The 56069-nt window shown below is 65.1% G+C and carries 60 protein-coding genes (2 of these 60 only partly in view); 38 read left to right on the forward strand and 22 right to left on the reverse strand.

What is annotated here, in order from left to right; genetic code table 11:
* Positions 1–84 carry the end of an IS91 family transposase gene (locus SKP52_RS16785; RefSeq protein WP_039574394.1) on the forward strand. It extends 1107 nt beyond the left edge of the window, so the window shows 84 of its 1191 coding nt (coding positions 1108–1191); the start codon falls outside the window, past its left edge; it ends in the stop codon at positions 82–84.
* A 314-nt stretch (positions 85–398) separates the two neighbouring features.
* On the opposite strand, the gene SKP52_RS16790 is transcribed toward SKP52_RS16785, so the two are convergent.
* Positions 399–734, reverse strand: coding sequence for a hypothetical protein (locus SKP52_RS16790; protein ID WP_039576619.1), 336 nt, complete (start codon positions 732–734; stop codon positions 399–401).
* 193 nt (positions 735–927) lie between these two features.
* On the opposite strand from SKP52_RS16790, the gene SKP52_RS16795 reads away from it, so the two are divergent.
* The gene (locus SKP52_RS16795; protein WP_039576620.1) at positions 928–3201 is read left to right on the forward strand and encodes an FdhF/YdeP family oxidoreductase; all 2274 of its coding nucleotides are present in this window, start codon (positions 928–930) and stop codon (positions 3199–3201) included.
* The gene (locus SKP52_RS16800) at positions 3194–3844 is read left to right on the forward strand and encodes a DUF1345 domain-containing protein (protein ID WP_228383679.1); all 651 of its coding nucleotides are present in this window, start codon (positions 3194–3196) and stop codon (positions 3842–3844) included. The genes SKP52_RS16795 and SKP52_RS16800 overlap by 8 nt, the downstream gene beginning before the upstream one ends.
* On the opposite strand, the gene mobA is transcribed toward SKP52_RS16800, so the two are convergent.
* The 5 genes from mobA to purC form a co-directional block, all read right to left on the reverse strand.
* Positions 3839–4348: a molybdenum cofactor guanylyltransferase gene (gene mobA / locus SKP52_RS16805; RefSeq protein WP_039576627.1), complete on the reverse strand. Its 510-nt coding sequence runs from the start codon at positions 4346–4348 to the stop codon at positions 3839–3841. The two genes, SKP52_RS16800 and mobA, sit on opposite strands and share 6 nt — an antisense overlap.
* The gene (gene fdhD / locus SKP52_RS16810; RefSeq protein WP_039581423.1) at positions 4345–5148 is read right to left on the reverse strand and encodes a formate dehydrogenase accessory sulfurtransferase FdhD; all 804 of its coding nucleotides are present in this window, start codon (positions 5146–5148) and stop codon (positions 4345–4347) included. The genes mobA and fdhD overlap by 4 nt, the downstream gene beginning before the upstream one ends.
* Positions 5149–5390: 242 nt before the next feature.
* On the reverse strand, positions 5391–8288 hold the full coding sequence (locus SKP52_RS16815; protein ID WP_039576628.1) for a M16 family metallopeptidase: 2898 nt from the start codon (positions 8286–8288) through the stop codon (positions 5391–5393).
* Positions 8289–8330: 42 nt separating this feature from the next.
* Positions 8331–9476, reverse strand: coding sequence for a GGDEF domain-containing protein (locus SKP52_RS16820; RefSeq protein ID WP_228383681.1), 1146 nt, complete (start codon positions 9474–9476; stop codon positions 8331–8333).
* Positions 9477–9775: 299 nt separating this feature from the next.
* A complete protein-coding gene (purC, locus tag SKP52_RS16825; RefSeq protein ID WP_039576629.1) occupies positions 9776–10555 on the reverse strand; it encodes a phosphoribosylaminoimidazolesuccinocarboxamide synthase in 780 nt (259 codons plus the stop codon).
* A gap of 319 nt (positions 10556–10874) precedes the next feature.
* On the opposite strand from purC, the gene SKP52_RS16830 reads away from it, so the two are divergent.
* Positions 10875–11798 carry a crotonase/enoyl-CoA hydratase family protein gene (locus SKP52_RS16830; protein WP_039576630.1) on the forward strand — a complete coding sequence of 308 codons (924 nt, stop codon included), beginning with the start codon at positions 10875–10877 and terminating at the stop codon, positions 11796–11798.
* A gap of 14 nt (positions 11799–11812) precedes the next feature.
* Here SKP52_RS16830 and SKP52_RS16835 read toward each other — a convergent pair whose 3' ends face one another.
* Together SKP52_RS16835 and SKP52_RS16840 are read right to left on the reverse strand one after the other, a co-directional pair.
* Positions 11813–13444, reverse strand: coding sequence for an alkaline phosphatase D family protein (locus SKP52_RS16835; protein ID WP_039576631.1), 1632 nt, complete (start codon positions 13442–13444; stop codon positions 11813–11815).
* 56 nt (positions 13445–13500) lie between these two features.
* A complete protein-coding gene (locus tag SKP52_RS16840) occupies positions 13501–14625 on the reverse strand; it encodes a DUF3667 domain-containing protein (protein ID WP_039576632.1) in 1125 nt (374 codons plus the stop codon).
* Between the two features lie 79 nt (positions 14626–14704).
* Between SKP52_RS16840 and SKP52_RS16845 the strand changes: the two genes are divergently transcribed.
* The 24 genes from SKP52_RS16845 to SKP52_RS16960 all read left to right on the forward strand — a co-directional run bounded on the left by SKP52_RS16845 (position 14705) and on the right by SKP52_RS16960 (position 34874).
* Entirely contained in the window at positions 14705–15991 is a 1287-nt protein-coding gene (locus SKP52_RS16845; protein ID WP_081997420.1) for a glutamate-5-semialdehyde dehydrogenase, read from the forward strand.
* Complete coding sequence (locus SKP52_RS16850; protein ID WP_039576633.1) at positions 15988–16335, forward strand: hypothetical protein; 348 nt, start codon at positions 15988–15990, stop codon at positions 16333–16335. Before SKP52_RS16845 ends, SKP52_RS16850 begins: the two co-directional genes overlap by 4 nt.
* Positions 16332–16985 (forward strand): nicotinate-nucleotide adenylyltransferase, encoded by a 654-nt coding sequence (locus SKP52_RS16855; RefSeq protein ID WP_039576634.1) that lies wholly within the window; start codon positions 16332–16334, stop codon positions 16983–16985. Before SKP52_RS16850 ends, SKP52_RS16855 begins: the two co-directional genes overlap by 4 nt.
* Positions 16982–17380, forward strand: a complete 399-nt coding sequence (gene rsfS / locus SKP52_RS16860; RefSeq protein WP_052208454.1) for a ribosome silencing factor — start codon at positions 16982–16984, stop codon at positions 17378–17380. Before SKP52_RS16855 ends, rsfS begins: the two co-directional genes overlap by 4 nt.
* 35 nt (positions 17381–17415) lie before the next feature.
* A complete protein-coding gene (locus SKP52_RS16865) occupies positions 17416–17844 on the forward strand; it encodes a 23S rRNA (pseudouridine(1915)-N(3))-methyltransferase RlmH (protein WP_039576635.1) in 429 nt (142 codons plus the stop codon).
* Positions 17841–19055, forward strand: a complete 1215-nt coding sequence (locus SKP52_RS16870; RefSeq protein WP_039576638.1) for a murein hydrolase activator EnvC family protein — start codon at positions 17841–17843, stop codon at positions 19053–19055. The genes SKP52_RS16865 and SKP52_RS16870 overlap by 4 nt, the downstream gene beginning before the upstream one ends.
* Positions 19056–19190: 135 nt before the next feature.
* Complete coding sequence (locus SKP52_RS16875; protein ID WP_052208455.1) at positions 19191–20588, forward strand: S41 family peptidase; 1398 nt, start codon at positions 19191–19193, stop codon at positions 20586–20588.
* 12 nt (positions 20589–20600) lie between these two features.
* Positions 20601–21083, forward strand: a complete 483-nt coding sequence (locus SKP52_RS16880; protein ID WP_039576640.1) for a disulfide bond formation protein B — start codon at positions 20601–20603, stop codon at positions 21081–21083.
* On the forward strand, positions 21080–21595 hold the full coding sequence (locus SKP52_RS16885) for a demethoxyubiquinone hydroxylase family protein (protein WP_039576642.1): 516 nt from the start codon (positions 21080–21082) through the stop codon (positions 21593–21595). The genes SKP52_RS16880 and SKP52_RS16885 overlap by 4 nt, the downstream gene beginning before the upstream one ends.
* Positions 21596–21760: 165 nt before the next feature.
* Positions 21761–22366: a hypothetical protein gene (locus SKP52_RS16890; RefSeq protein WP_039581435.1), complete on the forward strand. Its 606-nt coding sequence runs from the start codon at positions 21761–21763 to the stop codon at positions 22364–22366.
* Positions 22367–22678: 312 nt separating this feature from the next.
* Complete coding sequence (locus tag SKP52_RS16895; protein WP_228383683.1) at positions 22679–22999, forward strand: hypothetical protein; 321 nt, start codon at positions 22679–22681, stop codon at positions 22997–22999.
* 160 nt (positions 23000–23159) lie between these two features.
* Positions 23160–24503: a TldD/PmbA family protein gene (locus tag SKP52_RS16900; RefSeq protein ID WP_039576645.1), complete on the forward strand. Its 1344-nt coding sequence runs from the start codon at positions 23160–23162 to the stop codon at positions 24501–24503.
* Complete coding sequence (locus tag SKP52_RS16905) at positions 24503–25291, forward strand: inositol monophosphatase family protein (protein ID WP_039576647.1); 789 nt, start codon at positions 24503–24505, stop codon at positions 25289–25291. Before SKP52_RS16900 ends, SKP52_RS16905 begins: the two co-directional genes overlap by 1 nt.
* A 203-nt stretch (positions 25292–25494) precedes the next feature.
* The gene (gene rpsM / locus SKP52_RS16910; RefSeq protein WP_039576651.1) at positions 25495–25863 is read left to right on the forward strand and encodes a 30S ribosomal protein S13; all 369 of its coding nucleotides are present in this window, start codon (positions 25495–25497) and stop codon (positions 25861–25863) included.
* Positions 25864–25967: 104 nt separating this feature from the next.
* On the forward strand, positions 25968–26357 hold the full coding sequence (gene rpsK / locus SKP52_RS16915; protein WP_003040416.1) for a 30S ribosomal protein S11: 390 nt from the start codon (positions 25968–25970) through the stop codon (positions 26355–26357).
* A gap of 100 nt (positions 26358–26457) precedes the next feature.
* Positions 26458–27516 (forward strand): DNA-directed RNA polymerase subunit alpha, encoded by a 1059-nt coding sequence (locus tag SKP52_RS16920; protein ID WP_039576660.1) that lies wholly within the window; start codon positions 26458–26460, stop codon positions 27514–27516.
* A 112-nt stretch (positions 27517–27628) separates the two neighbouring features.
* Positions 27629–28051: a 50S ribosomal protein L17 gene (gene rplQ / locus SKP52_RS16925; protein WP_039576662.1), complete on the forward strand. Its 423-nt coding sequence runs from the start codon at positions 27629–27631 to the stop codon at positions 28049–28051.
* Between the two features lie 233 nt (positions 28052–28284).
* On the forward strand, positions 28285–29103 hold the full coding sequence (locus SKP52_RS16930; protein ID WP_039576666.1) for a glycine zipper 2TM domain-containing protein: 819 nt from the start codon (positions 28285–28287) through the stop codon (positions 29101–29103).
* A gap of 191 nt (positions 29104–29294) precedes the next feature.
* Positions 29295–29831 carry a hypothetical protein gene (locus SKP52_RS24735; RefSeq protein ID WP_052208456.1) on the forward strand — a complete coding sequence of 179 codons (537 nt, stop codon included), beginning with the start codon at positions 29295–29297 and terminating at the stop codon, positions 29829–29831.
* 182 nt (positions 29832–30013) lie between these two features.
* Complete coding sequence (locus SKP52_RS16940) at positions 30014–30541, forward strand: hypothetical protein (protein ID WP_039576669.1); 528 nt, start codon at positions 30014–30016, stop codon at positions 30539–30541.
* A gap of 179 nt (positions 30542–30720) precedes the next feature.
* A complete protein-coding gene (locus SKP52_RS16945; RefSeq protein ID WP_039581442.1) occupies positions 30721–32541 on the forward strand; it encodes a gamma-glutamyltransferase family protein in 1821 nt (606 codons plus the stop codon).
* Between the two features lie 320 nt (positions 32542–32861).
* The gene (locus SKP52_RS16950; protein ID WP_039576672.1) at positions 32862–33296 is read left to right on the forward strand and encodes a PilZ domain-containing protein; all 435 of its coding nucleotides are present in this window, start codon (positions 32862–32864) and stop codon (positions 33294–33296) included.
* Between the two features lie 304 nt (positions 33297–33600).
* The gene (locus SKP52_RS16955) at positions 33601–34059 is read left to right on the forward strand and encodes a hypothetical protein (protein ID WP_052208458.1); all 459 of its coding nucleotides are present in this window, start codon (positions 33601–33603) and stop codon (positions 34057–34059) included.
* A complete protein-coding gene (locus tag SKP52_RS16960) occupies positions 34059–34874 on the forward strand; it encodes a ferredoxin--NADP reductase (RefSeq protein ID WP_039576675.1) in 816 nt (271 codons plus the stop codon). Before SKP52_RS16955 ends, SKP52_RS16960 begins: the two co-directional genes overlap by 1 nt.
* Positions 34875–34886: 12 nt before the next feature.
* Here SKP52_RS16960 and SKP52_RS16965 read toward each other — a convergent pair whose 3' ends face one another.
* Positions 34887–36299: a M20/M25/M40 family metallo-hydrolase gene (locus SKP52_RS16965; protein ID WP_039576677.1), complete on the reverse strand. Its 1413-nt coding sequence runs from the start codon at positions 36297–36299 to the stop codon at positions 34887–34889.
* Between the two features lie 124 nt (positions 36300–36423).
* Here SKP52_RS16965 and SKP52_RS16970 point away from each other — a divergent pair, with 124 nt between their 5' ends.
* From SKP52_RS16970 to SKP52_RS16980, 3 genes are read left to right on the forward strand one after another with little or no spacing between them, the layout of a single operon-like run.
* Positions 36424–37056, forward strand: a complete 633-nt coding sequence (locus SKP52_RS16970) for a lysophospholipid acyltransferase family protein (RefSeq protein WP_052208460.1) — start codon at positions 36424–36426, stop codon at positions 37054–37056.
* Positions 37053–37871, forward strand: a complete 819-nt coding sequence (locus SKP52_RS16975; protein ID WP_039576679.1) for a DUF1295 domain-containing protein — start codon at positions 37053–37055, stop codon at positions 37869–37871. Before SKP52_RS16970 ends, SKP52_RS16975 begins: the two co-directional genes overlap by 4 nt.
* The gene (locus tag SKP52_RS16980; RefSeq protein WP_039576681.1) at positions 37847–38251 is read left to right on the forward strand and encodes a hypothetical protein; all 405 of its coding nucleotides are present in this window, start codon (positions 37847–37849) and stop codon (positions 38249–38251) included. The genes SKP52_RS16975 and SKP52_RS16980 overlap by 25 nt, the downstream gene beginning before the upstream one ends.
* Before the next feature lie 63 nt (positions 38252–38314).
* Here SKP52_RS16980 and SKP52_RS16985 read toward each other — a convergent pair whose 3' ends face one another.
* Together SKP52_RS16985 and SKP52_RS16990 are read right to left on the reverse strand one after the other, a co-directional pair.
* Complete coding sequence (locus SKP52_RS16985; RefSeq protein WP_039576685.1) at positions 38315–39385, reverse strand: alpha/beta hydrolase family protein; 1071 nt, start codon at positions 39383–39385, stop codon at positions 38315–38317.
* Positions 39385–40314 (reverse strand): isopenicillin N synthase family dioxygenase, encoded by a 930-nt coding sequence (locus SKP52_RS16990; RefSeq protein ID WP_039581452.1) that lies wholly within the window; start codon positions 40312–40314, stop codon positions 39385–39387. The genes SKP52_RS16985 and SKP52_RS16990 overlap by 1 nt, the downstream gene beginning before the upstream one ends.
* A gap of 156 nt (positions 40315–40470) precedes the next feature.
* Between SKP52_RS16990 and SKP52_RS16995 the strand changes: the two genes are divergently transcribed.
* Positions 40471–40896, forward strand: a complete 426-nt coding sequence (locus SKP52_RS16995; RefSeq protein ID WP_039576686.1) for an EVE domain-containing protein — start codon at positions 40471–40473, stop codon at positions 40894–40896.
* Positions 40897–40904: 8 nt separating this feature from the next.
* On the opposite strand, the gene SKP52_RS17000 is transcribed toward SKP52_RS16995, so the two are convergent.
* The 6 genes from SKP52_RS17000 to SKP52_RS17025 form a co-directional block, all read right to left on the reverse strand.
* Entirely contained in the window at positions 40905–41234 is a 330-nt protein-coding gene (locus tag SKP52_RS17000) for a PilZ domain-containing protein (protein WP_160292439.1), read from the reverse strand.
* A gap of 87 nt (positions 41235–41321) precedes the next feature.
* Positions 41322–41912, reverse strand: a complete 591-nt coding sequence (locus SKP52_RS17005; RefSeq protein WP_039576689.1) for an SOS response-associated peptidase — start codon at positions 41910–41912, stop codon at positions 41322–41324.
* A gap of 7 nt (positions 41913–41919) precedes the next feature.
* A complete protein-coding gene (arfB, locus tag SKP52_RS17010) occupies positions 41920–42321 on the reverse strand; it encodes an alternative ribosome rescue aminoacyl-tRNA hydrolase ArfB (protein WP_039576692.1) in 402 nt (133 codons plus the stop codon).
* Positions 42314–42997, reverse strand: a complete 684-nt coding sequence (locus SKP52_RS17015) for an RluA family pseudouridine synthase (RefSeq protein WP_039576695.1) — start codon at positions 42995–42997, stop codon at positions 42314–42316. The genes arfB and SKP52_RS17015 overlap by 8 nt, the downstream gene beginning before the upstream one ends.
* A gap of 383 nt (positions 42998–43380) precedes the next feature.
* The gene (locus SKP52_RS17020) at positions 43381–43977 is read right to left on the reverse strand and encodes an FMN-dependent NADH-azoreductase (protein ID WP_039576699.1); all 597 of its coding nucleotides are present in this window, start codon (positions 43975–43977) and stop codon (positions 43381–43383) included.
* A 125-nt stretch (positions 43978–44102) separates the two neighbouring features.
* Complete coding sequence (locus tag SKP52_RS17025) at positions 44103–44798, reverse strand: pirin family protein (protein ID WP_039576702.1); 696 nt, start codon at positions 44796–44798, stop codon at positions 44103–44105.
* 138 nt (positions 44799–44936) lie between these two features.
* Between SKP52_RS17025 and SKP52_RS17030 the strand changes: the two genes are divergently transcribed.
* Together SKP52_RS17030 and ctrA are read left to right on the forward strand one after the other, a co-directional pair.
* On the forward strand, positions 44937–45872 hold the full coding sequence (locus tag SKP52_RS17030) for a LysR family transcriptional regulator (protein ID WP_039576705.1): 936 nt from the start codon (positions 44937–44939) through the stop codon (positions 45870–45872).
* A gap of 191 nt (positions 45873–46063) precedes the next feature.
* On the forward strand, positions 46064–46771 hold the full coding sequence (ctrA, locus tag SKP52_RS17035) for a response regulator transcription factor CtrA (RefSeq protein ID WP_037513859.1): 708 nt from the start codon (positions 46064–46066) through the stop codon (positions 46769–46771).
* Positions 46772–47066: 295 nt separating this feature from the next.
* Here ctrA and SKP52_RS17040 read toward each other — a convergent pair whose 3' ends face one another.
* Positions 47067–48395 carry an acyltransferase family protein gene (locus SKP52_RS17040; protein ID WP_148309175.1) on the reverse strand — a complete coding sequence of 443 codons (1329 nt, stop codon included), beginning with the start codon at positions 48393–48395 and terminating at the stop codon, positions 47067–47069.
* A 99-nt stretch (positions 48396–48494) separates the two neighbouring features.
* Between SKP52_RS17040 and parC the strand changes: the two genes are divergently transcribed.
* Together parC and SKP52_RS17050 are read left to right on the forward strand one after the other, a co-directional pair.
* On the forward strand, positions 48495–50798 hold the full coding sequence (gene parC, locus SKP52_RS17045) for a DNA topoisomerase IV subunit A (RefSeq protein ID WP_052208471.1): 2304 nt from the start codon (positions 48495–48497) through the stop codon (positions 50796–50798).
* A gap of 89 nt (positions 50799–50887) precedes the next feature.
* Positions 50888–52567, forward strand: coding sequence for a putative bifunctional diguanylate cyclase/phosphodiesterase (locus SKP52_RS17050; protein ID WP_228383684.1), 1680 nt, complete (start codon positions 50888–50890; stop codon positions 52565–52567).
* Here SKP52_RS17050 and SKP52_RS17055 read toward each other — a convergent pair.
* The 4 genes from SKP52_RS17055 to SKP52_RS17070 form a co-directional block, all read right to left on the reverse strand.
* Positions 52540–53736 carry a CCA tRNA nucleotidyltransferase gene (locus SKP52_RS17055; protein ID WP_039576711.1) on the reverse strand — a complete coding sequence of 399 codons (1197 nt, stop codon included), beginning with the start codon at positions 53734–53736 and terminating at the stop codon, positions 52540–52542. The two genes, SKP52_RS17050 and SKP52_RS17055, sit on opposite strands and share 28 nt — an antisense overlap.
* Positions 53733–54317, reverse strand: coding sequence for a CoA pyrophosphatase (locus SKP52_RS17060; protein WP_148309176.1), 585 nt, complete (start codon positions 54315–54317; stop codon positions 53733–53735). Before SKP52_RS17060 ends, SKP52_RS17055 begins: the two co-directional genes overlap by 4 nt.
* Positions 54317–54901, reverse strand: coding sequence for a DUF1285 domain-containing protein (locus SKP52_RS17065; RefSeq protein ID WP_039576718.1), 585 nt, complete (start codon positions 54899–54901; stop codon positions 54317–54319). Before SKP52_RS17065 ends, SKP52_RS17060 begins: the two co-directional genes overlap by 1 nt.
* 144 nt (positions 54902–55045) lie before the next feature.
* Positions 55046–55552: a GNAT family N-acetyltransferase gene (locus tag SKP52_RS17070; RefSeq protein WP_039576720.1), complete on the reverse strand. Its 507-nt coding sequence runs from the start codon at positions 55550–55552 to the stop codon at positions 55046–55048.
* 89 nt (positions 55553–55641) lie between these two features.
* On the opposite strand from SKP52_RS17070, the gene SKP52_RS17075 reads away from it, so the two are divergent.
* Together SKP52_RS17075 and SKP52_RS17080 are read left to right on the forward strand one after the other, a co-directional pair.
* The gene (locus SKP52_RS17075) at positions 55642–56013 is read left to right on the forward strand and encodes a dihydroneopterin aldolase (protein ID WP_039581463.1); all 372 of its coding nucleotides are present in this window, start codon (positions 55642–55644) and stop codon (positions 56011–56013) included.
* A protein-coding gene (locus SKP52_RS17080) for an SDR family oxidoreductase (protein WP_039576722.1) crosses the window boundary here: on the forward strand, positions 56010–56069 show its 5' end (the start). Its footprint extends 702 nt past the window's final position; the window shows 60 of its 762 coding nt (coding positions 1–60); its start codon is at positions 56010–56012; its stop codon lies off the right edge, out of view. Before SKP52_RS17075 ends, SKP52_RS17080 begins: the two co-directional genes overlap by 4 nt.

Raw genomic sequence — 56069 nt, forward strand, 5'->3', positions numbered from 1 at the left:
GTGATCATCGAGGTGTTCGAACGCCGCTACCTCGCCCGCGCGCCGCCACCCGCGCCGTCATCATCCGGGACACAGGCGCCGTGACCCGGCACGGCTCATCCACTCCCATAGCCGGCGCAGCCCTGCGTCCGGAAGCGGACACGCTTGCGCTCGCCCTGCCGAAAAGCAGACGCCAGACGCCCAAAATCAGACTGTCTCAGTTCAGACGTCTGCTCTCGCGACATAAAAGCTGCCGGTCCGCTCTCATGTCCGGCTGCTTTTTGACAGCTCTTGGCTACCCCGTGCCTCGCGCAAAGCAGCTTTCCCCATAGCTCAGTCTATGATCCCCGCGGTTCGGGCATCGAAGACTTTCTGACGCCTAACGGCGTCTGAAACTCTCAACGATTGTGGACATTCAACTATAGGATTCGGGGTGTGCCGGGCTTTCGATCATCGGGATGTTCCCCGATGATGATTAGATCGAGCAACATCTCAAACCTATCGGCGACGGGGAGCTTGTCCTGAACCGACGCGACATCTTCTGATCGGCTTCGAATGGTTGCGGCCGCTTGCCGCAGCGAACGAAGGATTTGCTTCGAAACGACGCTGACTTCTCGAAGGTCCCGGGCTTTGTCCGAGATATGATTGTAGAGCGCTTCGAACGCCGCGCCGTCGAACGTGTCGGCGGTTAGGAGCCTACCCGTGGCGCGCCCTTCCAACTGCTCAAGTTCAAGATCATAGTCGTTGGCGCTCATGCCGATTGCCTAACAACAAACATGTCCGCTTCCCACCCCATTTCAGACATCTACGCTGACGGGGTAGGGTGGCGCTAGCGCGCGTAGTCTAGAAGGCAATCGCTAAGCGGTATTTCTCATCTTCGCCGGTCGCGGTGCGCCAATACCAAAGAGCGATGGATATGCCCCGGCCGCTATGCTTTAGTTGGCGGCGATGGCAGACGACAAACCCCGATACCGGACCTATAACAGCCCCGCCGGCGGCTGGGGCGCGGCTGCGGCGACCGCGAAGGTGCTGATGGAGCAGAGCGTCGTCACCAAGGGGTCGCGCGCGCTCCTTTCGATGAACCAGCCGGGCGGCTTCAAATGCCCGAGCTGCGCCTTCCCCGACGCAGCCTGCACCAAAAAGCTCGAATTCTGCGAAAACGGCGCCAAGGCGCTCGCTCACGAGGCGACGAAGTTTCGCGTCACGCGCGAATTTTTTGCGCAGCACAGCGTGTCCGCGCTGATGGAGCAGTCGGATTATTGGCTGGAGATGCAGGGCCGGCTGACCGAGCCGATGCGATACGACGCCGCGACCGATCATTATGTGCCGGTAAGCTGGGACGATGCCTTCGCGCTGATCGGCCAGCACCTGCGGGCGCTCGATAGCCCGCACCAAGCCGAATTCTACACCTCGGGGCGCACCGCGAACGAGACCGCCTTCCTCTATTCGATCTTCGTGCGCGAATATGGCACGAACAATTTTCCCGACTGTTCGAACATGTGCCACGAACCGACGAGCCGCGGGCTGCCGCATTCGATCGGGGTCGGCAAGGGCACGGTGATCCTCGATGATTTCGAGCATGCCCAGGCGATTTTCCTGATCGGGCACAATGCGGGGACCAACGCGCCGCGGATGATGACCCCGCTGGTCGAAGCGCGCAAACGAGGGGTGCCGATCGTCGCGGTCAACCCGATGCCCGAACGCGCGCTCGTCCGCTTCACCGAACCGCAGGATATCGTCCAGATGGCGACCTTCGGGTCGACCGAAGTCACCAGCGAGTTCGTGCACATCAAGATCGGCGGCGACCTCGCGCTCTTGAAGGGCATGATGAAGGCGATGTTCGAGCGCGAAGCCGCGGGTGAGGCGGTGCTCGATCACGCCTTCATCGCCGAACATACGTCGGGTTTTGAAGCGCTGAAGGCTGATATCGAGGCGCAGAACTGGCCCGACCTCATTGCCGCGGCGGGGATCGACGAGGCGCAGATCCGCCGCTGCGCCGAAATCTACACCCGCTCGAACGCCACGATCATCTGTTATGGCATGGGGGTGACCCAGCATCAGCAGGGGTCTGGGCTCGTCCAGCAGATCGCGAACCTGCTTTTGCTCAAAGGCAATTACGGCAAGCCCGGCGCGGGCATCTCGCCGATCCGTGGCCATTCGAACGTGCAGGGCGACCGCACCGTCGGCATCGACGAGAAACCGGGTCAGGCCTATCTCGACAAGGTGCGCGACGTGTTCGGTTTCGAACCGCCGCGCGAAGAGGGCCATCACACGGTCGAGTCGGTCGAGGCGATGCTGGCGGGCACCGCGAAAGTCTTCATCGGCCTCGGCGGCAATTTCGTCCGCGCAGTGCCCGATACCGATCGTTCTTACGACGCGATGCGCAAACTTAACCTCACCGTCGGCATCGCGACCAAGCTCAATCGCGGGCACCTTGTCCACGGCAAGGACGCGCTGATCCTGCCCGTCATCGCGCGCTCCGAACGGATCGAAACCGCCGCGGGCGAGCAGTTCGTGACGATCGAGGATTCGATGTCGAACGTCACGGCGTCGCGCGGCGTGCTCGAACCTGCGAGCGAACATCTGCTGACCGAGACCGAGATCGTCTGCCGCATGGCGATGGCGACACTGCCCGACAGCAAGGTGGATTGGGCCAGCTATATCGACGACTATAGCCTGATCCGCGACAAGATCGCCGAGGTGTACCCCGCGATCTATGAGGGGTTTTCGGAGCGCATCAAGACGCCGATGGGCTTCCACCTCGATATCCCGCCGCGTCGCCGCATGTGGGCGACGCCGAACGGCAAGGCCAATTTCCTCGTGCTTCCGGGGCTCGCGGCCAACGCGCCGGTCGCCGATCCCGCCATGCTGCGCCTCGCCACGGTGCGCTCGCACGACCAGTTCAACACGACGATCTACAGCTACAACGACCGCTATCGCGGCGTGTCGGGCGACCGCATGATCCTGTTCATGAACGCCGACGATATCGCGGCGCGCGGGCTGGAGGCGGGCGCCAAGGTCGCGCTCGAAACGATCAGCGGCGACGGCATCGCGCGGCGTGTCGAGGGGCTGACGATCCTCGACTATCCGATGTCGCGCGGATCGGTTGCGGGCTATTATCCCGAACTCAATCCGCTGCTGCCGCTCGCCCATTATGACAGGATCAGTGGCTGTCCGGCGGCGAAGTCGATCCCGGTGCGCGTCGTCGCCGCCATTGACTAAGCGCGCCGAAATCGCCGTCGGCCACCGCATCGCCCCGGCACGCTTCCTGATCTTTGCCGCCGCGCTGATCGTCGCGGGCAGCGTCGCATCGGCGCTCGGCTGCGATTCGCGCACCGCGCTGCTCATCGGTTTCGACATCGCGGTCGTCATTTTTCTGTGCGTGATTGCGCCGCTGCTCGGCGCCGACCCCGACCAGATGCGCCGCACGGCCGAACAGAATGACGCCAACCGCGCCGGGCTGCTCGCGATTACGGTGCTGCTGTCGCTCGTTATCCTGTTCGCGGTCGGGACGCTGATCGCTAGTCCGGGCAAGCTCGATCGCGAGGATATCATACTGATCGTCGCGACGCTTGCGCTCGCGTGGCTGTTCGCGAACTTGGTGTTCACGCTCCATTATGCGCATCTCTATTATCTGCAAAAGGGCGGACGCGATCAGGCGGGGATCGAGGTGCCGGGGGTGCATGAGCCCGGTTACTGGGATTTCCTCTATTTCGCCTTCACCCTCGGCATGACCTTCCAGACGTCGGACGTCACGATATCGGGCGCGCATATGCGCCGCGTCGTGCTCGGCCACTGTATGGCGGCGTTTATCTTCAACATGGGCATATTGGCGTTCACCGTGAACGCCATCGGCGGATCATGATCCCGTCAGGCGGTCGAGGTCGGCAGGGCTGTTGATGTTGAGCGCGACGAAGTCGCTCGCCACCGCGCGCGCGCCGATCCGGCGAGCATAGGCCCGGACCGCAAGGTCGCCCCCATCCTCCAGCAAGGCCCTGAGTTCGTGAAGCGCCGCGGCCGGCCACAGGCCGATCACAGGCTGCGTCTCGAGGAAGGCGGGCCCGGGTTCGAGCAGCGCGCGAAGATCGGGCGGCAGGCGCACGCAATCCACCGGCGCTGTCACCACCTGATCGAAGCCATCGTTCGCCGCATGGATCAGCGCGCCGGCGATGCCGCCGAGCGGCCCCATATCGGCGCGCGGCCAGTCGGCGGCGTCGCCGCGACCGACGACGACCAGCTTCTCGCAATGCGGGCGCAGCGCCGCCAGCGCATGGTCGAGCAACGTCCGGCCGTCGAGCATCGCCAGCGCCTTGTCCGACCCGAAGCGGCTTGACCGCCCGCCCGCGAGCACCGCGCCGAGCGTCTTCATGCGATCATTCCTTGCGGATCGCTGACGACCAGCGCCGAATCCGTCCGCGCCAGCGCAACGAGTGTCAATCCTGCCTGCACCGCACGCTCGGCCGCGAGGCTCGTCGGCGCCGAGATGGTCACGAGCATCGGGCAACCCGCGCGGACCGTCTTTTCGACGAGTTCATAACTGCACCGCGCCGACAGCAGGATAAAGCCGCTCGCCGGATCGGTGCCCGCGCGCGCCATCGCGCCGATTAACTTGTCGAGCGCATTGTGCCGCCCGACATCCTCGCGCGCGAGCAGGATGGCGCCCGCTGGCGAGCAAAAGGCGGCGGCGTGGACCGCCCCCGTCGCGCGGCCAAGCGGCTGATGATCGCGCAGTGCTGCCAATGCCGCGGCGATCGCGGCCCGGTCGGTCCCGATGCATGCGGTCACGGGCGGCAACGGCCGCAGCACCTCCTCGATATTCTCGATCCCGCAAAGCCCGCAGCTGCTTTCGCTCACGCGTTTGCGCGCGCGGTCGAGCGCGATCGCGTTGCGTTCGGGCGGCAACCAGATCCGCAATGCCCAGCCGCCCTCGATCGGGTGCGTATCGATCCGCCCGATCTGATCGGCCGTGTCGACCAGCCCTTCGCCGATGGCAAAGCCGACGGCATAATCCTCAAGGTCGGCGGGGGTCGCCATCATCACCGCATAGCCGATGCCGCCGACCTCGATTGAAACCGGCGCCTCGACGGCGATGCTGCGCGTCAGCGCTGCGTCGCCGGGTTCGGCGAGGCCGAGGCGGCGGACGGGAAGGTCGATCATCTCGTTAGTCATCGCGGCACGATAGCCCATCGTCATCGGCTTGTCTCAACCTGGCGGCTTCCGGCGGCTTAGGGGTGGTGAGCGGACGTAGCCCTCTCCCCTTCAGGGGAGAGGGTTGGGAGAGGGGGCGGAAGCAGCTCAAGCCCCTCTCAACTGCGGCTAGCCGGTAAAACCGGCAAGCCTTCTTATCTCTCCCCTGAAGGGGAGAGAGCAAATCCTTCAACGGCAACTATCGGTCGATACCGGACACCGCCCTACTTCACCGCCTTGTCGCTAACCGCCTTGATCACCAGCGCCTTGTCGTCGACCAGATAGCGCTTCGCGAGCGCCTGCAACTCGGCCGGCGTCGCCGCCTCGACCTCGCCGATCCCCTTGCGGCTACGGTCGAGGCGATCGGGGTGGCTCGCGGCTTCGGCGACATAGTTCAGCCAATAGCTGTTCTCGCGCCGTGACTTCACCATCGCCTCGAGCAGCGGTTTGCGCGCGCGGTCGAGCAAATCGGGATCGACGGGCTTATCGCGCAATTCCTTGGCGATCGCGAAGATCGCGGCGCGCGTCGTCGCGAGATCCTTGTAATCGACATTGCTCGCGGCGAAGAGGTGGCCATAGCCGGGGAACTCGTCGGACAGGCTGGCCGCGGCGCTGGGGCTGTAGCTTTCGCCGAGCTTCTCGCGCAGCTCCTCGGTCAGCATCAACTGCATCGCGCGCGAGAGCAGTTGCAGCCGCAGCGCTTCGCCCAGGTCGCTGTCGTCGCGCGCCGGCCAATAGACACGCAGCTCTGCCTGTTCGGCGGGCCCCTTGTGGATCAGAGTGCGTTCGCTGCGGTCGGTCGCATATTGGCGGACGCGCGCATCGGTGCGCGGGTCGAAGGCGGCGCGGCGTTCGGGCAAGGCACCGAAGGTCGCCGCGATCGCGTCGATCGCCGCCTGTTCGTCGATGTCGCCGACGACGCCGATCTCGATCGCGCCATGCGCAAAGCTGTCGGCGACGACGGGCTTTAGCTGCGCCCAGTCGAGCGTCATCAGCTTGTCGAGCGGTGGGGTCTGCGAGCGCGGGTCGTTGTTGGCGAGGATGCCGCCGACGTCACGGCCGAGCACCGCCGCGGGGGTCGCGTCGTTCGCGGCATATTGCTGCGGCAGCACGCGGCGGATAAGCGCGAGCCCGTCGGGGCGGTAGCCGGGGTGCGTGAGATATGCCGCCATCAGCTTGGCCTGCAACGCAAAATCCTCCGGCGAGGTCAGCGCGCTGCCGCCGAACGCGTCGGTGGAATTGCCAAAGACGGGGCTGATCGTCTTGCCGGCAAGGATCGAGCGCAGGTCGTCGAGGCTGTGTGCTTCGAGCCCGCCAAGCATCAGTGAACCGGCGAGCGCCACCTTGGTCGGATCATCACGCGTCGCCAGCAAGGTACCGCCATCGACGCGGAGCGACATCAGCACCTTGTCCTTCTGAAAATCGGTCTTTTTGATGTTGAGCATGACATTATTGGCGAAGCGAATGCGGCGGATGCCGAGATCCTCGACGCGTTCGTCGCTGACGATTTTGCCCGGCGTACCGAAGTTGTCGTAGGCAAAAGCTGCGTTCGCCTCGGCGGCCGGCGCGGCGACCGCCACTTTTGTCGAGGCCTGCAAATCGGCAAGGATTGCGGCCGTGCCGCCCTCGATCGGCTGTTTTGCGGTAACGCGAACCAGCGGCTGGCTCAGCCCCTCCATATGCTTGCGGAACGCGGCGGTGACTGCGGCGGCGGTCAGCGACGGCGCGGTCGCCTCGAACAGCGCCTGCGAGGTTTCGGGCCGGACAAGGACGAAATCGCCTTCGGCTGCCGAAACCAGGGCATCGGCGAGCGCGTTGCTGCGCCGCGTCGTCACCCCGGCGACCGCATTTTTGAGCGCGGTGCGTCGGTTCGCCAGCTGCTCGTCGACCTCAGCCTGCGTGAAACCATGCTGGAGAGCGCGGCGCTGTTCCTGTTCGACGAGCGCAAGCGCCTCTTTCCACGCACCCTCCTTCGCCACCGCGCCGACCGTGAACTGGTCGAAGGTCTTCCAGCCCGTCGCGTCGCTGAAATAGCCGGTCAGGATCGGCGAATTTTCGCGCAGCGCGATCTTGGCGAGCCGGCGGCTGACGATCGCTTCGCCGACATCCTCGGTAAGCTTGCGCGCGCGTTTCGCCTTGGTATCGGGTTCGTCGACCCAGGGCTTGAACGCGGAGATCGTCACCGAATCCTGGATCGCGGGATCGACGAAATCGTCGGCGGCCGCGGCGCGCTTGTAATCGACGTTGCCGATATCGGGATCGGCGCCCGCCGGCCCGCGGCCCTTCCAGTCGGCAAAGCGCGCCTTGATCTTCGCCTCGACCGCCGCGGGGTCGAAATCGCCGACCATCACCAGCGTTGCGCGCTCGGGCCGATAATAACGGTCGTAGAGATCGCGGAGGCGCGACGCGGGCGCGGTCTTGATCACCTCTTCGGTGCCGACCGGGATGCGGCTTGCAACCTTCATGCCCTTCATCTGGAAGTCGAGCTGGTCGATGAGGCTGCGCAATTGATAAGTGTCGCGCGCGCGGCGTTCGGACAGGATGATGCCGCGCTCGCGGTCGACCGCGGCGGGATCGATCGTCAGCTCTCCGCCGGTTTCGCGCATCAGCATCAGCCCGGTATCGATCAGATCATCCGAGGCGTTGGGCAAGTCGAGCTTGTAGATCGTCTCGTCGAAGCCAGTCGAGGCGTTGGTATCGGCGCCGAACGCCAGCCCCTTGCGTTCGAGCAGCTTGATCATTTCGCCTTCGGGCACGTTGGTCGATCCGTTGAACGCCATATGTTCGAGGAAGTGCGCGAGACCGCGCTGGTCGTCGGCCTCGGCAAAGCTGCCGACCGCGAAGCGCATGCGCAGCACGACGCTGTCCTTGGGCGTGCTGTTTTTCAGCAGAGCATATTTCATCCCGTTGGGGAGCACGCCAAAGACGATGTTCGGATCGACCGGCACGTCGCTCGCCGCGAAATTCCACGCCTTGGCCGCCTCGCTCTGCGGATTGACCGCCACGGCGGGCGCCGCCGTCGTGGCAGGCGTTTCCCTCGCGTAGGCCGGGGCGGTGCTGGCAATGAGGAAAACGAGGGGTGACAGCGCAGTCGAAGCACGCCGGACAATGGATTTGGTCATACGCCAGATGTGGCCACCGCCCTTCGGGCGGTCAAGCGCGTGTTACGCGACCCGGTCGATGCTTTCGACAGACGACGTCTTCTCGCGATCGGCGGCTTTCGCTGCATAAAGCGCGCGGTCGGCTACTTCGAGCAACTTGCGTGCGCTGTCGCCATGTTCGGGCCAGCGGGCCGTGCCGATGCCCGCGCCGACGCCGATCGCCCGCCCGCCGATGCGATAGGGTGCGGCGAGCGCGGCGAGGACATGGTCGGCGAGCGCGGTTTTGAGCAGGGTCGACCCGGCGGGTACAAGGATCGCGAACTCGTCGCCGCCCTGCCGCGCGACGACTGCATGATCGCCGCAGGCGCGGCGCAGGCGCTCAGCGAGCTCGCACAAGACGCCGTCGCCTATCGCGTGGCCGTGCTGGTCGTTGATCGGTTTGAAGCCGTTGAGATCGAGCAGCGCGATCGCGAACGGGTTGGCCGCGTCGCCTTTCGCAATTTCTTCGTCGAGCCGCATGTCGAACTCGCGGCGATTGGCAAGGCCTGTCAGCGGGTCGGTGTGCGCAAGGTCGCGCATCTGGTGCTGGAGCTGGAGCAGATCGATCAGCTGGTCGTGCTGCTGAAGGATCATGCGCAGGAGGAAGATCGTTGCGACGACCAGACTGGTCCCTGCGGCGATTTCGGGCGGATTGCCCGACGTCAGCATCAGGACCGAAATCGGCACCAGCCCGATGAGCAGGTTGATGAAGGTCGCGAGGCGGATCGACGACAGGCAATAAGCAGTGGCCAGCGAACCCATCGCCATGATCATTGCATAATAGCTGTGCGTCGAGGACGGCGCAGCGAGCCAGTTGATCACCGTCCAGCTGCTGCACATCGCGCCCATCGTTCCCGACAGCCAAATCGATTCCTTGATCACCCGCCGCGCGCGGCGAAGGCTCATCCGTCGGCCGCGATTGTGGATCAGGAAGACGAAACCGAGCAGGCCGACGATCGCGAGTGTCACCGGGAAGCCGATACGGACGATCGGATGCACCGTGTCGACACCGGCATAGATGGCGGTCGGCGTCGTCGCCGCGAGCATCAGGAACAGCATCGGGGTCAGCGTTTCGACGCGATACGCGCGCAGCAGGGCGATATCGTCCCGAATCGCGTCCGGAATCGGCGGAAAGAAGCGCAGGCGCAGCCAGTGATAGACCCCCGTCATAGATGAGGGATAGCAATGTCAAGTAAAGCGGAAGTTAAGGAACGAAAGCTTGTGTTATCACGGACGTAAGCGCTCCAAGCGGGCAGAGGGCTTGTGAAATATTAACCATGCTCAGGGAAAAGCGCGGCCGAAATTCTCGTGCCCGACAGGAGCAACGCCATGTCCTACCCGATGTCGCCGCTAGATCTTGGCGAGCATCAATATATGATAGAAGCCGTCGCCCCCGCGAAGGCGGGGGCAGCGGGCAAGGTAGCGCAACACTGATAGCGGCCCCGCCTTCGCGGGGGGCGACGGCTTTATCAGCTGCCCTTTTTCTTCCGGTGGCTCTCCAGGTCGAGCACGGCGTTGTCGCCGCCCTCGGGCAGCAGGCCGAGCCGGCGCGCGACCTCCTGATAGGCTTCGACTTCGCCGCCGAGGTCGCGGCGGAAGCGGTCCTTGTCGAGCTTTTCGTTCGTCGTCATATCCCACAGACGGCAGCCGTCGGGGCTGATTTCGTCGGCGAGGATGATGCGGCTGAAGTCGCCTTCATAAAGCCGCCCAAATTCGAGCTTGAAGTCGACGAGGCGGATGCCGACCGCGGCGAACATGCCCGACATGAAGTCGTTGATGCGGATCGCCATGTCCTGAATGTCGTGGAGCTCGTCCTGGCTGCACCAATTGAAGCAGGCGATATGCTCCTCGGCGACGAGCGGATCGCCCAGCGCGTCGTCCTTGTAGCAATATTCGATCAGGGTGCGCGGAAGCTGCGTCCCCTCCTCGATGCCGAGCCGCTTCGACAGCGTGCCCGCGGCGACGTTGCGCACGATCACTTCGATCGGCACGATCTCGACCTGACGGATCAGCTGCTCGCGCATGTTGAGGCGGCGGATGAAATGGTGCGGAACGCCGATATTGCCAAGCAGCGTAAAGACATGCTCCGAAATCCGGTTGTTCAGCACGCCCTTGCCGCTGATCGTGCCCTTTTTCTGCGCGTTGAACGCGGTCGCATCATCCTTGAAATATTGGATCAGCGTGCCCGGTTCGGGGCCCTCGTACAGGATCTTCGCTTTGCCTTCGTAAATCTGGCGGCGACGGGACATGGGCGCAAACTTTCTGTCGGAACCAAATGAATGGCCCCGGCAAAGCGACTCAGCTGGAGGCGCGCCGCCGGGGCGATGGGGCGCCTATAGCGGCAAAGGTCGGGCGCGTCATCCCCGGCATCGCACCGCGCCCCTTTCGTTATTCCCGCGAACGCGGGAACCCAGTGGCGACGGCAGAACTGGGTTCCCGCTTTCGCGGGAATGACGAACTTTTGCGTAGCGACTGCTCTATGCGTCGCACCGTCTTTACGTTTACGTAAAGTGCTTGCACTCCCCGGCCTCGCTTGCAACGATGCGCGTAACCAAAGGAGAGAGATGGATGAGCTTCGACCAGATTCGCCTCGACAAGCATGAGGGCATCGCGCTGCTGACGCTCCACCGGCCCGACCGGATGAACGCCTTTACCACCGAGATGATGCTGGAGATCGTCGCCGCGCTCGACGAGTGCGACGCCGACGATGGCGTGCGCGCGGTGATCTTTACTGGGTCGGGCGACCGCGCCTATTGCGCCGGCGCCGACCTCGGTCAGGGCGCCGCGACCTTCGACTATGACAAGCGCACCGACAAGGCCGCGTTGTTACCCGACGGCATGGCGGCGAGCCCCGTCGCGGCGGACGGCACGATCGACTGGTCGCACCCGCTGATCCGCGATTCGGGCGGGCGTGTGTCGATGCGCATCTTCGACTGCAAGAAGCCGGTCCTGGGGGCGATCAACGGCGCCGCGGTCGGCATCGGCGCGACGATGACGCTGTCGATGGACGCCCGGCTCGCGAGCGAGACGGTGCGCTACGGTTTCGTCTTCGCGCGGCGCGGCATCGTGCCCGAAGCCGCGTCGAGCTGGTTCCTGCCGCGCCTCGTCGGCATCCAGAACGCCGTCGACTGGTGCTATTCGGGGCGGCTGATCGACGCCGCCGAAGCGCATGAAAAGGGCCTCGTCCAATCGGTCCACACGCCCGGCGAGCTGGTCGACGCCGCGATCGCCAAGGCGCGCGAGCTCACCGATCACAGCGCGCCGGTGTCGGTCGCGCTCACCCGGCATATGCTGTGGCGCATGCTCGGCGCGCCGCATCCGATGAGCGCGCACCGCTGGGACAGCCGCGCGATCTTTGCACGCGGGCGCAGCGCCGACGCCGCCGAGGGCGTGTCGAGCTTCCTCGAAAAGCGCCCCGCGAACTTCACCGTCAGCGTCGCGGACGATTATCCGTGGTTCGCCGAGTTCGAGGATACCCCGCCCTATAGCTGAGATCGCCCCGACGATCAGGCGGCGTCATAGACGCGCCGCCCGCGCGTCGCGGTCATGCTGTGCGTATCCTTCAGCGCGAGCGAGCGTGCGCGGATCGTTTCGACGCTGTGCCAGTTTGCGGTCAGCCGGTCTGGGGTGAATTGCACGGTCACATAGCCGCGATCTGCGGTATTCGCCCATTTGAGCTGCGGCGACGAACGGCGAAGCGCCGCGACGCGCGCTTCGTCGGTCACGCCCTTGATGTAGCTTTCATAGCCCGGCGAGGTGACGCTCTGTCCGGCGATCTCGATTCCCGCGGGCCGACCATCCTCGGCGAGGTCAAACGCCCAGGCGTTGTGCGTGTCGCCGGTCAGCGTGACAAGGTCGGCGTCGGCGCGCTGCGCCGCGGCGAGCAGGCGGCTGCGCGCGGCGGGATAACCGTCCCACGCGTCGAGGTTGAGCGGCAGGCCGGCCTTCGCCGCGAGCTGGCCCGCATCGACCCGGCGGCGAACATAATCGGGCTGTTCGCCCGCGAACCAGTCGCGCGTCTCGGGCGGCGTGAAGAGCGTGCCCATCACGACCTGCTGCGCGCAGACCTGCCAGCGTGTTCCCGCCTTGGTCGACGCGGCGAGTCCGTCGAACAGCCATGTCTCCTGCTGTGCGCCGAGCATCTGGCGCGCCGGGTCGCGATAGCTGGTTTCGGCGAACGTCTTGAGCTTTGCCGCGGCATCGCCGCCCCCTGCAATGATCTCGTCGATTTCGAACTGCCGGTCGCGCGCGGTCACGCGCGTTTCGGGGAGGAAGATCGTCGCAAGGTCGCCGACCTGATATTGGCGCCAGCGCGTATCGGCGACGGGCATCCATTCGCGATAGGCGCGTTCGGCCGCCGCCATGCGCGCCGCCCATTCGCCTTCGCCCTCATTATGATTTTCGGCGCCGCCCTTCCACGCATCGTTGGTGAATTCATGATCGTCCCACTGGGCGATCATTGGGAACATCTGATGCAGCTTCTGCAGGTCGGGATCGGCGCGATAGGCCGCGTAGCGAAGGCGATAGTCGGCCAGCGCGACGATCTCGTGCGCCGGCTGGATCTCGCGGTCCGGCAGCGCATCCTTGGCCGAGGGATAATCGCCGGCCTTATATTCGTAGAGATAGTCGCCGACATGCGCGACAAGGTCGATGTCGCCGCGCGCGGCGGCATGGCCATAAGCGGTGAACCAGCCGAACGGCATGTTCGAGCAAGAAAAGAGCGCGAGATTGAACGCCTTGGTCGACCCTTGCGGCAAGGTGCGCGTTCGGCCGGTCACCGATTTGGTGCCGTCGGGGGCGATGAAGCGATAATGATACCAGCGGCCGGGCTTCAGACCCTCGACGACCAGCTTTGCGGTATGATCGCGCTCGCCCGCCGCCACGACGCTGCCGCCGGCAACGACCTTGGAAAAATCCTCGCTTTCCGACAGCTCGGCGGTCAGCGTCGCGTCGTTCGCCGCGGCGTAACGCGTCCACAGCAGCACCGAATGCGGCCCCGGCTCACCGCTCGCGACACCATGGGTGAATCCCTGCGCCATCATTGCGCGCGCCGCGCCCGGCAGCGACAGTGCCGCGAGCCCGACAGTGCCCAGCTTGATCAGATGGCGCCGGTCGATCTCGCCCCAATGATGATGCATCGCGAATCTCCTCCTCTTTGGGGGGTCTTTGCCCCGCCTTTGTGACGATTCGGGTGCTATCCCATCACCCCGAGCGCGAGCAGCAGCAGCATGAACATGATGACCGCATACAGGCTGAAGAACAGCAGCAGGGTCGCGCGAATGAGCGCGCCGAACCGCGACGAACGATAGGCGCCCCGCAGCTGGCGGTACATGTGGAAGGGCACATAAAGCATCGCGAACGCCGTCGCGACATCGCCGAATATCGTCAGGTTGAGCAGCCGCACCACGACGAACAAAAGCAGCATGAAGCTGATCGAATAAGTGACGAAGACGAAATGGTCATAGGTGTGAAAGCGGCGGCTGAACGGAAACAGCAGCCACATGAAGGGCAGCGACAACGGGATGAGCGCCCATGCGAATTTATAGGCGTTCGCCTGTAATTTATAGAGAACCAGCGCCGGGTTCGCGATCGCCTTTTCCAGCCCATGGTCGATGAAGGGGACGCCGGTGTTGACCTTGGTGCGCGAGAGGAACTCGACGCTGGTCATCATCTGCTGGGCGGGATCGTCGACTACGGCAGGGCCCTTGTTGACTTCTTCCTTGCTGAGACTGCGCGAGACGCCGAGATAATCGGCGCTTTTCTGGAGCGTTTCGCGTTCTTCGACGAGCAGCTTCCGCTCGGTCGGCTTCAGATCCCTGGCCGCGAGGCTGGTGTCGACGCGCTTGACCTCCTCCTCGAAACTTTCCTTGAGCGCGTTCGTGCGCGTCTGCTCGGCGGCCGCCTTGGCGATCCCTTCGCCCACCCCGCCGCCGCTGCCGACGATCGCGAGCACCGCATAGGTCAGGAAAACCGCGAACAGGAACAGCGCGAGCGGCGAGATGAAGCGCGCGCGCTCGCCATGGATATACCGCCGCGTCAGGTCGCCCGGCCGCCATGACAGCAGCGGTAGCGTGTTCCAGATCTTGCCTTCGAAATGGAAGATCGCGTGGACCAGATCATGCCCGATCGCACCAAAACTGCGGTGAATATCGGCGCGCTGGCCGCAATGGTGGCAATGCGACCCCGCCAGGCTGGTGCCGCAATTCAGGCAGCGCGCGTCGGCGTGCGCCGCGCCCGTGCCCCCATGCCGCGGCTCGACCGCATGCCCTGCCAATCCGGCGGTGACCGCCGCCCCGATGCCTTCGATGTCCCCGCTCATGGCGCCCTGCCTAAAGGGGCACGGGATGCGACGCAACGGGACTTTCGGCGGTCACGCAAAACGTGATAGTGGCAGCGGCATGAACGCCGAAGCTCTGTCCGCCCCGCCGATGCCCGGCGATGCCGCCGCCCTGATCGCCGACATGGGCGCGCGCGCGCGCGCCGCTTCGAAGACGCTCGCGCTGGCGCCGACGGCGGACAAGGTGGCCGGGCTGGTTGCTGCGGCGGCGCAAATCCGCGCGCGGGCGGCCGACATTCTCGCCGCCAATGCCGAGGATATGGCGGCGGGACAGAAGAACGGCCTGTCGGGCGCGATGCTCGACCGGTTGCAGCTCGACGACGGACGGCTTGCCGCTATCGCCGACGCGATCGACGATGTCGCGGCGCTGCCCGATCCGTCAGGCGCCGAAATCGACCGGGTGACGCGGCCCAACGGGCTGGTGCTGAGCCGCGTGCGCGTGCCGCTCGGCGTCGTCGGCATCATCTATGAAAGCCGCCCCAATGTGACCGCCGACGCCGCGGCGCTCGGGTTGATGTCGGGCAATGCGGTAATCCTGCGCGGCGGCAGCGAGGCGGTGCATTCGAACCGCGCGCTTCATGCCGCATTCGCAGCAGGGCTGGTCGAAGCGGGCCTGCCCGCCGATGCAGTCCAGCTCGTGCCGACGCAGGACCGCGCCGCGGTCGGCGCGATGCTGCGTGCGCAGGGGCTGATCGACATCATCATCCCGCGCGGCGGCAAAGGCCTCGTCGCGCGCGTGCAGGATGAGGCGCGCGTGCCCGTGCTCGCGCATCTCGACGGCATCAACCATCTCTATATCGACGGCACCGCCGATCCGGCGAAGGCCGTGGAGCTCGCGATCAACGCCAAGATGCGCCGCACCGGCGTCTGCGGCGCGACCGAGACGATCCTGATCGACCGCGCCTATCCCGCGCCGCTCGCGATCGTCGACGCGCTGGTAAAGGCGGGCTGCGAAGTGCGCGGTGACAAGGCCATCTTGGCGCTGAGCCCGCATGTCGATGCGGCATCGGCCGGCGACTGGGACACCGAATATCTCGACGCGATCGTCTCGATCGCGATGGTCGACGGCCTCGCTGGCGCGCTCGCGCATATCGACGCGCATTCGAGCCGCCACACCGACGCGATCGTCACCGAAGATGCCGCGGCCGCCGAACGCTTCCTGACCGGCGTCGACAGCGCGATCGTGATGCACAACGCTTCGACGCAATTCGCCGACGGCGGCGAATTCGGCCTCGGCGCCGAAATCGGCATCGCGACAGGGCGCCTACACGCGCGCGGCCCGGTCGCGCTCGAAGGACTGACCACCTATAAATGGCTGGTGCGCGGCACGGGACAGGTCAGGCCTTGACCCAGAACATCCGCTTGTGGCGCCCCGTCGGCCCCGAAGAACTGACTCTTATCGCTGATAGTAAGATGCGTGAGTTTCCGCCACGTTTACCGGAGCAGCCGATCTTCTATCCCGTGACGAGCTATGACTACGCGGCAAAAATCGCACGCGACTGGAATGTTCCCGCGTCGGGCTCGGGCTTCGTGACCGAGTTTGATGTGAGCGCCGAATATCTGTCGAATTATAAGGTGGAGCAGGCGGGCGGGCGTGAGCACGAGGAATATTGGATTCCGGCCGACGATCTGCCTAATTTCAACCAAGCGATAGTCGGTCATATCCGGGTGGTGAAATCATTCCCCGAGTGATCCCCACCGGCCTTCTCGGCGGCAGCTTCAATCCCGCGCATGGCGGGCATCGCGCGATCAGTTTGAACGCGATCGACGCGCTCGGGCTCGACGAGCTGTGGTGGCTGGTGTCGCCGGGCAATCCGCTCAAGCCGAAGGCGGGCATGGCTTCGCTTGCTGCGCGGCTCGGCTCGGCGCAGCGGATGGCGCGGCGGTCGCCGATTCGCGCGACGGCTATCGAGGCCGAGTTCGGCACGCGCTACACGCTCGATACGCTTAAAAAACTCGTCCGCCGCTACCCCAACCGGCAGTTCATCTGGATCATGGGTGCCGATAATCTGGTCCAATTGCCCCAATGGCGCGACTGGCGGGGGATCGCCCGACTCATGCCGATTGCGGTTATCGCGCGTCCGGGCTATAATGACCGCGCCCACGCAAGACGTGCGATGGGTTGGCTTCGGCGCTTCGTCCGGCCCGTGGACCAGAAATTGCATTGGACGGACTGGAGACCGCCCGCCCTCGTGTTCCTGCGATTTTCGCCCGATGTGCGATCCGCAACTGCGATACGGCAGGCCAACCCCCGCTGGTTCGAACGCTATGAAGGCCGCGCAATGCGCGACCCGCTGACGCGTTCGCGGCTTGTGGACACGAACAGGAAAGGACGCATTTGATCTCCGCAACCCAGGATGCCGCCGCAGGCGCCGCATCCGCAAATGACAGCGTGGAATCGCTCCACGCTCTGATCCTCCACCAGCTGGACGAGGACCAGGCCCAGGAAACCATTTCCATCCCGCTTGCCGGCAAAAGCAGCATCGCCGATCATATGGTGATCGCGAGCGGCCGGTCGACGCGCCATGTCTCGGCCATTGCCGAGAAACTGGCCCAGCGGATCAAGCAGGAAGCGGGCCGCCAGGTTCGCGTCGAAGGGCTGCCCAACGCCGATTGGGTGCTGCTCGATGCGGGCGACGTCATCGTCCATCTGTTCCGCCCCGAGGTGCGCAGCTTCTACAACCTCGAGCGCATGTGGTCGTTCGGCGACGCGCCGCCGGTGATGGCTGCAAATTAATGGCTCACGCCCGCTGATCCTGTAAGAGGGCGGGCATGTTGCTGCACATCATCGCGCGCGGGCGCATCGGGCGCGGGCCCGAGGCCGAGCTGGTCGAGCGCTATATGAAGCGTGTGACCTGGGCGCAGAAGATTTCGGAGCTTCCGGATACGGGTGGCCGTTTGCCCGTTGCGGCAGAGAATAGCCGCACCATCCTGCTCGACGAGGGCGGCGACCAGATGTCGTCGCTCGAATTTGCCAAATTGCTCGAAAAATGGCGCGATAACGGGGTGCGCGAGGCGCGCTTCTGCCTCGGCGCCGCCGACGGCTTCACGCCCGAGGAGCGCGAGGGCGCCGACAAGGTCATCGCGTTCGGCCGCGCGACCTGGCCGCATTTGATGGCGCGCGCGATGCTCGCCGAGCAATTGTGGCGCGCCACCAGCATCGTGGCGAACCACCCCTATCATCGCGAGGGCCGCCAGTGAGGCGCGCACTTACCGCTCTGGCAATCACCGCCGTTTTCGGCGGTGGCGCACTTGCGCTAGCACAAAGCGACATCTTCGATCCGCGGGCGATCGCAGCGCGCGAGCGCAGACAGTTGATCGAAGCCAAGCAGCAGTCGGCAGCGGCGATGGCGCGCAGCACCTTGCTCGAAAAGCAGGCGCTCGCCGCGAGCAGCGAGGCCGACCGGCTGCAGAAGCGCAGCGCGGCGCTCGCGGCGCGCATCCAGTCGGCCGAGGCCGATATCAGCGCCGGCGAAGCCCGCGTCGCACTTGTTAGCCGCCGCCTGTCGACGCAGCGTGCGCGGCTGGCACACCAGCAGCAGCCCTTGCTCGAACTCGCCGCCTCGCTCCAGCAATTGAGCCGCCAGCCGCCGGTCAGCGTGCTCGCGCAGCCGGGATCGCTGACCGACATGGTGCATGCGCGCGCGGTGATCGACGCCGCGATGCCGGTGATCGAACGTCGCACCGCCGGGGCGCGGCACGAACTCGCGACGCTGCAAACAATACGCCGGCAGCAGGCGGCCGCGCTGAAGGCGCTGTCGTCCAGCAAGGCGCAGCTCGCGCACCGCCGCGACGCGCTGACGCGGCTCGAAAATGAAGGGCGGCTGCGCTCACGCGAGCTGATGAGCAGCGCCCAGCTCGAAGCCGACCGCGCGCTCGGGCTCGGCGAAAAAGCGCGCGATATCGTCGACCTGATGGACGCGCTCGAAGCCGATGGCGCGGTGCGCGCCGAACTCGCACAGCTCGCCGGTCCGCTGCCGCGCCCACGCGACCCCGCGGGTAGCGTAGCCAGTGCTATGCCGCCCGCCACGGCGGAAGCCGAATTGGCAGAGGGGGCCTATCGCCTGCCCGTGGTCGGGCGCATCGTCGCGGGTCTGGGCGAAGTCAACGAAAGCGGCGTCCGGTCGCGCGGCGTGACGATCGCGGCGCGCCCCGGCGGTCAGGTCGTCGCCCCCGCCCCCGGCCGCGTCGGCTTTGCCGGCGACTATCGCGGCTATGGCAAGATCGTCATCATCGACCATGGCGGCGGCTGGGTTTCGCTGCTCACGGGCATGATCGCGCTGTCGGTCGGCGTGGGCGACGAGCTCGATTCCGGGGCGCCGGTCGGCCGCGCCGGATCGGACGATAGCCGCATCACGGTCGAGCTTCGCCGCGGCGGTCGCCCGGTCGACGTCGTCGCGATGATCGGCTGATCGTCCTCGGTTAATCGCCCGTTAGACCGGGGTGCCGCATGAAGATGCGCCGCTTGACGCCCGCACAAATGCGTAGGAGGATGGCGCGCCGGGGATTATAAGGCGGGATTGCTCTCGCGTGACTGAAAGACGCCCATGACCGAATCGACCAAGACTGCCGCATCCCCGAAGCGCCGTTTCGCCTTGTGGCAGGGCGCCGCCGCGCTTTCGACGCTGGCGCTTGTTCCGCTCGCGACCGGCGCGATGGCGACGGTCGATTCGAAGACGCAGGAAGAAATTTCGCGCTTCATGGACGTCTATCTCGAGGTCAAATCCAACTATGTCGAACCGGTCGATGATTCGAAACTGATCGAGGGCGCGATCAACGGCATGCTCGCCAGCCTCGACCCCCATTCGGGCTATCTCGACGCGCGCGGCTTTTCGAACCTGCGCACCCAGACCGACGGCGAATATGGCGGGCTCGGCCTGTCGGTGACGATGGAAGACGGCGTCGTGAAAGTGATCGCGCCGACCGCCGACACCCCGGCCGCCAAGGCGGGGATCAAGGCGGGCGATTATATCACCCACATCAACAAGGAACTGATCTTCGGCCTGACGCTCGACGAGGCGGTCGAACAGATGCGCGGCAAGCCCGGCACCGCGATCGACATTACCGTCGTTCGCGAAGGCCAGGACAAGCCGATCGAGATGACGCTGACGCGCGAGATCATCGACCTGAAACCCGTGAAGTGGGAAGTCAGCGGCGATGTTGGCGTGCTCACCGTGTCGAGCTTCTCGGCCGACGCGACCACTGACCTCCGCGCCGCGATGATGGCGGTCGAAAAGTCGCTGGGCAAGAAGCCGCGCGGCTGGATCCTCGACCTCCGCTCGAACCCCGGCGGGCTGCTCGACGAAGCCGTCGGGATCAGCGACCTGTTCCTCGAACGCGGCGAGATTGTTTCGCAACGCGGCCGTAAAAAGGGCGATATCGAACGCTATTTCGCCGAACCCGGCGATGTTGCCGGCGGGGCCCCGGTCGTTGTTCTGATCGACTCGGGATCGGCCTCGGCCTCCGAAATCGTCGCGGGCGCCTTGCAGGACCAGCATCGTGCGGTCGTGATGGGCGAACGAAGCTTCGGCAAGGGATCGGTGCAGACCGTCCTGCCGCTGAGCGATACCACCGCGCTGCGCCTGACCACCGCGCGTTATTACACGCCGTCGGGCCGCAGCGTGCAGGAAGGCGGGATCGAGCCCGATATCCGCGTTCCGCAGATTTCCGACCCCGACTATGCCTCGCGGCCGAAATTCCGCGAAAGCGACCTGCGCCGCCACCTGATCAACGAAAAGAAGGTCGACGACGGGCTGCTCGAAAAGGACGAAAAGGCCGATCCGCGTTTCACCGCGACCGCCGCCGACCTGAAAGCCAAGGGCATCGAGGATTTCCAGCTCCACTATGCGTTGCAGACGATCGGCCGCATCGGTCCGGCCGTGCCGCGCATGGCGCAGAGCGGCAAGCCGCCGGTCAAGCCCGCCAAGCCGACCGCGCGCAACTAAGGGGCGCGGGACATGCTGAACTCGCGGCTTTCCGCGCCCGTCGTCGCGTTTCTCGCGCCGCTGCTGCTCTATGGCGGCGCGCTCGTGTCGCAATATGGCTTTGGCCTGCACCCGTGCGAAATGTGTTACTGGCAGCGCTGGCCGCATCAGGCGGCGATCATATTGGCGTTGCTCGCGCTGCTGCTTCGCCGCAATGACAAGGCGATGCGCGCGCTCACCCTGCTCGCGGCCGTCGCGATTGCCGTCAGCGGCGCGATCGGCATTTTCCACGCGGGGGTCGAATATGGCTTTTGGGAAGGCATCACCACCTGTGCCACCGGCAGCGCCGGCCCTGTATCGCTCGATTCGATCATGAACGCGCCGCTGATCCGCTGCGACACCGCGCAATGGACGTTGCTGGGCATCTCGCTCGCGGGCTTCAACGCGATCTTCTCGCTCGGTGCGGCGGCGTTCGTCTTGACCTTGTTGCGCCGGAAGACCACACCGGCGCCATGACCGACAAACGCACCGCATCGATGATCCGCGTCGACCAGGCGGGCGAATATGGTGCGACGCGCATCTATGCCGGCCAGCTCGCGGTGATGGGCGACCGCCACCCGATGGCGCGCGAGATCGCGCATATGGCCGAGCAGGAAGAACGCCACCGCAAATTCTTTGACGATATGGTCGCCAAGCGCGGGGTGCGGCCGACCGCGCTCCAGCCCTTCTGGAACGTCGCGGGCTTTGCGTTGGGCGCCGTCACCGCCGCGATGGGGCCGCGCGCCGCAATGGCGTGCACCGCCGCGGTCGAGACCGAGATCGACCGGCATTATAGCGACCAGCTGGATGAACTCGGTGACAGCGACCCCGAACTCAGCGCCGCGGTCGCCGACTTCCGCGCCGAAGAGCTGGAGCATAAGGAAGCCGCGATGAAAGCCGGCGCCGAAAGCGCCCCCGGCTATCCCGTCCTCAGCCTCGCGATCCGCGCGGGTTGCCGTGCAGCCATCGCGCTGTCGAAACGTATCTGATAGAGTAATCCTCTCTGCTCCGTTCGTGTCGAGCGAAGTCGAGAAACCGTGAAGGCAGGCGCTACCGATGGGAATCTGGACTTCGCTCGATGCGAACGGCAGGGATTGTTCATTGCTCGTGCAGCGAGTGCGTGCCATCTGGACCGCATGACAAAGGAAATGACGATGACCCGCCTCCCCCTGTTCGCGCTGATCCTTGCCGGTAGCGCCGTCGCTTTGCCCGCCGCTGCGCAACAGCAAACGGTCGATGCCGAAAAGATCAATCAGGTCATCGTCTATGGCAATGACCAATGCGAACAGTCGAGCCCCGACGAGATCGTCGTCTGTAATCGCCTGCCCGAAACCGAACGCTATCGCGTGCCCGAGATGCTGCGCGGCAATCCGCTCGACGTGCGCAACGAAGCCTGGGCGAACAAGGTCGTCGCGGTCGAACGCGTCGGCCGCTTTGGCACCGACAGCTGCTCGCCGACCGGCCTCGGCGGTTTCACCGGCTGTACGCAGGCGCTGGTCGCGGGCGCGAAGGCCGAACGCCAGGCCGCGAACAAGACCGACTGGCAGGCGATGATCGCCGACGAACGCGCCAAGCGCATCGCCGGGATCGACGCCGCATCGGACGAAGTCGAAGCCGCAGTGGTCGCCGAGGAACGCGCACTCGCCGAGCGGCAGAAGGCGGCCGAGGAACTCGAGCGTCAGGCGAACGGCCAGGCCCCCGCGCAGACGGCCCCCGACGAAGCCGACGCAGCCCCTCTTCCGACCCCGCCGCAGCCCTAAGGCTGGACGGGCGCTGGGCGCTCCGAGTTGCCGTAACCCGCCCCCCGGTCGGCACCCCAAATATCCGAAAAGCTGCCAGATTTGCACCGAATTGACGGTCTGGCCCGTTTGCGTTGCGAATCCGCGCCGAATTGAGTGCAAAAATTAACGAATCGCTGGCAAGCTGTCTTGACTTGGGAATTTTTGGGGCAAATCGTGCGGTTCTGGGAATCGCCAGCCTAAGGGGGCTGTAACATGGCATCAGCATTTGGACCGCGCCTATGGGGGCGCACGGCAGTCAGCGTGCCACCGGCACGGAGTCTGGGTCGACGAATGACGTGGCACGCCGCCACCGCCCTTCTCGCTTTTGCCGCCTTGCAGATCTGGCTCGTCATGAGCGCGATGGCCGCTGGCGCCCCTTCGGGCTTCATCGTCGTTGCGCTGATCATGCTGCTGGCGCTCGCGCTGCCTGTGGCGCGCTCGACCGAACGCCATTGGTATCGCCTCAGCCGTCAGGCACTTGCCAGCTGGGGGCTCCACGCGCGCTTCCGCCGCGACGTCCGCCGCCTGTGGGTCGCGGCGCTGACGCTGCCCTTCTTGTGGATCAGCGGCGCGATGGCCGCCACCGACGCGATCGCCGCGATCATCAAGTAGCGCCACTTCCCGCTATTTTGTCATGCCGGACTTGATCCGGCATCCATTTCGGCGTCGAAATCATGGACCCCGGATCAAGTCCGGGGTGACGAACGAATGTTATTGCTCGTTGAACGCACCCAGCTTTGATTTTTTGCCCCGCGCCGTATAGGGCGCGGGCATGCTGACCGTTTCCGAAGCCCTCGATCGTGCGCAGATGCTGTGCGACGCCGCCGCAAAAGCCGGCGCCGACGCCGCCGACGCCCTCTATTATTGCAACGCCGCTACCTCGGTCTCGATGCGGCTCGGCGCGCTCGAAGATGTCGAGCGGTCCGAGGGGCAAGATATTTCGCTGCGCGTCTTCGTCGGCCAGCGCAGCGCCAGCGTGTCGACCGCCGACATGGACGCGGGCGAGCTGACCAAGCTGGTCGAACGCTGCGTCGCGATGGCGCGCGAGGCGCCCGAGGATCCCTATTCGGGCCTCGCGCCCGAAGAGCTGCTGTTCAAGGGCCCCGTTCCCGATTTCGACCTCGACGATGGCAGCGAAGCCGACCCTGCGGCGCTGCGCAGCGCTGCATTGGCGGTCGAGGAAGCCGCGCGCGCCGTCGCGGGCGTCACCAACAGCGAAGGCGGCAGCGCGAGCCACAGCCGCACGCGCTTCGCGCTTGCGACCAGCCACGGCTTTGCCGGCGGTTACGGGTCGAGCGGCCACAGCCTGTCGGCGAGCGTCATTGCGGGCGAAGGCGCGAGCATGCAGCGCGACTATGGCTGGCACAGCGCACACCATCTGACCGACCTCGAAAGCACCGCGGATATCGGCGCCCGCGCCGGGACCCGCGCCGTCGCGCGGCTGAACCCCGGCAAGGCGCCGAACGGCAAGCTGCCCGTGGTGCTCGACCCGCGCGTCAGCGGCGGCATCGTCGGCCATCTGCTCGGCGCGATCGCCGGCCCCGCCATCGCGCGCGGGACGAGCTTCCTGCTCGGCAAGGAAGACCAGATGCTGTTCGACAGCAGCATCGTAATCCGCGACGAGCCACATCGCCCGCGCGGGCTGCGCAGCCGGGCCTTCGACGGCGAGGGCCTGCCCACCGCGGCGCGAAATCTGGTCGAGGGCGGCAAGATCACCGGCTGGCTGCTCGACACCGCATCGGCGAAGCAACTCGGCCTCACCCCCACCGGCCATGCCAGCCGCGGCGGCGGCGCATCGGGGGTCGGTGCGAGCAACCTGCACCTTGCGGCGGGCAGCGTAACGCCCGAGGCGCTGATGAAGGACATCGTCGACGGCGTCTATATCACCGAGTTGATCGGCCACGGCGTCAACCCCGTCACCGGCGATTACAGCCGCGGCGCATCGGGTTTCCTGATCAAGGATGGCGCGCTTGCCGGGCCGATCGCCGAATTCACCATTGCGGGCAATCTGATCGACATGTTCGCGGCATTGATCCCCGCGAGCGACCTCGAGTTCCGTCACGGCACCAACGCGCCGACGCTGCGCATCGACGGCATGACCGTCGCCAGTAGCTGATGCCCGGCCGCAACCTCGAAGCCGCGATCGCCGCGACCCGCGAAGTCGGCGACATGGCGATGGCGCGCTGGCGCGGCGAGGGGCAAGCGGTCAACGTCTGGCACAAGTCGCACGACAATCCGGTCAGCGACGTCGACCTGGCGGTCGATGCCCGGCTGAAGGCCGTGCTCGGCGCGATGGTGCCCGAGGCGGGGTGGCTGTCCGAAGAGACCGCCGACAACGCCGATCGCCTCTCGTGCCGTGCGATGTGGTGCGTCGATCCGATCGACGGCACGCGCGACTTTATACGCGGCCGCCCTGGCTGGTGCGTGTCGGTCGCGCTGGTGATCGACGGCACCCCCGAATTCGGCATCCTCTATGCCCCCGCGCTCGACGAATTGTGGGTCGCGCAAAAGGGGCAAGGCGCGCTGCTCAACGGCGAGGCATTGCACGCCAGCGAGCGCGCGACCTTCGCCGGATCGCGCGTCCCCGCCGATGCGCTGCCGCGCGTCGACAGCGACCTTGTCATCGTCACCAAGCCGAACAGCATCGCGCTGCGCATGGCGCTCGTGGCCGACGACCGCGCCGACCTGGTCGCCACTTTGCGCTGGGGTTTCGAATGGGACGTCGCGGCGGCGGCGCTGATCGCGAGCGAGGCCGGCGCCACCGTGACCGACGCGTTCGGCGCGCCCTTGCGCTTCAATACTCCGCGCGCGCAGGCGTTCGGCGTTATCGCCTGCGCCCCCGGAATCCATGCGGCGGTCGTCGACCGATTGCATGATCGTGCGATCGCTCTTACATCCTCGTGACCGGCACGCGGAAAGGCCTTCAAACCACCGCACTTCACTTGACAATCGGCCCGACTCACCTTAGTTGCGCGTCCATTCCGACAGCCTGACCGGACGGCGAAGCGCTATCATGCGCATCGTGGTCCGTTTTTTGCGTTGGAAAATCAGACGCTTTGAGATGGGGCCGATTGCCAACGGCCCTGTGGAGCAGGAGAAAGTTACCAATGGCACGTATTGCGGGCGTCAATCTGCCCACCAACAAGCGCGTTATCATCGCGCTCACCTATATCCACGGCATCGGTCGCAAGACCGCCGTCGACATCGCCACCAAGCTCGGCATCGACCAGTCGCGCCGCGTTCAGGACCTGTCCGACGCCGAAGTGCTGCAGATCCGTGAAACGATCGACGCCGACCTGACGGTCGAAGGTGATCTTCGCCGCAACACGGCGATGAACATCAAGCGCCTGATGGACCTCGCCTGCTACCGCGGGCTGCGTCATCGCAAGGGCCTTCCGGTCCGCGGCCAGCGTACGCACACCAATGCGCGCACCCGCAAGGGCAAGGCCAAGGCGATCGCCGGTAAGAAGAAATAAGATCTGAAATTCGTCCGGGGGACGAATTTCCTTATTTCTCCGCCGGAGGCAGCTCTCGAAACAGCGCCCCGGTCGTTCAGGATTTCAGGATTTAGGATAGCAACATGGCTCGTGAACCGCAGCGCCTTCGTCGGCGCGAACGCAAAAACATCTCGTCGGGCGTCGCCCACGTCAACGCGACCTTCAACAACACGATGATCACCATCACCGACGCACAGGGCAATGCGATTGCCTGGTCGAGCGCCGGCATGATGGGCTTCAAGGGAAGCCGCAAGTCGACCCCCTATGCGGCGCAGGTTTGCGCCGAAGACGCCGGCAAGAAGGCCGCCGAACATGGCGTCCGCACGCTGGAAGTCGAAGTCAAGGGCCCGGGTGCGGGTCGTGAATCGGCTCTCCGCGCGCTGCAGGCTGTCGGGTTTCACATCACGTCGATCCGCGACGTGACGCCGATCCCGCACAATGGCGTCCGCCCGGCCAAGCGCCGCCGCGTCTGACGTCTTTCGGGCACGCTCCGCCGGAGCGCCGCCCGTATAAAAATCCTCGCTGGACAGGTGGTCGACCCCCACCCGTCCCGCTCAAAGCAAAGGGAAATCCATGACTGTCAATATCCGGAACTGGCAGGAATTGAAGAAGCCCAGCAACCTGGAAATCAAGGCTGGCAGCGACGGCAAGCGCAAGGCGACCTTCGTCGCCGAACCGCTCGAGCGCGGCTTCGGCCTGACGCTCGGCAACGCGCTGCGCCGCGTGTTGCTCTCGTCGCTCCAGGGTGCGGCTATCACGTCGATCAAGATCGAGAATGTTCTCCACGAATTCTCGAGCCTGGCCGGCGTGCGCGAAGATGTCACCGACATCGTCCTCAACGTGAAGCAGATCGCGCTCAAAATGGAAGGCGAAGGCCCGAAGCGGCTCCAGCTTTCGGCGACCGGTCCCGCGACCGTCAAGGCCGGCGACATCATGGTGTCGGGCGACATCAAGGTGATGAACCCGAACCATGTCATCTGTCACCTGGATGACGGTGCGACGCTGAACATGGAACTTGTTGCCGACACCGGCAAGGGTTATGTCCCCGCGACCGCCAACCGTCCGATCGACGCGCCGATCGGCCTGATCCCGGTCGACTCGCTCTACTCGCCCGTGCGCCAGGTCGCTTACAAGGTCGACAATGCCCGCATCGGTCAGGAACTGGACTATGACAAGCTGAACCTGACCGTCGAAACCGACGGCACGATCACCCCGGAAGACGCCGTCGCTTACGCCGCGCGCATCCTCCAGGATCAGCTCCAGGTCTTCGTCCACTTCGAAGAAGCGATGAACGACAGCGGCATGATCGGCATGGCGGCTTCGCCGACCACCGCCGACGAAAGCGACGTCAACCAGCTCAACCGCTTCCTTCTCAAGAAGGTCGACGAGCTCGAATTGTCGGTCCGCTCGGCGAACTGCCTCAAGAACGACAATATCATCTATATCGGTGATCTCGTTCAGAAGACCGAAGCCGAAATGCTCCGCACCCCGAACTTCGGCCGCAAATCCTTGAACGAAATCAAGGAAGTGCTGTCGTCGATGGGCCTGCGCCTCGGCATGGACATCCCCGGCTGGCCGCCGGAGAATATCGAAGAAATGGCCAAGAAGCTCGAACAAGAGCTGCTGGGTTAATCGAGATAGCGCCCCGGTTCGCCGGGGCGCATTCAACGGGAATGGGTCGGCCCGCAATCGACCTGGCTTGGGGTACCTCACACGGCCCCTCTGACAAACGAAGGAAAGAATTATGCGTCATAAATCGGGTGGCCGGAAGCTGCAGCGCACGAGCGCGCATCGCACGGCCCTGTTCCGCAACATGTCGGCGTCGCTCATCAAGCATGAGCAGATCACGACGACCGTCGCCAAGGCGAAGGAACTGCGTCCCTATATCGAAAAGCTGGTCACGCTGGCCAAGCGCGGTGGCCTTGCCAACCGCCGCCTCGCGAACAGCCGCCTGCTCGACGACACGCAACTCAAGAAGCTGTTCGACGTGCTGGCCGAGCGTTACAAGGACCGCAACGGCGGCTACACCCGCGTGATCAAGGCCGGCATCCGCGCCTCGGACGCGGCGCCGATGGCGATCATCGAATTCGTCGACCGCGACGTCGACGCCAAGGGCCAGGATTCGGGTCCGGTCGAACAATATGACGACGAGATGGCCGAAGCCTGAGCTTCGCCTCTTCGCACAAGATCAAGGGCGGCGTCCGAAAGGATAGCCGCCCTTTTCTTTGTCCCGTTGGGCCTAGAAGCCGCGTTTTGCTTCCGTTCGCCGCGGGGCGGGAAGCGACTATCTGCGTCAAATCGGGACAGCTTCTTCACGGTTAACGGATTCGCGGAAAGGCGCCAATTTTGCTAACAAGCTGTTAACCAATCGGTTCAGGCCGAGGGAACAGGGAGCTTGGCATGCGTACGATCATATTGTTGGGAATGGCCGCAGGATCGTTGTTGCTGGCGGGACGCGCCGGCGCCGAACAGCCCGCGCTCGACTATGGCGTACCGGCCGATCCCGACGCCCGCGTCTACACCGGCTATCCCGACCGGGTGCCGAGCGAAGTCGAATATCGCCGCGTCTCGGGCTATGACGCCGAGGGCCGCTGGACCGGCACCTGGGACGGCACCTATGAAACGGCCGACGGCCGCCGGTACGAAGGCCGTTATGAAGGCACGGTCGAGGGCCATGGCGCGGGCTATCCGCCGCCGCCCGCCTATGATCCCTATTATCGTGACGGCTATGACGCCCGTTACGACGAAGAGATGGAACGCCGCTGTGGCCGGGGGGGCACAGTGGGCGGCGCGGTTGTCGGCGGGCTCGTGGGGGGCATCGCCGGCAACCGCATAGCCGGACGCGGCGACCGCACCGCGGGCACGCTGATCGGCGCCGGGGTCGGCGCGCTCGCGGGCAGCGCGATCGGCAATGCGTCGGACAAGAAGAAATGCGAAGAATATTGGTCCAGCCGTACGGTCCGCTATCGCCATGACGGCGGCCACTATCAGGGCGGATATTATCCCGGCGGCACTTCGACGAGCTATCAATATGATGGCTATGGATACGGCTATTACACGCCCGGCGTCGTCGTCACGACGATCATCAACGGCGCCCCGGTCGTCACCGAAACGGTCGAGACGTCGACGCGTACCTATTATGAGAATGTCCCGGTGCGGAAACGCTATGTCGCGAAGAAAAAGTGGAAGCCGAAACCCAAGCCTCGCTGCGTCTGCTGATACCCAGGAACAGGTCTGGTCACCTATACTGGTCCAAGGCCCGTCATCCCCATAGATGGCGGGCCTTTTCCTTGCCCGACTCGGCTCGCCGCGCCCCCGCCACGGTTCAGCGGCGCGAAAGCATCGCGCGCGTAGAGCGGCACGATTGCGGGCTGGACCATCCTGAGCCCGCCGAAGGGGAGCGTCCCTCGATGCGTAAACTGACCAGCTTCACCACCGCCGCAGCGATCGTCCTCACCTCGGTCGGGTTCAGCGCCGTTCCCGCCGAAGCGCGCGGGCGCCATCATGGCGGCTGGGGCTATCGCGACCGCGACCATATCAGCGCCGGCGAAGTGCTCGGCGGGCTGTTCGTCATCGGCGCGATCGCCGCGATCGCGAGCTCGGTGGGCAAGGACAAGCGCGAGCGCGCGCCCGATTACCGGTACGAGCCGCCCTATCGCGGCGACGATCAGCGGCAAGAGGTGCCGCGCTACGAACCCGATGCCCAAAATGACATCACGCCGGGCGCCTATGGCCGCGGCGAAGCCGAAGGCCGCGCCGCCGACGCGTGCAGCTGGGCGGTCGAGGGCGAGATGGGCGACGACGCCCGCGTCGACAGCATCACCGGAACCGAGGCATCGGGCGGCGGCTGGTACGTCACCGGCACCGCCTCGCGCCTCGGGGGCGAAGTGCGCAGCTTCGGCTGCAGCTATCGCAATGGCCGTGTCGTCGACGTCAATTTCGGCTGAATCTCTCCGTCACCGGCAAACGGCCTCTCGCCCCGCGGCGAGGGGCCTTTTCTTTATGAACGCCAGCAAAACCAAGGCTGAACGCCAGATAAGCACCGGGTTCAGGCCGGCGTCACGGCCACCGATCTAAAAGGTTTCCAACAGGCCGCGACGACGCCGCCTGCGCTTAAGGAGACCGAACCATGGCTATCAAGACCAAGCTGACCAAGGCCGCGATTGGTGCGGCCACCGCCGGCGCGATGCTGATCGGCGCCACCCCCGCGATGGCGCGCGACCGCGACGGCGACGGGATCGGCGCGGGCGAAATCATCGCCGGTGCCGTCGTGCTCGGCGGCCTCGCTGCGATCCTGTCGAGCAGCGACAACGACCGTTATGACCGTTACGACGATCGCTACCGCCGTGATAATCGCTACAACGACGCGCGCTACGGTTACGGCTATGACTATGGCCGCTATGGCAACAGCCGCAGCGCGGTCAGCCAGTGCGTCAGCTCGGTCGAACGCGGCAGCCGCCGCTATGGCCGCACCGATGTCACCGAAGTGACCAGCATCGACCGCAAGCGCGACGGTTATAAGGTCAAGGGCCGTGTCGTCGTGCGCGACGGCTACGGCGGCCGCTGGGGTCGCGGTGGATCGTATGACAAGGGCAAGTTCACTTGCGACATCCGCTATGGCCGCGTCCAGAACATCAAATTTTCGGGTCTCGGCTAACCCCGTGAACCGCTGACCAATCGGCCCGCCCGTGCCCCCGGCACGCGGCGGGCCTTTTGCGTAACAGGCGGGCGTTGCGGGTATCGCCCACCGCTTTACCGTATCGGATAGCGATTCCGGCCTTGCCATCGCGGATGCATCCCGCAAAACCGGGTCTTTCTCAAAAGGGGTCCGAGCCGATGCATCGCCGTACACTTCTGACCGCCGTCCCGGCCGCCGCTTTGTTGCCCGCCATCGGGGTCGCACGCGGCGCGAGCGCGCCTGCCGTGCCCGCGGCCTGGGATGCGGGCGCCGACCGCTTCTTGCGCCCCGACGTTCAGGGTGGCGATCGCCCGGTCGGCGCCAGCTTCGCCTCGCGTACCGCCGCTTATGGATTGAACGGTGCCGCAGGGACCGCGCATCCGCTCGCAACGCAGGCCGGGATCGACATATTGAAGCGCGGCGGGTCGGCGGTCGACGCCGCGATCGCGATCAACGCGTGCCTCGGCCTGCTCGAACCGACTGCGAACGGCATCGGCGGCGACGTCTATGCGATGATCTGGGACCCGAAGACCAAGAAGCTCGCCGGGCTTGCAGGCTCGGGCAAAAGTCCGCGCGCGCTCGACCTTGCCACCGTGCGCAGCCGCGCCAAGGGCGGCACCCTGCCCGCCTATGGTGCGATCAGCGTGTCGGTGCCGGGCACGGTCGATGGCTGGTGGACGATGCACCAACGCTACGGCAAGCTGCCGTGGAAGGAGCTGTTCGAGCCCGTCATCGCGCACGCCGAGGCCGGCGCGCCGGTGCCCGACATGATCGCTTATTATATCCGGCGCAGCCTCGCCGGTTTCCGCCAGCCCGGCCGCGGGATCGAGGAAATCGACAATGCGATGCGCACCTATGGCGTGAACGACGGCAAGGGACCGACAGCGGGGCAGGTTTTCCGCAACCCTGACCTCGCGCGCACCTTTCGCCTGATCGCCGAGGGCGGGCGTGATGCCTTTTACGAGGGCGAGATCGCGCGAACGATCGACGCCTATTTCAAGCGGATCGGCGGCTGGCTGCGCTACGAGGATCTCGCGGCGCACAAGTCTGAATGGATCGAGCCGCACAAGACCGGCTATCGCGGCACCGACGTCTATGCGCTCGGCGCGAATACGCAGGGGATTGCGACGCTGCAGATGCTGAACATCCTCGAAAATTTCGACCTGAAGGGCGCAGGCTTCCAGTCGGCTTTGTCGATCCATCTGCAAGCCGAGGCGAAGCGCCTCGCCTATGAGGATCGCGCGCGCTACTACGCCGATCCGCACTTTGCCAACGTGCCGGTCGAATGGCTGATCTCCAAGGATTATGCCGCAAGCCGTGCAAAGCTGATCCGCCCCGACCGCCTGCTCACGCCGGTCCATCCGGGGCAGGCGCCGAGCCGCGGCGACACGACCTATTTCAGCTGCGCCGACAAGGACGGCATGATGGTGTCGATGATCCAGTCGAACTTCCGCGGCATGGGGTCGGGGCTGGTCGCCGATGGCCTCGGCTTCATGTTTCAGGATCGTGGGCAGCTCTTCAGCCTGCAGGACGGGCATCCCAACATCTACGCCCCCGGCAAGCGGCCGTTCCAGACGATCATCCCCGGCTTCGCAGCGCGCGGTGACGTGCCGTGGATGAGCTTCGGCGTGATGGGCGGCGACATGCAGCCGCAGGGGCAGGCGCAGATCGTCATCAACCGTGTCGACTATGGGCTCGAAATCCAGGCCGCGGGCGACTCGCCGCGCTGGCACCATGAGGGGTCGTCCGAAACGATGGGCGAGGATTCGCCGGATCTCGGCGCGACCGGCGTGCTGCGGCTCGAAAATGGCGTGCCCGAAGCCAGTCGCCGGAAGCTTGCCGATATCGGGTGGACGCTGGGCGAATCCGACGGCGGTTTCGGCCGTTATCAATGCGTCGAACACCGCTTGGACGGCGATACGCGCGTCTATGCGGCGGCCAGCGAGATGCGTGCTGACGGGTGTGCGCTGGCTTATTGAGCAAACCGGCGCAGGTTAAGGATGTCGCCGCCGGTCGCGTCCGCCGGTCCCGCGCCGGCGGGGGATCGCGCTTGGCGGACCCGGCAACGGCGTTCGCCTTCGCCACCCATAATCCATGATAATTTTCCGCTGTTTCAGCGCGTTCGACCGGCGGCCCGCGTAAAGTTCAAGGCATTTAGCGGCCTGCGCGCAGCCGGATGGGCCACGAAAATTACCGAACACGCTATACGAAAATTTACCTTCCTCATTTAGGACCGGCACCGGGACCAATCCAATAAACCGGCCGAGGTGGGAATCGGGCGGCAGTTGTCGAGTCGCGCATGTCGAATCCCGAGGCCTCCCCTGCCTCCCCGGCCCCAGATGAGAAGCGCCAGCCGCGACAGTCGCGTCTGGTCAAGGCGGCGCTCGCCTGTCAGCGGCTCGGCCAGTTCGATGTGACCATCCGTAATGTTTCGCTGACTGGCGTCGGCGGCCAGGGTCCGCATGCCCTCCAAATCGGCGAGCGGATCACCGTCTTTCTTCCCGGCCACGACGCGATGCTCGGCACCGTACGGTGGGTCGCGGGCAATCGCTTCGGCATCGAGACCGACAAGCCGATCGAAACGGTGCGCCTGCGCGCCGCGCACAATGATCAACTCGTCACCGCGGACAGCAAGGCCGAATTCCAGATTGTCCCGGCCCCGAAAATCTCGACCTGGCGACCAGGCCTGTCGCGCGCCACCAGCCTGCCCGGACATTTTGGCGTCAAGCGCTGACGGAAGTCGGTTTTGGGGTGGTGAGCGGACGTAGCCCTCTCCCCTTCGGGGGAGAGGGTTGGGAGAGGGGGCGGAAGCAGCTCAAGCCCCTCTCAACTGCGGCTAGCCGGTGAAACCGGCAAGCCTTCTTATCTCTCCCCTGAAGGGGAGAGAGCAAGTCCTTCAACGGCAACTATCGGTCGACACCCGCCATACCCTCAAGCCACAGCAAAATCCGCGCGATAGAATTTTTGAATTGCAAATGACTCGCAATAACATATAAGCCCGCCAGCACCGCATCCCGCGTACGCTGGAAAGGGCACCGATGTACGCCTTTATCGACCGCCCGGTGGACAGCCTTGGCAACAGCGGACGCTTCCTGCTCTGGGCAATGCGCGGTTGGGTCTGTGCGGCCGAGCGCGGACAATGTCCGCCGCAGCGCTTGCATCGCGGCTTTGTCGCTGTAAATGCCGCGGGCGCGCTGCCCGACTTTCACGTCGCGATGGCGCTGATCGGCAGCGATGCGGTCGAAACTTTGCTGCTCGCGCCGATGCCATGCCTCCAGATTTCAGAGGATGAAGCAATTCTGCTTGGACTCTGGCGCGATATTTCGCTTGGGGACGTGGCAAATGCCCGCAGGGCGCTGGCCTTGATGGCCGAAGGAGACAGCGTCGGCTCGATCGCCAAAGCGATGGGCGCGGCGATCGACCGGCTGGTCGCGGCGGGATTCGATATGTCGGCCCTCGCGGCCGGCGCCATGACACATCAGGAAAGTTCAAAGTGATGAGTGACCGTATTGCCGAAGCCGCCAAGCTGGCCCCCTCCGCCTCGCTGACCGTCGAGGAGGTGCGTTCGGTGCGCCACTGGAACGAGCATCTGTTCAGCTTCACGATCACCCGCCCGCCGAGCTTCCGCTTCCGCTCGGGCGAATTTGTGATGATCGGCCTGCCGGGCGAAGGCCGCCCGCTGCTGCGCGCCTATTCGATCGCAAGCCCGGCGTATGCCGACGAACTGGAATTTCTGTCGATCAAGGTGCCGGACGGCCCGCTGACCTCGCGGCTGCAGAAGATCCAGCCGGGCGATCCGGTTTATCTGGGCCGTAAGCCGACCGGCACGCTCGTCGCCGACGCGCTGCTGCCCGGCCAGCGGCTGTTCCTGCTGTCGACCGGCACCGGCCTTGCCCCTTTCCTCAGCCTTGCGCGCGATCCCGATATCTATGAGCGGTTCAGCCAGATCCAGCTCGTCCATTGCGTGCGGCAGGTCAGCGACCTGGCGTTCCGCGACGAGCTTGAAAGCCAGCTCGCGGGCGATCCGCTGGTGCAGGATCAGGCGCTCCTTCAGTTCCACTATTTGCCAACGGTCACGCGAGAGCCCTTCCGCACGACGGGCCGTATCGATGCGCTGATCGAAGATGGGTCGCTCTTCGGCCATCCGCTGACCGGCCCGGCCGCCTTCGATCCCGCCACCGACCGCATCATGATGTGCGGCAGCATGGCGATGATCCGCGACCTAGAGGCCCGGTTCGAGGAATTGGGCTTCAAGGAAGGGTCGAACGCATCGCCCGGCGACTTCGTCATCGAGCGCGCGTTCGTCGGTTAGGGCGAAACGCCCTCAAGGCTTGTCGGCGTAAGCCTTTACCAGGTCGAACATATAGTCGCGGCCGACATAGACCGAGCGCACTTCCATGCGTTCGTTGAGGCCGTGCGCGCCATTGCCGTCGGGGTCGCCCCACATGCCGGGGATGCCATAGGTCGGGATGCCGACCGCGCCGAGGAAGGTCGCGTCGGTGTAGCCGTTCGCCATCGAAGGGATGACCTTCAGCCCCGGCCAATATTTATCGACCAGCTTCTGCATCGGACCGATGATCTTCGGATCGAGCGGCGGGGCGGGCGGCGCGGGGCGCTTGGGCGGCAGCTGGGTGATCGTGACGCCGGGGTCGCCGATCACCCTGGCGAGTTCGTCCTTGATCGATTCGATGCTGTGCCCCGGAAAGATGCGGCAGTTGATGTTCGCCCCGGCGCGCTGCGGCAGCGCATTTGGTGCGTGGCCGCCATCGAGCAATGTCGCGACGCAGGTGGTGCGCAGATTGCTATGCAGGAAAGGATCCTTGTTGACGATCGCCTCGGCGGCCTTGTCGGCGGGGTTCTTTGCCAGCGCGACCATCGCCCTCCCCGTCTCATCGCCGCGCGCCGCGCCGGCTTCGGCGAAAAAACGCCGCGTCGTGTCGGTCATCTCGACCGGGAAGTCATAGTCTGCGATTTTGGTGAGCGCGCGAGAGAGTTCGTAGATGGCATTGTCGGGCACCGGCGCCGAGCTGTGCCCGCCGGGATTCCTTGTCTCCAAGCGGAAGTTCGCGAAGGTCTTTTCGCCAACCTGCACCGACTGGCCAATCACTTTGCCCTTGCCATCGCTGTCCCCCCCGCCGCCTTCGTTCAACGCGAATTCGGCGTCGATCAGGTCGCGCTTGTTCGCGGCAAGCCATTCGACCCCGTTGAACGCGCCATTGGTTTCTTCGCCGCAGGTCAGCGCGACCTTGACCGTGCGTTTCGGTTTATAGCCTGCTTGCTGGAAGCGGATCAGCGTATCGACCCACACCGCCGCCTGCGCCTTGTCGTCGGCGGTGCCGCGGCCATAGAAATAGCCATTCTCTTCGACCATCTTGAACGGGTCGCGCTCCCAGTCGGCGCGCTTCGCCTCGACAACGTCGATATGCGCGACGAGCAGGATCGGCTTCGCATTCTTGCTGGTGCCCGGATAGACGGCGACGAGGCCGCCCTCCTTCGGATTTTCGGGGGTTGCAAACAGGGTGAGCCGGCTATCGGGGATGCCCGCGGCCTTCAGCCGCGCCGCCATGCGTTCGGCGGCGAGCGTGCAGCTGCCCGACGACAGCGTCGTGTTGGTTTCGACCAGTTCCTTGTAAAGATCACGGAACGCCAGTTGATCGGGGCGCGGCTGCGCCTCGGCGGCGATTGCGGGCGCGGTAAGCAGCATGGCGGACACCAGCAGGGCGGACAGCGACTTCATTATTTTCTCCCCTGTTTTGCGGATGAAGGGAGCAGAAAGACCCGGCGCCCGCAAGCCCGCGATGCGCCCCCCCTTGCGCGGCGAGAGGCTTTCGCGCAATCCGGCCCGAGGGAGAGGACCAAGCGTGACGAGAATTGATGACGACCCGCCGGGGCTGGTGGCGCGCGCGGTGCGCCGCCTGCTTTTGCTGCTGTACCGGATGCGCGGTTGGAAGGCGGTTGGCGAGGTGCCCGAACCGCGGCGCTTCATCCTGATCGCGGCGCCCCACACGAGCAATTGGGACTTCGTCAATTTCCTCGGCCTGACCGCCGACCTCAAGATCCGACCCTTTTTCATGGCGAAGCTGTCGCTGTTCCGCTGGCCGATCGGCGGCTTCATCCGCCAGATGGGCGGCGTGCCGGTCGATCGCCGCGGCGGCGGCAATGTCGTGCAGCAGATGGCCGACGAATTTGCGCGCCGTGCCGAATTCATGCTGACCGTCGCGCCCGAGGGGACGCGCGGCAAGGCAGCAAAATGGCGCACCGGATTCTATCAGATCGCCATGGCCGCCAGGGTGCCGCTCGTGGTCGGCTTCATGGACTATAGCACCAAGACCGGCGGGCTCGGCCCGCTGATCTGGCCGACGGGCGACTTTCGCGCCGACATGCTGAAGGTTTTTGAGGTATATAGGAACCATAGCGCTCGATTCCCCGAGCGGCAGGCGCGCTCGATCGATGATATCGTCGGCGTCGATGAGGTACCGGACATGCGCGCATGAGTGATGCCCTTTTGCTGCTGGCGATCAATTTCGGCGGGTTGCTCGCTATGATCCTGCTGCTGTGGGGCATCGCGACGCTGATCCGCGACGTGTCTTTCATCGACGCCTTCTGGGCGTTCGGCATGGTGCTGCTGGCGTGGGGGACATGGTGGCAGGTCGGCGCGGACGGGGCGCACGCCAAGCTGTTGCTCGGCCTGACGACGCTGTGGGGGCTGCGGCTCGCGATCCATCTCACGATACGCTGGGCGAGCCACGGCGAAGACCCGCGCTACAAGAAAATCCTCGCGCTCTCGATGGAGAAGCGGAAGTGGAGCTGGGCGCAGACCGCGCTCGTCATGGTTTTCCTGACGCAGGCGCCGCTGCTTTTTGTCACCTGCCTGCCCGCGCAGATCGGCATCTGGGCGAGCGCTGGTGTTCCTGACGGCAGCGTCGGGGCGCCCGGCTGGATCGGCGCGGTGGCGGCACTGGTGGGGATCGCGTTCGAAAGCATCGGCGATGCGCAGCTCGACGCCTTTCGCAAGAACCCAGCGAACAAGGGCAAGGTGCTCGACACCGGCCTGTGGCGCTACACGCGCCATCCCAATTATTTCGGCGACGCGCTGACCTGGTGGGGCATCTGGCTCGTCGTCGCCGACCTCGGCTGGGCGCCCGCGCTCGCGAGCATCGTCGGCCCGATCTTCCTGACCTTCACCCTCACCCGGTGGTCGGGCAAGGCTTTGCTTGAAAAGGGGCTGCGCAAGACGCGCCCCGATTATGCCGACTATGTAAAGCGCACCTCCGGATTCCTTCCATGGCCGCCAAAGACCAAGGTCTAGGGGCTGAGGAAAGCCCGGCCGATGTATCGGCGCTCGGCGACGCGCCACGTATCCGCGCGATATTGACCGCGGCGGCGCGCGAAGGACGCAGCGTTAGCTATTCCGAATTGCTCGGCGACCTCGGTTTCCGCTTCACCCGGCCCAAGATGCGCGCAGTGTGCCGGACGCTGGAGGAAGTCGATCGCCTGTGCGCGATCGACGGCGAGCCCGACCTGGCGGTGCTGGTGGTGCGCGAAAGCGACCGGCTGCCCGGGCAAGGCTGGTGGGTTGGCGGAACGGCGCTGCTGCTCGGCTATGACGGCCCATGGGAGGGTCCGGCGGCGGCGCGGTTTATAAGGGAACAGCAACAGATCGCATTCGATTATTGGGCCGAGCAGTAGGCAGCATCACTCGACCGATATCCGTCATTCCCACGGGGCAGGGATCCCGCTTCTTCTTCCAGTTTAGCTCCCAACCAGCCCCTGCGTGGCGAGCCAGCTCGACAGCAGCGCGAAATATTCGGGCGAATCCGGTCGCTCAGTGCCGTCATTCTTGGGATCGAGCGAAGTTTTGAGGTCGGCCGACATCGCCATTGCATGATCCGCGCCCGCGATCACATGGACCTGCAGCTTCGGCATGCGCGACGCGACGTTTTTCAACCGCTGCGCTGAATCGGCGACCGGCACCACCGCGTCATCGGCACCGTAGAGGACGAGCGTCGGCACCGTAACCGCCTCCAGATTCTTCAGCGGATCATTCTCGATCTCCTTGCGCCAACCCGACACTTCGCGGTCGCAGAAGGTTTCGCCCATGTAGAGATATTTGAACCACGGTTTGGTCTTGATGCCGTCGAGTTTTGTCTGCGCGTCGGCGCGGTTCACCGTGCCGCGCATATAGCCGTCGACCGCCTTTCGCGCCGCGACCATCTGGTCGATATCCGCCTGCGAATAGCCATTGGCCTTGAGGTGGTTCGTTGACGAAAAGATCATCTGGGCGTCGGCCGTGACCACCGGCGCCGATACCGCGATGACGAAGGCGATATCGGGGCTTCGCGACGCAGCGAGCGGCGAAATCCATCCGCCCTGGCTCAAACCCCAGGTCCCGATACGCCGTGGATCGATGCGCGGGTCGGTTTTGAGGTGCTCGACGGCAGCGATCGCGTCGTCGGCAAGGATCGTAAAATTGCCGCCGGCTGTTTCCGAACCCGACTCACCCGATCCGCGCCGGTCATAGGTGAAGACCGCGATGCCGAGCGCGGGCAGGATCGTTTTCAGATGATCGTAGAGCGAGCCGCCGCGCAATGGCGACGACGCACTGTGCGTCACGACGATCGCGGCCACCGGCTTGCGGCTGGCGGGCATATAGAGCGTTCCCGCAAGCTCGGCACCGCCGCTTTTGAAGCGGCTGTTCTCCGTCACGACTTCGGTCGTGGCTGGAGCACTCCATGGCAGGCGAGCGGTCTTCTCCGCCGCCGACACAGGCTGAAGCGAACCGAGGCCCGCCATGAGCGCGAGCAAGCCAGCCGCCGCACGCATTACTTCTTGAGCCCGATCTCGCGCAGCCGTTCCTGCAGATATTCGTCGGCGGTAATCGGATCGGGATAGAGGTTCGGGTGCGACGCGTCGACGCAGCTTTCAAGCGTCTTGATCGGATAGTCCGAACGGAAATGCAGGAAGAAGGGCATCGAATAGCGCGCGACGCTCGCGCGGCCCGCGTCGGGGTTGCGGACACGGTGAGTGGTTGAGGGCAGCTTGTTGTTGGTCAGCCGTTGCAGCATGTCGCCGACATTGACCGCCATCGCCCCGGGCGGCGGGCTGACCGGAAGCCAGCTGCCATCCTTGTCGAGGATTTCGAGGCCCGCCTCTTCGGCGCCGAGTAGCAAAGTGATCGTGTTGATATCCTCATGCGCCTCGGCGCGGATGCCCTTCGCGGGTGCTTCGACGGGCGGATAGTGGAGCAGGCGCATCACGCTGTTCCCGTCGGCGATCGTATCGTCGAAGAAGTCGGGCGCGAGGCCGAGGTAGCGCGCGATACCCGACAACAGCCGACCGCCGACGCGATCGAATTCGGCGAATAATTTGTCATAGGCGGTGCGGAAGCCTTCGACCTCGGCGGGCCAGACATTGTTCGGCTGCTGCGCGGCAAGGCGGTGGCCGGCGGGGAGGTCGCGGCCGACGTGCCAGAATTCCTTGAGGTCGACCTCTTTCGCGCCCTTGGCGATCTCGGTCCCGAACGGGGTGTAGCCGCGCGCACCGCCGCCGCCGGCGATATGATAGGCGCGCTTGGTTTCTTCGGGCAGCGCGAAGAACGCCTTCGCCTTGTCCCACGCCTCGTCAATCAACGCCGGGTCGATGCCATGATCGGTGATCATCGCGAAACCGAAGCGTTCGAAGGACGCTCCAAAGTCTTTCGCGAACTGGTCGGCGGGAAGCGACATCGAAATGGTGGGAACTGCGGCAGTCATATCATCATCCATATTGGGCGCAGGCCAAGCCTCCGCGACTCTGTCCCCGCATGTAGGGCCGCGGGCGTTGCAGGGAAAGAGGTTGGGCAGGGAAAGAGGTTGGGCAGGGAAAGAGGCTCGCTCTTTTCAAACCGGCGATGCTTGCTAAGAGAGCGCATGGCAAAATCATATTGGCTGATGAAATCCGAACCCGACGCCTATCCGTGGGAGCAGCTCGTGCGTGAAGGTACGGGGATGTGGGACGGCGTGCGCAATCACACCGCGAAGCTCAACCTGATGGCGATGAAGGTCGGCGACGAGGCGCTCTTTTATCACAGCAATATCGGCAAGGAATGCGTCGGGATCATGAAGATCACCGAGACGGCTTCGCCTGATCCAACCGCCGAAAAGGGCTCGCCCTGGGTTATCGTTCGCGTCGCGCCCGTGCGCGCGCTTGCCAATCCGGTGACGCTGGCGGCGATCAAGGCCGATCCGAAGCTCGCCGACATGGATCTGATCCGCCAGTCGCGGCTGTCGGTCGGGCGCGTGACGCCCGAGGAGTGGAAGCATATATTGAAAAAGTCCGAGAAGCCCGAGGGCTGACCCCTCGCTTATTGGCCGCGGAGCTTGGCCTGCAGGTGTGCCGCCACCGACACATGAAGGGGGTTGACGAACTCGCAGCCGTAATTGTTGCCATCGGCGCGGCGGACGACGGCCTCCAGCGGCTGAAGCCCGGGCAGGTTCACCCAGATATGCTTGCCGATTTCCGGCCGGAACGACGTGACCATGCGAAAGCCGGTCGACGACAGGTCGAACAATTCGACGTCGAAAGGGTTAAGCCCCGGCTCGCGAAAACGCGCGCGCGCGGTGACGGGAGCGCGCTCGGCGCCGCGGCCGGCGGCCGGCGGCTTCCTGGTTTCGATGGTGCGATTCCCCAACACGGCTTGGTCCCTGCGTTGTTTTTTTGATTCGCCCGCTTTTACGGCGCCGTTGGTTATCGCAAAGTGAAGTTATATGGTGAAATTCGCCTATACCGGTGGCGCGTCGCCGACTGCCATCAACTGGCTCGGAAAAGGCGCTGCGAGTGCAACCGCGGCGCGCCATTCGCCGCTGAGCCAGGTGGCATAATCCTCTGGATGCACGATGACCGGCATGCCCTTTGGCTGGTGATGCGCGACGAGCCGGTTCGCCTCTGTCGTGAGCATCGCGAAGCAGGGCCAATCCTCGCCTTGGCGCAGCACGCCGGCAAAGGCGAAGATCGGCCGCGACGGCAGCGAAAACCAGTGCTGGCGCCGTGCCCCCTCGCCGCCCGACCAATAGGCAAATGCGGTCGCCGGGATCAGGCAACGCAGTTCGGCGTGGCGCAGCGTGCCGATCCAGAAAGGACTTTGCAGATTTCGGACGTGGGTTACCGGCTGGGCGCCCTGCGGCGGCGGCGGGACGCCCCATAATTTCGGGCGCAGATAGCGGCGCGCACCGCCGCCGCCGTCGCTAACGATCACCGGTGCGGGGCGGCCGGGCGCGACATAATCGCCGGTCCACGGGTCATTGCCCGCCTCGGCACCGAACGCCGCGGCGATCGTGCTGGCAGGGACATCGAGGCGGTAAAGATTAGTCATCGCGGGACTAGTCGGTTCCGCGCACCCGTCCGCGACCGGCTTTAACCGAGCTGCGCGCTTTCTTGCTGTCGACGCGGCGCGCTTTCGCCGCCTTGCTCGGCTTGGTCTTGATCCGCCGTTCGGGGCGCACGAGCGCGGCGTCGATCAGGTCGGACAGGCGCTCGCGCGCGTCGGCGCGATTGGCTTCCTGCGTGCGATAGCGGCGCGCGAGGATGATCAGCTCGCCCTCGGTGGTCATCCGGCTGCCCGCGAGGGTTTTCAACCGCTTATAGGCATCGGGGGCAAGGCCAAGCGCATAGACGTTGACGCGCAGCTGGCACGCGGTGGCGACCTTGTTGACATTTTGTCCGCCGGGCCCGGTGCCGGCCAGGAATTTTTCCGATATCGCGCTTTCCGGTATCTCAGCCACGCGTGGGCTCCGCTCCCTCCGGCGCAGCGAAGCCCAAGGCGATGAAGCTGTCGGGAAACGGTGCCTCGGCAATTATAGACGGCTTGACGTCACGTTTTACCACCAGCCGTTCGGCGTGGAGCAAGGTACGCGTCTTGGTACCTCCGCGCCCATAGACGGGATCGCCAACGAGCGCGAAACCGAGCCCTTCGAGCGCATGGACGCGCAACTGGTGCGTACGGCCGGTTTCGGGACGGAAACGCAGCAAGCTGCGTGTCCCGACGACGGCGAGCTTTTCCCAGTGCGATACCGACGGCTTGCCCTTCGGGTCGCCCACCATGCGCCAGCCCTCTTCGGCAGTTGAAACCTTCGAAAGCGGCAGGTCAATCGTGCCGCCGTCGCCATCGGGCACGCCTTCGACGATCGCGAGATATTGTTTTTCGACCTCGCGGCTTTCGAATGCGCGGGTGAAGCGGCCGTGCGCCTTGGGATTGCGCGCGAGAAGCAGGCAGCCCGAAGTGTCGCGGTCGAGCCGGTGGACCGCGAGCGGCCACCGCTTGAACCCGAACTTGAGCAGATCGAGATGATTTTCGAGGCTGATGCTGCCGTCGCGCGGGGCGTCGACGGGCAGGCCAGCGGGCTTGTCGATGACGAGGGCCTCGCCGTCGAGGAACAGGACACGGTCTGAAAGGAGCATGGCGCGCTATAGGCGGGCCGGCGTTCAGTCGAAAGCGTAAACGTCGTGCGGAAAGGGGACGGCGGCTTTGGGGTGGGAAACGGACGTAGCCCTCTCCCCTTCAGGGGAGAGGGTTGGGAGAGGGGGCGGAAGCAGCTCAAGCCCCTCTCAACTGCGGCTAGCCGGTAAAACCGGCAAGCCTTCGTATCTCTCCCCTGAAGGGGAGAGAGCAAATCCTTCAACGGCCGCAACCGGTCGCTAGCCGCCATTTGTAGCATCCCCCTCAGCAACGCCCGCGCCAAAAAGACACCCAGCCCAGCGAGGGGGACCTCCGCCGGACTGGGCTCCCGCGCCATCATCGGCGGGCCAAACGAAAGGAACCGGCTCGCGAGATAGCGTTCGGGTCAGGCAGCCTGCTTCAGTTCACCGATCGCGGCGGTCGCGCGGTTCAGCGCTTCGCCGTCCATCATCTGCTGGTCGGCGGCGATGATCGAGACATCGGTGATGCCGACGAAGCCGAGGACGTGGCGCAGATAACCGGTCGCGAAATCATAGTCGCTGCCCACGGGAACGCCGCCCGATGCGACGACCAGATAGGCCTTCTTGCCGGTCAGCAGGCCTTCGGGGCCGGCTTGGGTGTAGCGGAAGGTGCGGCGGGCGCGGGCGATCAGGTCGATCCAGGCTTTGAGCGCGGCGGGGATCGCGAAATTATAGACGGGTACACCGATGACGATCGTGTCGGCAGCTTCAAGCTCGGCAATCAGTTCGTCCGAGCTGGCCAGCAGCGCCTTTTGTTCGTCGCTGCGATCGGCGTCGTCGGTGAAGTTCGCGCCGACCCAGCCTTCGGTCAGCAGCGCGGGCGGGGTGAGCGCGAGGTCGCGATGGACCACCTTGGCGCCATAGCCCTGTTCGAGCAGATGGTTGACGAGCTGGCCCGAAAGCTGGCGCGTGGTCGACCCGTCGTTGCGGGCGCTGGCATCGATACGAAGAATATTGGTCATCGAACTACTCCTTGTTTGTAATCGGGGTTGTCAGCTGGGGAGAGGGGTGCCGCGAGCCCGGGGGAACTCGCGGCACAGGGTGGGCCGCCGTCAGGGAGGGGGACGTCGGCGGCCCGAGGGCTTTTTCAGAGGCTGTCCACGAGCACCAGTTCGGCGTCGTCGAGCGCCTCGACCATGATCGTGCCGACATCGCGGAGCGCGATGCCGTCGCGGGGATCGGCATCCTCGCCGTTCACGCGGATGCGGCCCTTGGCGGCGACCAGATAGGCGTGGCGCCCGGCTTCGAGGTCGTAGGAGACGCTCTCGCCGGCGTTCACCGTCGCCGCAGCGACGCGGGCGTTGGCACGGATCGGCAACGCTTCGTCGCCTTCGATGCCGCTCGCCAGGGTGATGAACTGGCCCGAACGGTCATTCTTGGGAAACTGACGCGCCCCCCAGCCGGGATTGCCGCCGTCACGGTCGGGCATGATCCAGATCTGGAACAGCGTCGTTTCTTCGTCCTCGAGGTTGAACTCGCTGTGCGTGACGCCGGTGCCGGCGCTCATCACCTGGACGTCGCCCGCTGCGGTGCGGCCGGTGTTGCCCATGCTGTCGCGGTGCGTGATCGCGCCGGTGCGGACATAGGTGATGATTTCCATGTCACGGTGCGGATGCGGGGGGAAACCCGCCTGCGCCGCGATGGCATCGTCGTTCCAGACACGGAGTGCGCCCCAGCCCATACGTTTTGGGTCGTGATAATTGGCGAATGAGAAATGGTGACGGGCGTCGAGCCAGCCGTGGTTGGCGTGGCCCAGCGTGTCGAATTTGCGGATGTCGATCATGGCCTTGTCCTTTCTTGGTGGCCGCCCTGGTGTTTTAGGTGCCCGGTGGCGCTCATCTGTTGAGGACAAAATAGGCATTTCGATCGTTTCTAAAATAGCGTAGATGGAAAACCATCGTTTCCATTCAGGAGCTATCGCGTGGCGCTTCCCGACTATGAAGGCTGGGCCTGTTTCGTCGCCGTGGCCGATGGCGGCAGCTTTACCGCGGCCGCGGCATCGCTCGGGCTGTCGAAGGCGAGCGTGTCGAAGGCGGTGACGCGGCTCGAAGCATCATTGGGCATCACCCTGCTGCACCGAAGCTCACGCGTCGTCGCTGTGTCGACGGCAGGCGCGGGGCTGCTCGACGAGGCGCGCGCGATGGTCGCGGCGGCGACCGCGGCGACCGAGGCGGCGCGCGGCGACCGCGTCGACCTGGCGGGGCCGATCCGCCTCGCCGCGCCGATGAGTTTCGGGATCAAGGTGCTCGGCCCGCCCCTCGCGGCGTTCCTCGAACAGCATCCCGCGGTCGAGATCGAGGTGCTGCTGAGCGACGCGCGCAACGACCCCGTCGCCGAAGGGATTGACCTGACGCTGCGCATTTCGCCACTCGCCGATTCGAGCCTGCTCGCGCGCACGATCGCGCCGGTAGCGGCGTCCGTAATCGCGAGCCCCGCCTACCTTGATAAGCATGGCACGCCCAAGCACCCGCTCGAACTCGCGGGCCACCGGCTGATCGGCTACGGCCACCGCCAGCGCGCAATGCCGCTGCATTTCCATCGCAAGGGCGAAGAGGCGACGGTGCTGCCGACCGGGCCTTTGTTCGCAAACAATGGCGATATCGCGGTGCCGCTGGTCGTCGCCGGGGTGGGGATCGCCTCCCTGCCCGACTTCATCGCGGCCGAAGCACTGGCGTCGGGCGCGGTGGTTCCGATCCTGACCGACTGGTCGTTGCCGCAGTCGTACCTGCACCTGCTGTCGCCGCCTTCTCGGCTGCGTCCGGCGCGCGTGCGGGCGCTTTCGGATCATCTGGTCGACGCGCTCAAGATTTCCTGCACCGGCGCGCATGATCATTATCTGGCGCTCCACGGAAGGTAAAAGTCGGCGCAACCAGTGTTGCAAAATGGCCGCGACTCGTTGAGTCCTGCGGGTTAAATCAAAATTAACCTTTTCCCTTCATTAGTTTCGTGGTTAATGTTCCGGCAGTCCTGCAACGGGGGGTTGGTCGGTGACATCCTTGGTGGTCACGCGATCGGTTCGCGGGATTATCGTGGAAAAAGGGGTGCCCAATGCGCGTACTGCTGATCGAGGACGAGCCGACGACCGCGAAAGCGATCGATACGATGCTCACGACCGAAGGCTTCAACGTCTATACCACCGATCTGGGTGAGGAAGGCTTGGACCTGGGTAAGCTCTATGATTACGATATCATCCTGCTCGACCTGAACCTGCCCGACATGCACGGCTATGATGTGCTGAAAAAGCTCCGCACCGCCAAGGTGCAGACGCCGGTGCTGATCCTGTCGGGCATTTCGGAAATGGATTCGAAGGTGCGCTCGTTCGGCTTCGGCGCCGACGATTATGTCACCAAGCCGTTCCACCGCGACGAACTGGTCGCCCGCATCCACGCGGTTGTCCGGCGGTCGAAGGGCCACAGCCAGAGCGTCATCAAGACGGGCAAGCTGGCGGTCAACCTCGACACCAAGACGGTCGAGGTCGACACGACGCGCGTGCATCTGACCGGCAAGGAATATCAGATGCTCGAGCTGCTGAGCCTCCGCAAAGGCACGACGCTCACCAAGGAAATGTTCCTGAACCACCTTTATGGCGGGATGGACGAGCCCGAACTGAAGATCATCGACGTCTTCATCTGCAAGCTGCGTAAGAAACTCGCGCTCGCCTGCCACGGCGAAAATTATATCGAGACGGTCTGGGGCCGCGGTTATGTCCTTCGCGATATCGACGACGAAGGCAATGAAGTGCGCCGCGTCGCCTGACGCGGAACGCTTCGCGCAAGTTTACCGAGGGAAGCCGGCGCGGAGCGATCCGCGCCGGTTTTCTTTTGGGTGGTGTTTGCGGTGTGAGCTGGAAGGCCGCTAACGACCAATGGCGTTCGCTCCATTTAATACTTCGTCATCCCCGCGAAAGCGGGGATCCAGCGCGCCCGTCGGCTGGCCTAGCCCCTGGGTTCCCGCTTTCGCGGGAATGACGAATGTGGGGGCGTCCGCTCACCACCCCTTACCGGCCATTCCCGGTGCCCGTCTCTACCGCCCGCCCGCATCACGCCCGCGATTACGTCAGTCGGTGAATCGGACCGAATTGCGCAACCGCAGCGCCCAAAAAGGGAAGCGCGACGAGCCAGAGGCGCACGCCCGTCACGCCGAGCGGGCTCGCGATGCTGATCGCCGCGGTCGCGCCGAGGCCGGCGCAGATGAGGAGCAGCCCGACGATCAGACGCCAGTGCGGCACCTCGCCGCTGCCCTTGCTCGCGCGTTCGTAGCGCGCGAAGAGCATGATCAGCGGGAAGAGCGCGGCGATGTAGAGGATGAACCAGACCGGACGGGCAAGCCACCATGCTGCGCTGCCCGGCGCCACATCGAGGCCGATGCCGCCGAGCAGCCACGCCGCGATCATCACGAGGACAAAGGCGGTGAGATGCCAGAGATATATCGTCATGATCATGCCGTTGACGAGCACGACGCCGGTCCAGATACGGAGATTGCCCAGCATCCGCCGCCCCGCGGGTTCGAGCGCGAGCGCGAAGCCCGCCTGCGCGATGCCGAGCGCAAGCAAGGCGAGCGTCGGGGGCATCGAGTTGCTGAGGCCGCTTCCCGGCACGCCGATCATCGCGACCGGATAGGGCCCGAAGCCGACGAGCAGCCCGAGCGCGACCAGCCCGCCGATGCCCCATAAAAGCGCCCTGTCCGGCGCCAGCCGTCCCTCGCTCCACGCAAAGCCGAGCTGGTGGATCGCGAGCCAAACGAAGGCGAAGTTGAGGAAATTGACGTAGGGCACATCGAAACGCAGCGCCGCGACGTCGATCGCCACCGCGCCCGCGACGAGCGCCCAGAAGGAGGCGAAGCCCCAGCGCTTCCACGCCCGCCAGGTCAGCGGCACGACCGCGGCGACCATCAGATAGACCGACAGGAACCACACCGGGATCAGCGCAAGTTGTGCCGCCATCGCGACGACGCCGCGCTCGATCCCCGCCAGCGTCCCGAACATTGCAACGAGCGTCCAGATCAGGAATAGGGGTAGCACCGGGTTGATCAGTCGCTGGAGCCGCCCGCTGTACCAGCTTTCATAGCTGCCGCCCTTGCGCTGCGTCGCGGCCCACGACACGCCGTTCGAAAAGCCGCCGACGAGGAAGAAGAGCGGCATGACCTGGAAACCCCAGGTCAGCCACTGCGTCCAAGGGAGGATGCCGAGCAGATGGCCACCCTCGACCGCGCCGTCCTTCATATAGGGCGCGGCGACGAGCCAGTGACCGACGACGACCGCCAGAATCGACAGCGCGCGGAGGAAATCGACGTAGCGATTGCGTTCGGGCGGCGCCTGCTGCGCCATCTCCCGCGCCCGCGACCAGATGCTTTTGCGAACAACGCCAGTGGCTTCGCTCAAGATACCGCCCCTCCCCAGATCGAAACCACAAGCTAGTCTCGCCAAGCCGCAACGCAAGCCTTTGCCTTGGCGCGCCAGCCTTGCTATCGGCTCCCGACAATGGCCAGCACCACCGACGATCCCGACAATCCCAAACCCGTCCCCGGCATGACCGATACCCCGTTCGACAGTGCGCTGTCCGAACGCTATCTCGTCTATGCGCTGTCGACGATCACCGCGCGGTCGCTGCCTGATCTCCGCGATGGACTGAAGCCGGTGCATCGCCGCCTGCTGTGGGCGATGCGCGCGATGCGGCTCGACCCGTCGCAGGGTTACAAGAAGTCGGCGCGCGTCGTCGGCGACGTCATCGGCAAATTCCACCCGCATGGCGATGTCGCGGTTTACGACGCGATGGTCCGCCTCGCGCAGGATTTCTCGCTCCGCTATCCGCTCGTCGACGGCCAGGGCAATTTCGGCAATATCGACGGCGATAATGCCGCGGCGTATCGTTATACCGAGGCGCGGCTGACGCGCGTCGCGGTCGACCTGATGCAGGGGCTCGACGAGGGCACGGTCGATTTCAAGCCGACGTACAATGGCGAAGATGAAGAGCCCGAGATCATGCCGGGGCTGTTCCCGAACCTGCTCGCCAATGGCGCGAGCGGGATCGCGGTCGGCATGGCGACGAACATCCCCCCGCACAACGCCGCCGAGGTGATTGGCGCGGCGCTGGTGCTGATCGAAAATCCGCAGGCCGAGCTGTCCGAGCTGCTCGAACATGTCAAAGGCCCCGATTTCCCGACCGGCGGCATCGTCGTCGACAGCGCCGAGACGATCGCCCACGCCTATGAAACCGGGCGCGGCGGTTTTCGCGTCCGCGCGCGTTTTTCGACCGGCAAGCTGGAAAGCGGCGGCTGGGAAGACAGCGGGATCGAGAAGCAACCCGGCGGCACCTGGCAGCTCGTCATCAGCGAGATCCCGTACGGGGTCGCCAAGGGCAAGCTGATCGAACAGATCGCGCAGCTGATCGCCGACAAGAAATTGCCGATCCTCGAAGATGTTCGCGACGAAAGCGCCGAAGATCTGCGCATCGTCATCGAACCCAAGAGCCGCAACGTCGATCCTGATATCCTCAAGGAAAGCCTCTATCGGCTGACCGACCTCGAAAATCGCTTCGCGCTCAACCTCAACGTCCTCGACGCGACGCGCACGCCGAAGGTGATGGGGCTGCACCAGCTGCTCACCGAATGGCTGATGCACCAGATCGTCGTGCTCGTCCGCCGTGCGCAGCATCGCATCAACAAGATCGACGACCGGCTGGAACTGGTCGCGGGCTATATCATCGCCTTCCTCAACCTCGACCGGATCATCGAGATCATCCGTACCGAGGATGAGCCGAAGCCGGTGATGATCGACGAATTCATCCTGACCGACCGGCAGGCCGAGGCGATCCTCAACATGCGGCTGCGATCCTTGCGCAAGCTCGAGGAAATGGAGCTGAAACGCGAGCAGGCCGACCTGACCGCCGAGCGCGAGGAGCTGGTCAAGCTGGTCGAGAGCCCCGCGCGGCAGAAGACGCGGCTGCGCAAGGATCTCGAAAAGCTGCGCGCGGTTTACGGGCTTGAGACGCTGCTCGGCGCGCGCCGCACGACGATTTCCGAAGCCGCTCCGGCGCGCGATATTCCGCTCGACGCGATGATCGAGAAGGAGCCGGTGACGGTGATCCTGTCGAAGCGCGGCTGGATCCGCGCCCAGCGGGGCCATGTCGCCGCCGACCAGTGGGCCGAATTCAAGTTCAAGGAAGGCGATGAGTTGCTGTTCGCCGCGCATGCCCAGACCACCGACAAGCTGCTGATCGCGGCGAGCGACGGGCGTTTCTTCACCATCGGCGCCGACAAGCTGCCCGGCGGGCGCGGGTTCGGCGAGCCGCTGCGCCTGATGGTCGATATCGATCCCGAGGCGAAGATCGTGGCGATGATCCCCGCGAGTGCCGAGGGCCGGCTGCTGCTCGCCTCGTCGAGCGGCCACGGCTTTATCGCGCAGATGGCCGAAGTCGTCGCCGAAACGCGCAAGGGGCGCAATGTCGTCAACCTCAAGCCCAAGGCGGCGCTTGCCCTCGTCAGGCCGATTTCGTCGTCCGACGACAGCGTTGCGGTGGTTGGCGAAAACCGCAAGCTGGTCGTCTTCCCGCTCGCCGAGGTGCCGGTGATGGCGCGCGGCCAGGGCGTGATGCTGCAACGCTACCGCGACGGCGGGCTCGCCGATGCCGTCAGCTTCGCCTTTGCCGACGGACTGAGCTGGGCGATGGGCGGCGACACCGGCCGCACGCGGACCGAAACCGACCTTGCCCCCTGGCGCGTTGCGCGCGGGGCCGCCGGACGGATGCCTCCAACCGGTTTCCCGCGGAACAATCGCTTCGGCTGACCGCAATTCAAGCTAGCCGTAAATCGCTTATTTACTTCCCATAACCTAGGCATGGGCCAATGGGGAAAGGTCGCACAAAACCCTCTATTATGCCTATCGATAGAACCGGCGAAGACCGGCCCTTATTGTTTGTCGGCTGGATCGACGCGTTGCCCGTTCCGGCCGCGCTGATCAGACCGATGGCGCGTGGCAATTTCCGGCTCCATGCCAGCAATGCCGCGTTCGATCGGCTGAGCTTGTCGCCCGCGGGGGTCGAGGCGCCGATCGAGATGCTGCGCGCGATCGAGCGCGCGTCGCAAAATCCGGACGAATCGCAAGAATTTTCGTGCCAGCTTGGCGACGGGCCCGCGGCGCGCGACCTGCGCGGCTCGATCGGCCCGCTGCCCACCGAATCGGGCGACGACGGGCTGTTCCTGCTGACACTGATCGACCGGACGCAGGAAATGATGACCGAGCGCAACCTGCGCCGCGAGCTTGTTTCCGACAGCCTGACCGGGCTTCCCAATCGCGCCGGATTCGAGGAGCTGGTCGAACAGCGCGCGCGGAACGAAGGCTCCGGCGCGGACCATGCGATCCTGTTGCTTGACCTCGCGCGCTTCAGCCGCATCAACGAACATATCGGGCCGATGGCGGGCGACGAGCTGATCATCACCGTCGCGCGGCGCTTGAAATCGAGCCTGCGCAGCGGCGACATTTTGGCGCGCACTGGCGGCGACGAATTCGCGATATCGACGCGCGTTACCGGAGGCCGCGCCGATGTCCGCGAAATGGCGCGGCGTATCCGCGGTTGCTTCGACCATCCTTTCCGTATCGGCAAGCTGAAGGTCAGCGTCGATTGCGCGCTCGGCTGTGCGATCCAGCCCGCAGCTGACACCGATGTCGCCGACCAGCTCCGCCATGCCCAGATCGCGCTGAAACGCGCGAAGCAGACCGACCGCATCGAAATCTATGAACCCGAAGCCGCGATGCTTTCGGACAATCGCTTCGGGATGGAGACCGAGCTGCGCAACGCGATCGAGGAAGACCGGCTCCACCTCGCCTTCCAGCCGCTGATCGAGCTGTCGAGCGGCCGCGTTGCGGGGTTCGAGGCGCTCGCGCGCTGGGACCATAGCAGCGGCCATGCGGTGTCGCCGACCGAATTCATCCCGATCGCCGAGGATTCGGGCCTGATTGTCCCGCTCGGCCAATGGGCGATCGGCAAGGCGGCGGCGGTGCTCGCCGACTGGGACCAGCAGAATGGCGCGATCGTCGACGCCTATTTCTCGGTCAATGTTTCGGCGATCCAGCTGGTACGCGACGATGTCGCCGCGGTGGTGCGCCAGGCGCTCGAAAGCCAGAAGATCGGCGGCGAACGGCTGATGATCGAGCTGACCGAAAGCGCTATCATCGGGGACCCCGACCTTGCGCTGTCGGTGCTCAGCGAGCTGAAGGCGCTCGACGCGCGCGTCGCGATGGACGATTTCGGCACCGGCTATTCGAACCTCGCCTATTTGCAGCGCCTGCCGATCGACGTGCTCAAGATCGACCGCAGCTTTGTCGAACATATGGTCGACGACCGCGACAAGGTGGCGATCGTCCGCACGATCCAGAGCTTGGCCGAAGTGCTGGGGATGAAGACCACCGCCGAAGGCGTCGAGACCGCCGACCAGGCGCGGCTGCTGTCGGCGCTCGGGTGCGATTTCGGGCAGGGTTTCCTGTTCGCGCGGCCGATGGATGGAAAATCCGCGCTGGATTATTGGCGTCAGTCGCTGGTGCGGCCGATCTTCTGATCGACAAGCTGCGCCACGCGCGACGCATCGGGAAAATCCTCCGCCACCCATTCGGCCTCGACCGCTTTCAGGATGCGCGCGACCTCTGGGCCGACCGCGATTCCGCGCGCGACGATGTCGCCGCCCTTGAGCGGCATTTCGGGGACAGTCCAGTCAGCCAGAACCGCCAGTGCCGCGGGATCGCCGGCGAGCAAATGGACGTCGCGCGCCGCATCGATGCCGATGGCATAAGCGAGTTGACGGATCGGCCGCCCGACATCGGCGCGGCTTCCACCGAGCGCGGCGAGATGTCTGCGATGGCGCGTCGACAGGCGCAGCCGGCTTGCGACCTGTTCGGCGATGGCGGCGTCGGCGGGAAGCAGCGCCGAAAGACGGCGCAAGGGCGCGGCAGGCACAGCTGCGGCCTCCTCATTGGCGACCAGCCGGTCGAGCGCGGCAGCGAAGTCCGGATCGAGTTCGGGCAGCAGCACCGCGAAAATACCGTCGGCGGCCATTTGGCCGACGATCGCGCGCGGATCGGGCAGCGCCAATATCTTGGTGAGTTCGTCGGCGATGCGCTCGCGCGACAGGCTTTTGAGCGACTGGCGCGCGGTCACCACCGCAGCGTGGCTGACCGCGTCGAGTGCGCCGCGACCGAAGCGCGCCGCGAAACGATAGAAACGCAGGATACGCAGATGGTCCTCGGCGATCCGCGTCGCGGCGTCGCCGATGAAGGCGACGCGCCCGGCCTTCAGGTCGGCAAGACCGCCGAACCAGTCGTCGATCGTGCCGCTATCGGGATCGGCGTAGAGCGCGTTGATCGTGAAATCGCGCCGTGCGGCATCGTCGCGCCAGTCGTCGGCGAAGGCGATGGTGGCGCGGCGTCCGTCGGTTTCGACATCGCGGCGCAAGGTCGTGATTTCATGATGGTCGCCGCTGGCAATCGCAGTGACGGTGCCGTGCGCGATGCCCGTCGGGATGACCTTGATATCGGCCGCCTCGAGCCGCCGCGTCACCTCCTGCGGCAGCAACGGGGTTGCGAGGTCGATGTCGGTGACGGGCAAGCCGAGCAAAGTATCGCGCACCGCGCCGCCGACGATCTTCACCGCGCCGCCGTCGCTGCTGAGCGCGGCGACGATGCGGCGTAGACCGGGTCGTTCGCGCCATCCGGCGCCGGGAAGGATCGTCACCGGTGCCAGCCCGACGGCATCCGCCGCGCCAGATTGATGATGATTCCCGCCGTCACGCCCCAAATCCGCCGCCCCTGCCAGTCCATGTCATAATAGTGGCGATCCTGGCCCTGCCAATTCGCATGATGCTGCGTGTAATTGTCGGGATTGAACAAAGTGTCGAGCGGCACCTCGAACCAGTCCTCGACCTCGTCGGGATTGGGATCGAGCGGCAGGTCGGGCGGGATCACGCCGAGCACCGGGGTGATGATATAGCCACTGCCCGATCGATAGGGTTCGGTCGCGCCGGCGATCATCACGTCGTGACGGCCGAGGCCGATTTCCTCCTCGGCCTCGCGCAGCGCGGCGTCGATCGCGTCGCGGTCGCCGGGATCGATCTTGCCGCCCGGAAAGGCGACCTGCCCCGCATGGCTGCGCAGCCATTGCGGCCGCTGGGTCAGGATGACGCCCGGATCGGGCCGGTCGGTGAAGGCGATCAGCACTGCGGCATCGCGGAGGGTCGGGGTGCCGAGATAGGTTTCGTCCTCGCCCGCGTCGGGGAGCAGATTATCGAGCGCGGCGCGCAGCTTTTCCGAGAGCATCAGCCGTCCACCAGCGGGAAACGCGCACCGTTCGTCCAGATCGCAGGCGGCTCTGTACCCTCGGCGAGCGCCGTGTCGACGATCTCATAATAGAGCGCACGATCGATCCGCGCTTCGAGCCCGTTGCCGATCGTGCCGCGCACATGCAGCCGCGGAACGGGGTTGTCGGCGTCGCTGCCGAAGCTGAGTGGATGGTCGGGACCCGCCATGACCAGATCGTCGGTGTCGAGGCGAAAAACGAGCTTGCGCGCTTCGCCCTCGCCTTCGCTTTTCATCTCGACCGCGCGGAACGGCGTGTCTTCGACGACGATGTTCAATTTTTCGGCGGGCGTGACGAGGACATGGCTGCCGTCGGGCTCGCGGCGCAGGATCGTCGAAAAGAGCTTGACCATCGCGGGTCGGTTGATGCGCCCGCCCTCGTGAAACCAGCTGCCGTCGGCGCGGATTTCCATGAAGCTGTCGCCCTCGCGTTCGGGATGCCATTGATCGACCGGCGGCAGCTTGCGCGCAGCGAGCAGTTCGGCGGCTTCGGTCAGCGAGAGCTGCGAGAAGTCCTTGGGAAGAGACGGTGCGGGGGTGGCCATGTTTCCGACATAGGGGGACGGACGGCGGGTGCAAGTCCACGAAATCAAACCTTCGTCATTGCGAGGAACGCAGCGACGCGGCAATCCAGAGTAGAGTAAGCCACCCTGGATTGCTTCGCGTCGCTCGCAATAACGACGTGTTTTTTAGCCGCGCGGGCCGATCATTCCCGCCCCGACCGGCAGAGTGTGCCCGTTCACCGCTCGGGCGAGAAGGCGGCGTTTCTCATACGGGCCGGGCAAATCCCATTCGCCCGTCGCATCGGCGGTGAAGCCGAAGAAACGGCCATAATATTCGGGATCGCCGATCATCATCAGCGCGCCTTCGGCGTGGATTTCGGCGGCATCGAGCATCTTCGCCATCAGGGCGCGGCCATGGCCGCCGCGCTGGACGTCGGGGCGGACCGCGACAGGACCGACCATCACCAGCGGAACATCGGCGGCATCGGGCGCACGGAGCGCGACGGGCCAGCACTGGATCGTGCCGAGCAGCACGCCATCCTCGACAGCAGCGAAGCTGAGGGCAGGCACCGCATCGACGCCCTCGCGGATGCGATAGGCGGTTCGACCAAAGCGATCCGATCCGAAAGCGGCGTCGAGGAGATCCTCGACCGCCTGCGGCTCGATATTCGACAATGGAAGTAACTCGACCAACGCGTACCCTTTCGCTAATGCGGCGGCGCTTTAGGGTCCGGCGTCGGTATTGCAAAGCCGAATGTCGCGCCCGCCTGCAGGATGACCATGTGACCGATAGTTTGTGGCTGGAAGTGGACGGGCTGACCGTTCAGGTGCTGACCGGCATTTATTCCGAAGAAACGCATCTGCCGCAGCCGCTGCGCATTTCGGTGCGCGCCAAGCTGGCGATGGCCGACCATTATGACCCGACGACACCGCTGAGCGCGTCGAAAAATTACATGCACCTGAAATTCGCGGCGACCGAGGGTATTCCCAAGGATGTGCATTTCGTGCTGATCGAAAGCGTCGCCGACCATATCATCGATACGTTGTTCCTGCAGGACGAGAAGGTCGACGAGGTCGAGGTGAAGATCGTCAAGCTGGCGATCGCCGAGGATGGCGAAGCGATCGGCATCACGATGCGGCGAGTGCGCAAGTGACGCAAAAGCTCGCTCTTGTGACGGGCGGGCTGCACCGCGTCGGCGCCGCGATTTCG

The sequence above is a fragment of the Sphingopyxis fribergensis genome (assembly GCF_000803645.1).
In the GTDB taxonomy this organism is placed as follows: Bacteria; Pseudomonadota; Alphaproteobacteria; order Sphingomonadales; family Sphingomonadaceae; genus Sphingopyxis; species Sphingopyxis fribergensis.

Bases quoted from the DNA above. Each gene is read 5' to 3' on its own strand.
- ctrA (WP_037513859.1), top strand. From the start codon at position 46,064: ATGCGCGTACTGCTGATCGAGGACGAGCCGACGACCGCGAAAGCGATC.
- SKP52_RS17025 (WP_039576702.1), bottom strand. From the start codon at position 44,798: ATGATCGACATCCGCAAATTCGACACGCTGGGCCACGCCAACCACGGC.
- rplQ (WP_039576662.1), top strand. From the start codon at position 27,629: ATGCGTCATAAATCGGGTGGCCGGAAGCTGCAGCGCACGAGCGCGCAT.
- SKP52_RS16835 (WP_039576631.1), bottom strand. From the start codon at position 13,444: ATGCATCATCATTGGGGCGAGATCGACCGGCGCCATCTGATCAAGCTG.
- fdhD (WP_039581423.1), bottom strand. From the start codon at position 5,148: ATGACTAACGAGATGATCGACCTTCCCGTCCGCCGCCTCGGCCTCGCC.
- SKP52_RS16885 (WP_039576642.1), top strand. From the start codon at position 21,080: ATGACCGACAAACGCACCGCATCGATGATCCGCGTCGACCAGGCGGGC.
- SKP52_RS16865 (WP_039576635.1), top strand. From the start codon at position 17,416: ATGTTGCTGCACATCATCGCGCGCGGGCGCATCGGGCGCGGGCCCGAG.
- SKP52_RS17015 (WP_039576695.1), bottom strand. From the start codon at position 42,997: ATGCTCCTTTCAGACCGTGTCCTGTTCCTCGACGGCGAGGCCCTCGTC.
- SKP52_RS16905 (WP_039576647.1), top strand. From the start codon at position 24,503: ATGCCCGGCCGCAACCTCGAAGCCGCGATCGCCGCGACCCGCGAAGTC.
- SKP52_RS16955 (WP_052208458.1), top strand. From the start codon at position 33,601: ATGTACGCCTTTATCGACCGCCCGGTGGACAGCCTTGGCAACAGCGGA.
- SKP52_RS16820 (WP_228383681.1), bottom strand. From the start codon at position 9,476: ATGACGGGGGTCTATCACTGGCTGCGCCTGCGCTTCTTTCCGCCGATT.
- SKP52_RS16900 (WP_039576645.1), top strand. From the start codon at position 23,160: ATGCTGACCGTTTCCGAAGCCCTCGATCGTGCGCAGATGCTGTGCGAC.
- SKP52_RS16790 (WP_039576619.1), bottom strand. From the start codon at position 734: ATGAGCGCCAACGACTATGATCTTGAACTTGAGCAGTTGGAAGGGCGC.
- SKP52_RS16995 (WP_039576686.1), top strand. From the start codon at position 40,471: ATGGCAAAATCATATTGGCTGATGAAATCCGAACCCGACGCCTATCCG.
- SKP52_RS16890 (WP_039581435.1), top strand. From the start codon at position 21,761: ATGACCCGCCTCCCCCTGTTCGCGCTGATCCTTGCCGGTAGCGCCGTC.
- SKP52_RS16845 (WP_081997420.1), top strand. From the start codon at position 14,705: ATGAACGCCGAAGCTCTGTCCGCCCCGCCGATGCCCGGCGATGCCGCC.
- rpsK (WP_003040416.1), top strand. From the start codon at position 25,968: ATGGCTCGTGAACCGCAGCGCCTTCGTCGGCGCGAACGCAAAAACATC.
- SKP52_RS16945 (WP_039581442.1), top strand. From the start codon at position 30,721: ATGCATCGCCGTACACTTCTGACCGCCGTCCCGGCCGCCGCTTTGTTG.
- SKP52_RS16930 (WP_039576666.1), top strand. From the start codon at position 28,285: ATGCGTACGATCATATTGTTGGGAATGGCCGCAGGATCGTTGTTGCTG.
- SKP52_RS16950 (WP_039576672.1), top strand. From the start codon at position 32,862: ATGTCGAATCCCGAGGCCTCCCCTGCCTCCCCGGCCCCAGATGAGAAG.
- SKP52_RS16920 (WP_039576660.1), top strand. From the start codon at position 26,458: ATGACTGTCAATATCCGGAACTGGCAGGAATTGAAGAAGCCCAGCAAC.
- mobA (WP_039576627.1), bottom strand. From the start codon at position 4,348: ATGAAGACGCTCGGCGCGGTGCTCGCGGGCGGGCGGTCAAGCCGCTTC.
- SKP52_RS16875 (WP_052208455.1), top strand. From the start codon at position 19,191: ATGACCGAATCGACCAAGACTGCCGCATCCCCGAAGCGCCGTTTCGCC.
- rpsM (WP_039576651.1), top strand. From the start codon at position 25,495: ATGGCACGTATTGCGGGCGTCAATCTGCCCACCAACAAGCGCGTTATC.
- SKP52_RS17005 (WP_039576689.1), bottom strand. From the start codon at position 41,912: ATGACTAATCTTTACCGCCTCGATGTCCCTGCCAGCACGATCGCCGCG.
- SKP52_RS16985 (WP_039576685.1), bottom strand. From the start codon at position 39,385: ATGCGTGCGGCGGCTGGCTTGCTCGCGCTCATGGCGGGCCTCGGTTCG.
- SKP52_RS16880 (WP_039576640.1), top strand. From the start codon at position 20,601: ATGCTGAACTCGCGGCTTTCCGCGCCCGTCGTCGCGTTTCTCGCGCCG.
- SKP52_RS24735 (WP_052208456.1), top strand. From the start codon at position 29,295: ATGCGTAAACTGACCAGCTTCACCACCGCCGCAGCGATCGTCCTCACC.
- parC (WP_052208471.1), top strand. From the start codon at position 48,495: ATGGCCAGCACCACCGACGATCCCGACAATCCCAAACCCGTCCCCGGC.
- SKP52_RS16815 (WP_039576628.1), bottom strand. From the start codon at position 8,288: ATGACCAAATCCATTGTCCGGCGTGCTTCGACTGCGCTGTCACCCCTC.
- SKP52_RS16960 (WP_039576675.1), top strand. From the start codon at position 34,059: ATGAGTGACCGTATTGCCGAAGCCGCCAAGCTGGCCCCCTCCGCCTCG.
- SKP52_RS16980 (WP_039576681.1), top strand. From the start codon at position 37,847: ATGGCCGCCAAAGACCAAGGTCTAGGGGCTGAGGAAAGCCCGGCCGAT.
- SKP52_RS16895 (WP_228383683.1), top strand. From the start codon at position 22,679: ATGACGTGGCACGCCGCCACCGCCCTTCTCGCTTTTGCCGCCTTGCAG.
- SKP52_RS17065 (WP_039576718.1), bottom strand. From the start codon at position 54,901: ATGGCCACCCCCGCACCGTCTCTTCCCAAGGACTTCTCGCAGCTCTCG.
- SKP52_RS16965 (WP_039576677.1), bottom strand. From the start codon at position 36,299: ATGAAGTCGCTGTCCGCCCTGCTGGTGTCCGCCATGCTGCTTACCGCG.
- SKP52_RS16795 (WP_039576620.1), top strand. From the start codon at position 928: ATGGCAGACGACAAACCCCGATACCGGACCTATAACAGCCCCGCCGGC.
- SKP52_RS17020 (WP_039576699.1), bottom strand. From the start codon at position 43,977: ATGACCAATATTCTTCGTATCGATGCCAGCGCCCGCAACGACGGGTCG.
- purC (WP_039576629.1), bottom strand. From the start codon at position 10,555: ATGTCCCGTCGCCGCCAGATTTACGAAGGCAAAGCGAAGATCCTGTAC.
- SKP52_RS17060 (WP_148309176.1), bottom strand. From the start codon at position 54,317: ATGCTCTCGGAAAAGCTGCGCGCCGCGCTCGATAATCTGCTCCCCGAC.
- SKP52_RS16940 (WP_039576669.1), top strand. From the start codon at position 30,014: ATGGCTATCAAGACCAAGCTGACCAAGGCCGCGATTGGTGCGGCCACC.
- SKP52_RS16830 (WP_039576630.1), top strand. From the start codon at position 10,875: ATGAGCTTCGACCAGATTCGCCTCGACAAGCATGAGGGCATCGCGCTG.
- SKP52_RS16990 (WP_039581452.1), bottom strand. From the start codon at position 40,314: ATGACTGCCGCAGTTCCCACCATTTCGATGTCGCTTCCCGCCGACCAG.
- SKP52_RS16975 (WP_039576679.1), top strand. From the start codon at position 37,053: ATGAGTGATGCCCTTTTGCTGCTGGCGATCAATTTCGGCGGGTTGCTC.
- SKP52_RS17050 (WP_228383684.1), top strand. From the start codon at position 50,888: ATGCCTATCGATAGAACCGGCGAAGACCGGCCCTTATTGTTTGTCGGC.
- SKP52_RS16840 (WP_039576632.1), bottom strand. From the start codon at position 14,625: ATGAGCGGGGACATCGAAGGCATCGGGGCGGCGGTCACCGCCGGATTG.